This is a genomic window from Streptomyces sp. NPDC101776 (assembly GCF_044766845.1).
Classification (GTDB): domain Bacteria; phylum Actinomycetota; class Actinomycetes; order Streptomycetales; family Streptomycetaceae; genus Streptomyces.
Genome location: NZ_JBIWMV010000006.1, coordinates 226,155 through 281,140, shown reverse-complemented (window position 1 = coordinate 281,140; position 54,986 = coordinate 226,155). Strand labels below are relative to the sequence as shown.

The 54,986-nt window shown below is 70.0% G+C and carries 60 protein-coding genes and 1 riboswitch (2 of these 61 cut by a window edge); of the genes, 30 read left to right on the top strand and 30 right to left on the bottom strand.

The window, feature by feature from the left end; all coding sequences use genetic code 11:
* Positions 1–267, top strand: the final stretch of a protein-coding gene (locus ACIRRY_RS21925; RefSeq protein ID WP_403975180.1) for a carboxylesterase family protein. It extends 924 nt beyond the left edge of the window; the window shows 267 of its 1,191 coding nt (coding positions 925–1,191); its start codon lies beyond the left edge, outside the window; its stop codon occupies positions 265–267.
* Between the two features lie 56 nt (positions 268–323).
* Here ACIRRY_RS21925 and ACIRRY_RS21920 read toward each other — a convergent pair whose 3' ends face one another.
* From ACIRRY_RS21920 to ACIRRY_RS21910, 3 genes are all read right to left on the bottom strand, one after another.
* Positions 324–1,268, bottom strand: coding sequence for a DUF4037 domain-containing protein (locus ACIRRY_RS21920; RefSeq protein WP_403975178.1), 945 nt, complete (start codon positions 1,266–1,268; stop codon positions 324–326).
* 72 nt (positions 1,269–1,340) lie between these two features.
* Positions 1,341–1,817, bottom strand: a complete 477-nt coding sequence (locus ACIRRY_RS21915; RefSeq protein WP_403975176.1) for a GNAT family N-acetyltransferase — start codon at positions 1,815–1,817, stop codon at positions 1,341–1,343.
* Positions 1,814–3,064 carry an MFS transporter gene (locus ACIRRY_RS21910; protein WP_403975173.1) on the bottom strand — a complete coding sequence of 417 codons (1,251 nt, stop codon included), beginning with the start codon at positions 3,062–3,064 and terminating at the stop codon, positions 1,814–1,816. Before ACIRRY_RS21910 ends, ACIRRY_RS21915 begins: the two co-directional genes overlap by 4 nt.
* Positions 3,065–3,242: 178 nt before the next feature.
* Between ACIRRY_RS21910 and ACIRRY_RS21905 the strand changes: the two genes are divergently transcribed.
* The 4 genes from ACIRRY_RS21905 to ACIRRY_RS21890 all read left to right on the top strand — a co-directional run bounded on the left by ACIRRY_RS21905 (position 3,243) and on the right by ACIRRY_RS21890 (position 9,682).
* Entirely contained in the window at positions 3,243–4,169 is a 927-nt protein-coding gene (locus ACIRRY_RS21905; RefSeq protein WP_403975171.1) for a LysR family transcriptional regulator, read from the top strand.
* A 58-nt stretch (positions 4,170–4,227) separates the two neighbouring features.
* Positions 4,228–4,881: a rhomboid-like protein gene (locus tag ACIRRY_RS21900; RefSeq protein WP_403975168.1), complete on the top strand. Its 654-nt coding sequence runs from the start codon at positions 4,228–4,230 to the stop codon at positions 4,879–4,881.
* A 9-nt stretch (positions 4,882–4,890) separates the two neighbouring features.
* Positions 4,891–6,297: an NAD(P)/FAD-dependent oxidoreductase gene (locus ACIRRY_RS21895; RefSeq protein WP_403975165.1), complete on the top strand. Its 1,407-nt coding sequence runs from the start codon at positions 4,891–4,893 to the stop codon at positions 6,295–6,297.
* Between the two features lie 136 nt (positions 6,298–6,433).
* Entirely contained in the window at positions 6,434–9,682 is a 3,249-nt protein-coding gene (locus tag ACIRRY_RS21890; RefSeq protein ID WP_403975163.1) for a Tat pathway signal protein, read from the top strand.
* A 167-nt stretch (positions 9,683–9,849) separates the two neighbouring features.
* Here ACIRRY_RS21890 and ACIRRY_RS21885 read toward each other — a convergent pair whose 3' ends face one another.
* A complete protein-coding gene (locus tag ACIRRY_RS21885) occupies positions 9,850–11,376 on the bottom strand; it encodes an MFS transporter (protein ID WP_403975161.1) in 1,527 nt (508 codons plus the stop codon).
* Between the two features lie 56 nt (positions 11,377–11,432).
* Positions 11,433–12,398 carry a zinc-binding dehydrogenase gene (locus ACIRRY_RS21880; RefSeq protein WP_403975159.1) on the bottom strand — a complete coding sequence of 322 codons (966 nt, stop codon included), beginning with the start codon at positions 12,396–12,398 and terminating at the stop codon, positions 11,433–11,435.
* Between the two features lie 134 nt (positions 12,399–12,532).
* Here ACIRRY_RS21880 and ACIRRY_RS21875 point away from each other — a divergent pair, with 134 nt between their 5' ends.
* Positions 12,533–13,060, top strand: a complete 528-nt coding sequence (locus ACIRRY_RS21875; protein WP_403975157.1) for an RNA polymerase sigma factor — start codon at positions 12,533–12,535, stop codon at positions 13,058–13,060.
* A gap of 254 nt (positions 13,061–13,314) precedes the next feature.
* Positions 13,315–14,022: a pentapeptide repeat-containing protein gene (locus tag ACIRRY_RS21870; protein WP_403975154.1), complete on the top strand. Its 708-nt coding sequence runs from the start codon at positions 13,315–13,317 to the stop codon at positions 14,020–14,022.
* A gap of 99 nt (positions 14,023–14,121) precedes the next feature.
* Here the strand turns inward: ACIRRY_RS21870 and ACIRRY_RS21865 are convergent, their stop codons facing one another.
* Positions 14,122–14,622 (bottom strand): hypothetical protein, encoded by a 501-nt coding sequence (locus ACIRRY_RS21865; RefSeq protein ID WP_403975578.1) that lies wholly within the window; start codon positions 14,620–14,622, stop codon positions 14,122–14,124.
* A gap of 68 nt (positions 14,623–14,690) precedes the next feature.
* Positions 14,691–15,095 carry a hypothetical protein gene (locus ACIRRY_RS21860; RefSeq protein WP_403975152.1) on the bottom strand — a complete coding sequence of 135 codons (405 nt, stop codon included), beginning with the start codon at positions 15,093–15,095 and terminating at the stop codon, positions 14,691–14,693.
* Positions 15,096–15,235: 140 nt separating this feature from the next.
* Between ACIRRY_RS21860 and ACIRRY_RS21855 the strand changes: the two genes are divergently transcribed.
* Positions 15,236–16,645, top strand: coding sequence for a M1 family metallopeptidase (locus tag ACIRRY_RS21855; RefSeq protein ID WP_403975576.1), 1,410 nt, complete (start codon positions 15,236–15,238; stop codon positions 16,643–16,645).
* A 64-nt stretch (positions 16,646–16,709) separates the two neighbouring features.
* Here the strand turns inward: ACIRRY_RS21855 and ACIRRY_RS21850 are convergent, their stop codons facing one another.
* Positions 16,710–17,660, bottom strand: coding sequence for a GNAT family N-acetyltransferase (locus tag ACIRRY_RS21850; protein ID WP_403975150.1), 951 nt, complete (start codon positions 17,658–17,660; stop codon positions 16,710–16,712).
* Positions 17,661–17,750: 90 nt separating this feature from the next.
* Between ACIRRY_RS21850 and ACIRRY_RS21845 the strand changes: the two genes are divergently transcribed.
* The gene (locus tag ACIRRY_RS21845; RefSeq protein ID WP_403975149.1) at positions 17,751–18,113 is read left to right on the top strand and encodes a hypothetical protein; all 363 of its coding nucleotides are present in this window, start codon (positions 17,751–17,753) and stop codon (positions 18,111–18,113) included.
* 10 nt (positions 18,114–18,123) lie between these two features.
* Here the strand turns inward: ACIRRY_RS21845 and ACIRRY_RS21840 are convergent, their stop codons facing one another.
* Complete coding sequence (locus ACIRRY_RS21840) at positions 18,124–18,624, bottom strand: ATP-binding protein (RefSeq protein ID WP_403975148.1); 501 nt, start codon at positions 18,622–18,624, stop codon at positions 18,124–18,126.
* A gap of 162 nt (positions 18,625–18,786) precedes the next feature.
* On the opposite strand from ACIRRY_RS21840, the gene ACIRRY_RS21835 reads away from it, so the two are divergent.
* The 7 genes from ACIRRY_RS21835 to ACIRRY_RS21805 all read left to right on the top strand — a co-directional run bounded on the left by ACIRRY_RS21835 (position 18,787) and on the right by ACIRRY_RS21805 (position 22,582).
* A complete protein-coding gene (locus ACIRRY_RS21835; RefSeq protein WP_403975146.1) occupies positions 18,787–19,638 on the top strand; it encodes a helix-turn-helix domain-containing protein in 852 nt (283 codons plus the stop codon).
* A gap of 16 nt (positions 19,639–19,654) precedes the next feature.
* Positions 19,655–19,843: a DUF397 domain-containing protein gene (locus ACIRRY_RS21830; RefSeq protein ID WP_403975144.1), complete on the top strand. Its 189-nt coding sequence runs from the start codon at positions 19,655–19,657 to the stop codon at positions 19,841–19,843.
* 100 nt (positions 19,844–19,943) lie between these two features.
* Positions 19,944–20,135, top strand: coding sequence for a hypothetical protein (locus ACIRRY_RS21825; RefSeq protein WP_403975142.1), 192 nt, complete (start codon positions 19,944–19,946; stop codon positions 20,133–20,135).
* Positions 20,119–20,643: a DUF6879 family protein gene (locus tag ACIRRY_RS21820; RefSeq protein ID WP_403975140.1), complete on the top strand. Its 525-nt coding sequence runs from the start codon at positions 20,119–20,121 to the stop codon at positions 20,641–20,643. The genes ACIRRY_RS21825 and ACIRRY_RS21820 overlap by 17 nt, the downstream gene beginning before the upstream one ends.
* Positions 20,640–21,470, top strand: a complete 831-nt coding sequence (locus tag ACIRRY_RS21815) for a helix-turn-helix domain-containing protein (RefSeq protein WP_403975138.1) — start codon at positions 20,640–20,642, stop codon at positions 21,468–21,470. The genes ACIRRY_RS21820 and ACIRRY_RS21815 overlap by 4 nt, the downstream gene beginning before the upstream one ends.
* A 341-nt stretch (positions 21,471–21,811) precedes the next feature.
* Positions 21,812–22,036, top strand: a complete 225-nt coding sequence (locus ACIRRY_RS21810; RefSeq protein ID WP_403975136.1) for a DUF397 domain-containing protein — start codon at positions 21,812–21,814, stop codon at positions 22,034–22,036.
* Between the two features lie 75 nt (positions 22,037–22,111).
* On the top strand, positions 22,112–22,582 hold the full coding sequence (locus tag ACIRRY_RS21805) for a hypothetical protein (RefSeq protein WP_403975134.1): 471 nt from the start codon (positions 22,112–22,114) through the stop codon (positions 22,580–22,582).
* A gap of 23 nt (positions 22,583–22,605) precedes the next feature.
* Here ACIRRY_RS21805 and ACIRRY_RS21800 read toward each other — a convergent pair whose 3' ends face one another.
* From ACIRRY_RS21800 to ACIRRY_RS21780, 5 genes are all read right to left on the bottom strand, one after another.
* A complete protein-coding gene (locus ACIRRY_RS21800; protein ID WP_403975132.1) occupies positions 22,606–23,514 on the bottom strand; it encodes an NAD(P)-dependent oxidoreductase in 909 nt (302 codons plus the stop codon).
* 140 nt (positions 23,515–23,654) lie between these two features.
* Positions 23,655–24,332, bottom strand: coding sequence for a DUF4232 domain-containing protein (locus ACIRRY_RS21795; RefSeq protein ID WP_403975130.1), 678 nt, complete (start codon positions 24,330–24,332; stop codon positions 23,655–23,657).
* 149 nt (positions 24,333–24,481) lie between these two features.
* Positions 24,482–24,790, bottom strand: a complete 309-nt coding sequence (locus ACIRRY_RS21790; RefSeq protein WP_403975128.1) for a hypothetical protein — start codon at positions 24,788–24,790, stop codon at positions 24,482–24,484.
* Positions 24,791–24,838: 48 nt separating this feature from the next.
* Positions 24,839–26,095: a DUF1266 domain-containing protein gene (locus ACIRRY_RS21785; RefSeq protein WP_403975126.1), complete on the bottom strand. Its 1,257-nt coding sequence runs from the start codon at positions 26,093–26,095 to the stop codon at positions 24,839–24,841.
* 202 nt (positions 26,096–26,297) lie between these two features.
* Positions 26,298–26,873: a TerD family protein gene (locus ACIRRY_RS21780; RefSeq protein ID WP_403975124.1), complete on the bottom strand. Its 576-nt coding sequence runs from the start codon at positions 26,871–26,873 to the stop codon at positions 26,298–26,300.
* A gap of 175 nt (positions 26,874–27,048) precedes the next feature.
* Between ACIRRY_RS21780 and arfB the strand changes: the two genes are divergently transcribed.
* Entirely contained in the window at positions 27,049–27,477 is a 429-nt protein-coding gene (arfB, locus tag ACIRRY_RS21775; RefSeq protein ID WP_403975122.1) for an alternative ribosome rescue aminoacyl-tRNA hydrolase ArfB, read from the top strand.
* Between the two features lie 130 nt (positions 27,478–27,607).
* Here arfB and ACIRRY_RS21770 read toward each other — a convergent pair whose 3' ends face one another.
* Positions 27,608–28,102: a GNAT family N-acetyltransferase gene (locus tag ACIRRY_RS21770; RefSeq protein WP_403975120.1), complete on the bottom strand. Its 495-nt coding sequence runs from the start codon at positions 28,100–28,102 to the stop codon at positions 27,608–27,610.
* Between the two features lie 198 nt (positions 28,103–28,300).
* Positions 28,301–28,873, bottom strand: a complete 573-nt coding sequence (locus ACIRRY_RS21765; protein WP_403975118.1) for a flavin reductase family protein — start codon at positions 28,871–28,873, stop codon at positions 28,301–28,303.
* A gap of 305 nt (positions 28,874–29,178) precedes the next feature.
* On the opposite strand from ACIRRY_RS21765, the gene cdgB reads away from it, so the two are divergent.
* Together cdgB and ACIRRY_RS21755 are read left to right on the top strand one after the other, a co-directional pair.
* A complete protein-coding gene (gene cdgB / locus ACIRRY_RS21760; RefSeq protein WP_403975116.1) occupies positions 29,179–30,843 on the top strand; it encodes a diguanylate cyclase CdgB in 1,665 nt (554 codons plus the stop codon).
* A gap of 178 nt (positions 30,844–31,021) precedes the next feature.
* Positions 31,022–31,990 (top strand): carbohydrate-binding protein, encoded by a 969-nt coding sequence (locus ACIRRY_RS21755; RefSeq protein ID WP_403975114.1) that lies wholly within the window; start codon positions 31,022–31,024, stop codon positions 31,988–31,990.
* 34 nt (positions 31,991–32,024) lie between these two features.
* On the opposite strand, the gene ACIRRY_RS21750 is transcribed toward ACIRRY_RS21755, so the two are convergent.
* The 3 genes from ACIRRY_RS21750 to ACIRRY_RS21740 form a co-directional block, all read right to left on the bottom strand.
* Positions 32,025–32,954, bottom strand: coding sequence for a 1-phosphofructokinase family hexose kinase (locus ACIRRY_RS21750; protein ID WP_403975112.1), 930 nt, complete (start codon positions 32,952–32,954; stop codon positions 32,025–32,027).
* A 128-nt stretch (positions 32,955–33,082) separates the two neighbouring features.
* Positions 33,083–34,294, bottom strand: a complete 1,212-nt coding sequence (nagA, locus tag ACIRRY_RS21745) for an N-acetylglucosamine-6-phosphate deacetylase (protein WP_403975110.1) — start codon at positions 34,292–34,294, stop codon at positions 33,083–33,085.
* Positions 34,294–35,271: an ROK family protein gene (locus ACIRRY_RS21740; RefSeq protein ID WP_403975108.1), complete on the bottom strand. Its 978-nt coding sequence runs from the start codon at positions 35,269–35,271 to the stop codon at positions 34,294–34,296. Before ACIRRY_RS21740 ends, nagA begins: the two co-directional genes overlap by 1 nt.
* A gap of 131 nt (positions 35,272–35,402) precedes the next feature.
* Between ACIRRY_RS21740 and ACIRRY_RS21735 the strand changes: the two genes are divergently transcribed.
* The 3 genes from ACIRRY_RS21735 (at position 35,403) to otsB (ending at position 38,147) form a co-directional block, all read left to right on the top strand.
* Complete coding sequence (locus ACIRRY_RS21735; RefSeq protein WP_403975106.1) at positions 35,403–36,647, top strand: extracellular solute-binding protein; 1,245 nt, start codon at positions 35,403–35,405, stop codon at positions 36,645–36,647.
* A gap of 55 nt (positions 36,648–36,702) precedes the next feature.
* Complete coding sequence (locus tag ACIRRY_RS21730; RefSeq protein WP_403975103.1) at positions 36,703–36,975, top strand: DUF3263 domain-containing protein; 273 nt, start codon at positions 36,703–36,705, stop codon at positions 36,973–36,975.
* 383 nt (positions 36,976–37,358) lie between these two features.
* Positions 37,359–38,147 (top strand): trehalose-phosphatase, encoded by a 789-nt coding sequence (gene otsB / locus ACIRRY_RS21725; RefSeq protein ID WP_403975574.1) that lies wholly within the window; start codon positions 37,359–37,361, stop codon positions 38,145–38,147.
* Here the strand turns inward: otsB and ACIRRY_RS21720 are convergent.
* Both ACIRRY_RS21720 and ACIRRY_RS21715 read right to left on the bottom strand, forming a co-directional pair.
* Positions 38,135–39,634: a trehalose-6-phosphate synthase gene (locus tag ACIRRY_RS21720; protein WP_403975101.1), complete on the bottom strand. Its 1,500-nt coding sequence runs from the start codon at positions 39,632–39,634 to the stop codon at positions 38,135–38,137. The two genes, otsB and ACIRRY_RS21720, sit on opposite strands and share 13 nt — an antisense overlap.
* Before the next feature lie 171 nt (positions 39,635–39,805).
* Positions 39,806–40,750, bottom strand: a complete 945-nt coding sequence (locus tag ACIRRY_RS21715; RefSeq protein ID WP_043673456.1) for a glucosyl-3-phosphoglycerate synthase — start codon at positions 40,748–40,750, stop codon at positions 39,806–39,808.
* A gap of 182 nt (positions 40,751–40,932) precedes the next feature.
* A riboswitch (SAM riboswitch) is annotated at positions 40,933–41,094 on the top strand.
* A gap of 15 nt (positions 41,095–41,109) precedes the next feature.
* Here ACIRRY_RS21715 and thrC point away from each other — a divergent pair.
* From thrC to ACIRRY_RS21680, 7 genes are all read left to right on the top strand, one after another.
* Positions 41,110–42,441, top strand: a complete 1,332-nt coding sequence (gene thrC, locus ACIRRY_RS21710) for a threonine synthase (protein WP_403975098.1) — start codon at positions 41,110–41,112, stop codon at positions 42,439–42,441.
* Positions 42,442–42,558: 117 nt separating this feature from the next.
* Positions 42,559–42,834 (top strand): MoaD/ThiS family protein, encoded by a 276-nt coding sequence (locus ACIRRY_RS21705; RefSeq protein ID WP_403975096.1) that lies wholly within the window; start codon positions 42,559–42,561, stop codon positions 42,832–42,834.
* Between the two features lie 431 nt (positions 42,835–43,265).
* On the top strand, positions 43,266–43,472 hold the full coding sequence (locus ACIRRY_RS21700) for a cold-shock protein (protein ID WP_006382349.1): 207 nt from the start codon (positions 43,266–43,268) through the stop codon (positions 43,470–43,472).
* Between the two features lie 355 nt (positions 43,473–43,827).
* Positions 43,828–45,456, top strand: coding sequence for a chaperonin GroEL (gene groL, locus ACIRRY_RS21695; protein ID WP_200690012.1), 1,629 nt, complete (start codon positions 43,828–43,830; stop codon positions 45,454–45,456).
* 263 nt (positions 45,457–45,719) lie between these two features.
* Entirely contained in the window at positions 45,720–46,850 is a 1,131-nt protein-coding gene (locus ACIRRY_RS21690) for an NADH:flavin oxidoreductase (protein WP_403975093.1), read from the top strand.
* A 243-nt stretch (positions 46,851–47,093) separates the two neighbouring features.
* The gene (locus tag ACIRRY_RS21685) at positions 47,094–47,702 is read left to right on the top strand and encodes a GNAT family N-acetyltransferase (RefSeq protein WP_403975090.1); all 609 of its coding nucleotides are present in this window, start codon (positions 47,094–47,096) and stop codon (positions 47,700–47,702) included.
* Between the two features lie 47 nt (positions 47,703–47,749).
* Positions 47,750–48,655, top strand: a complete 906-nt coding sequence (locus ACIRRY_RS21680; protein WP_403975087.1) for a metallophosphoesterase — start codon at positions 47,750–47,752, stop codon at positions 48,653–48,655.
* On the opposite strand, the gene ACIRRY_RS21675 is transcribed toward ACIRRY_RS21680, so the two are convergent.
* The 5 genes from ACIRRY_RS21675 to ACIRRY_RS21655 all read right to left on the bottom strand — a co-directional run bounded on the left by ACIRRY_RS21675 (position 48,652) and on the right by ACIRRY_RS21655 (position 51,577).
* Positions 48,652–49,035 carry a hypothetical protein gene (locus tag ACIRRY_RS21675; protein ID WP_403975084.1) on the bottom strand — a complete coding sequence of 128 codons (384 nt, stop codon included), beginning with the start codon at positions 49,033–49,035 and terminating at the stop codon, positions 48,652–48,654. The genes ACIRRY_RS21680 and ACIRRY_RS21675 overlap by 4 nt on opposite strands.
* Before the next feature lie 31 nt (positions 49,036–49,066).
* Positions 49,067–49,633 (bottom strand): hypothetical protein, encoded by a 567-nt coding sequence (locus ACIRRY_RS21670; RefSeq protein ID WP_388101863.1) that lies wholly within the window; start codon positions 49,631–49,633, stop codon positions 49,067–49,069.
* A gap of 50 nt (positions 49,634–49,683) precedes the next feature.
* A complete protein-coding gene (locus tag ACIRRY_RS21665; protein WP_403975082.1) occupies positions 49,684–50,361 on the bottom strand; it encodes an SCO4225 family membrane protein in 678 nt (225 codons plus the stop codon).
* A 123-nt stretch (positions 50,362–50,484) separates the two neighbouring features.
* Positions 50,485–50,754, bottom strand: coding sequence for a DUF397 domain-containing protein (locus ACIRRY_RS21660; protein ID WP_403975080.1), 270 nt, complete (start codon positions 50,752–50,754; stop codon positions 50,485–50,487).
* Positions 50,738–51,577 (bottom strand): Scr1 family TA system antitoxin-like transcriptional regulator, encoded by an 840-nt coding sequence (locus ACIRRY_RS21655; RefSeq protein WP_403975078.1) that lies wholly within the window; start codon positions 51,575–51,577, stop codon positions 50,738–50,740. Before ACIRRY_RS21655 ends, ACIRRY_RS21660 begins: the two co-directional genes overlap by 17 nt.
* A gap of 113 nt (positions 51,578–51,690) precedes the next feature.
* On the opposite strand from ACIRRY_RS21655, the gene ACIRRY_RS21650 reads away from it, so the two are divergent.
* Positions 51,691–52,083 carry a hypothetical protein gene (locus tag ACIRRY_RS21650; protein WP_403975075.1) on the top strand — a complete coding sequence of 131 codons (393 nt, stop codon included), beginning with the start codon at positions 51,691–51,693 and terminating at the stop codon, positions 52,081–52,083.
* Positions 52,084–52,274: 191 nt separating this feature from the next.
* On the opposite strand, the gene ACIRRY_RS21645 is transcribed toward ACIRRY_RS21650, so the two are convergent.
* From ACIRRY_RS21645 to ACIRRY_RS21630, 4 genes are all read right to left on the bottom strand, one after another.
* Positions 52,275–52,514 carry a hypothetical protein gene (locus tag ACIRRY_RS21645; RefSeq protein WP_403975073.1) on the bottom strand — a complete coding sequence of 80 codons (240 nt, stop codon included), beginning with the start codon at positions 52,512–52,514 and terminating at the stop codon, positions 52,275–52,277.
* Positions 52,515–52,528: 14 nt separating this feature from the next.
* Positions 52,529–53,956: a PTS transporter subunit EIIC gene (locus tag ACIRRY_RS21640; protein ID WP_403975070.1), complete on the bottom strand. Its 1,428-nt coding sequence runs from the start codon at positions 53,954–53,956 to the stop codon at positions 52,529–52,531.
* Positions 53,957–53,972: 16 nt separating this feature from the next.
* Positions 53,973–54,908 (bottom strand): N-acetylmuramic acid 6-phosphate etherase, encoded by a 936-nt coding sequence (murQ, locus tag ACIRRY_RS21635; RefSeq protein ID WP_403975068.1) that lies wholly within the window; start codon positions 54,906–54,908, stop codon positions 53,973–53,975.
* Between the two features lie 72 nt (positions 54,909–54,980).
* Positions 54,981–54,986: the final stretch of a MurR/RpiR family transcriptional regulator gene (locus ACIRRY_RS21630; protein WP_403975065.1), read on the bottom strand. The gene runs 906 nt beyond the window's last position; the window shows 6 of its 912 coding nt (coding positions 907–912); its start codon lies off the right edge, out of view; its stop codon occupies positions 54,981–54,983.

Sequence of the window (54,986 nt, the reverse complement as noted above, 5' to 3'; positions counted from 1 at the left end):
GCCTACGAGTTCGCCTGGCGCTCACCCGCGTTCGGCGGCGCGCTCGGCGCCTGCCACTGCGTGGAACTGCCGTTCGTCTTCCACCGCACCGACCTGCCCGCCCTCTACGGCGACACAGCCCTGCTCGGCCCCTACCGGCCGCCGCCCGGCCTGGCGGACCGCACCCACGCGGCCTGGACCGCGTTCGTCCGCGACGGCGACCCGGGCTGCCCCCGTACGACCTCGCGACGCGCGCCACCGCCGTCATCGACGAGCGCTGGACCATGATCAGCGACGTCGATCGGAGGGACCGCGACGTGAACACGTGGTGAGAGAAGCCGAGTTCAGAAATCGTCGGGCAACTGTCTCAACGACGGGTCCGAGACGCGCGCGAGCAGGGCCCTCGTGAAGCGTTCGGCGTGCAGGACGCGGAACGGTCCGGAGCGGTACGGGCGGGTGGCCGGGTCGACGCGGTCGGTCAGGTTCAGTTGGTTGTGGATGCCCGCCACCGCTTCGTAGGCGTAGGACAGGTGCTTCTCGCGGGTGTGCCAGTCCGTGGCGGCGAGGGCGGCCGTGAGCACCGGGGTGAGGCGGTGACCGGCCGTCGTACGGGCGAAGGCGCTGCCGAGCCATTTGTCGTACGGCGGGTAGCGGCGGTCCATGAGGAGGCACAGGCGCATCAGACGGCGGGTCAGATGGGCCGCGATCATGGCGGAGCCCAGCTCGTCGCCGACCTCGCCGCAGCGGCCCACGAAGGCTTCCCGCTCGGCGACGCGCTGCCACTGGCGGGCCATGACGTGCAGCCAGACGTCGCGGGGATACCAGCGCAAGGTGTGGCGCAGCGGGCCGAGTTGGTGCAGGCCGTCGTGGAAGACGGCGCCCGCGGTGACTTCGGCGAGGAGCTGGGTGGGGGTGGTCAGCCAGTCCGCCGGGGTGATGCCCTGCGTCGGGTCGAAGCCGAGGGTCGCGGTGAACCAGGCCGTGGTGTGGGTGACTTCGACGCAGTGGTGGGTGGGGTGACCGTGGAAGGTTCTCGGGAGATGCTCGGCGAGGTGGTGTCTGATGCGGCCCGCGTGCCCGGGCAAGTCCCTTGCACGGAGGAAGAGTTGGAGACGCGGGCCCCATTCCGGGCCTCGCGAGCGGGGGGTGTCGTAGCCGAGGACCTCGGAGCCGCCGCCGATACGGGCGGCGGAGTGCGGGAGGCCGGGGGCGGCCTCTTCGAGGAGGGGGCGGACGGTTTCTGTGTAGAAGCGGCGGGAAAGTTCGAGGCCCGGTAAGAAAGTTGGCATATTCGTGAAGCTCATGCGGGGACCCTGCCCAGTCCGGGCATGATCGTGTGCGCGAGTTTGCGCCGTCGGAAATCAGCTCCGGGCTACCGCGTTCAGCGCCCCGTCCGTCAGCCGGTACACCGTCCACTCGTCCTGGGGCCGGGCGCCCAGCGACTCGTAGAAGTCGATCGAGGGGCGGTTCCAGTTGAGGACGGACCACTCCAGGCGCTCGTAGCCGCGTTCGACGCAGATGCGGGCCAGGGTGGTGAGGAGGGACTTCCCGTGGCCGGATCGGCGGGCGGTGGGGCGGACGTAGAGGTCCTCCAGGTAGATGCCGTGGACTCCGCGCCAGGTCGAGAAGTTGAGGAACCACAGGGCGAAGCCGACCGGTTCGCCGGTGGTGTCGTCGGTGGCGATGTGGGCGTAGGCGCCGGGGTGTTGGCCGAAGAGGGCCTCGTGGAGCTGTTCCGGGGTGGCCCTCGCTGCCTCGGGTTCCTTTTCGTAGGCGGCGAGTTCGCGGATCAGGGCGTGGATGACGGGGATGTCGGTGGGAGTCGCGGTGCGGATCATGCGGAGAGGGTAGAAGACGGGCTCGGGTCCATGTCGCGCTCGGGGGGCTCGCGGCGGGGGAGCAGGAGGGGGCTCGCCAGGAGCAGGACCCCCGCGAGCGCGATCGCCGTGCGGGGAGTCGTGGCCGCAGCCACCAGCCCCCACGCGGCCGTCAGCGCCGCGATCGCCGCGCTGGTGCTGACCGACCACGCGGTGAGGGTGCGGGCGATCCGGTCGGGGGCGGTGTCGGTGAGCCGGGCGGTGGCCAGCAGCGGGTTGAAGACGCCGATGCAGGTGACCATGCCCAGTTGGACGGCGGTGACGAGGAGCATCCCGGGGACTCCGGGGCGGACGAAGGCCAGGCCGATCGGCCAGCACGCGCGCAGCACCCCGGAAGTGAGCATCACCTTGCGCTGTCCGAACCGGGCCGCGAGCGGGCGCGCGAGGCGTGAGCCGACGAAGCCGCCGACGCCGGAGGAGGCCGCGAGCGCGAGGGCGTACTGCCAGGGCGCGAATCCGAGGCGACCCAGCAGGAGTACGGCGAGCAACGGCTCGGACGCCATGATCAGGCCGTTGACCATCATCGCGTTGAGGAGCAGCGGGCGCAGGGTGGGGTGGGCGAGGAGGTAGCGCCAGCCGTCGAGCAGATCGCCGGCTCGCAGTCGTGGCGCACCGGTTCGTTCGGGGTGCGGTTCCGTCCCGCCGATGGCGCGGATGCCGAGGGCCGAGAGCAGATAGCTCGTGGCATCGGCGATCACGGTCGTCACCGGGCCCAACAGTCCGATCGCGGCGCCGCCGAGCGGGGGTCCGAGCATGGTCGAGGTCCAGGTCGTGGACTCGAAGCGGGCATTCGCGACGAGCAGGTCCTCAGGCGGGAGGAGCGACTTCAGGAACGCCCCGCTCGCCGCGTTGAACGCGATGTTCGCGGCGGCGACCACGACGGAGACCACGAGGAGCTGGGCGAAGGTGAGCCCGCCGAGCGCGTACACGACGGGGATGCTCAACAGGGCCGCGAACCGGGTCAGGTCCATCGCGATCATCACCGGCCGCTTACGGCGGAACTCCACCCACGGGCCGAGCGGCACCGCGAGCAGCGAGCCCACCGCCCGCCCCGAGGCGGCCAGCACGGCCACCTGGGTCGGGCCGGAGTGCAGCACGAGGATCGCGAGCACGGAGAACGCGCCGAACCCGAGCCCGGTGCCGTACGAACTGACCGCGAACGCCGCCCACAACCACCCGAACCGGTGCCCCAGCGCCCGTCTGCCCACCCGCACTTCCGTTGCCCTCCGCTGCCGAACCACCCCGTGTTGACCCCGGGATCCAACCGAGCGGCACCCCCACCGGTCAAACAACCGACCCACCAGACAACCACAACTGGTGGTTGTATCGGCTGGTGAGATGGCCTTTATGCCGGCATTGTCAGTGGCCGCCAGTAGGGTCGGCGGCGTGGATCTCGACGCTGTGCGCACCTTCGTGGCCATCGTGGACGCGGGCCGCTTCCAGGATGCCGCCACGGAGTTGTCGATCACCCAGCAGGCCGTCTCCAAGCGGATCGCCGCGCTGGAGCGGGCAGTAGGAGTGCGGCTGTTCGTCCGCACCCCGCGCGGGGCGGAACCGACCGTCGACGGCCGGGCGTTCCTGCCGCACGCCCGCGAACTCCTGCGCGCCGAGGCACGGGCGTACGCCTCCGTCCGCCCCGGCCACCGCGCGTTGCGCGTCGACGTGATCGGCCGCGGCCTCGCCCCGGCCGCGCTGCTCCGCGACTTCCACCACGCCCACCCCGAGATCGAGCTGGACGTCGTGACCCTCTTCGACGCGGACGCGGCGATGGAGGCCATCCGCTCGGGCACGGTCGACGCGTCCTTCCGCGCCATCACCACAACCGATCGCCGTCTCCCCGCCGACATCGAGGTCACCCGAGCCTTCGACGAGCCGATCCAGCTCCTCACCGGCCCGGCCCACGCGCTCGCCGCCGCCCGCGCGCTCACCCCGGCCGATCTCGTCGGGCACCGGATCTGGATGCCCGGGCTTGTCGCCGGTACCGAGTGGGCCGCGTACTACGACGCGCTCGCCGCCGCGTTCGGGCTCGCCATCGAGTCCACCGGACCCGACTTCGGCGTGGAGCCGTTGCTGGACACCATCGCGGGGTCCCGTTCGCTGGCGACCTTCGTCGGGGAGCAGACCCGGCTGGTCTGGCCCGCCGGTCACGACCTGCGCCGCATCGACCTGTGCGATCCGACCCCGGTCTACCCGCACTCCCTGGTCCGTCACCGCGACAACCGCCATCCCGGGCTCGCGGCGCTCAGGAACCACCTCGACTCGATACGGCCCGAGCCCTCGGACGGGGGGACGTGGACACCGGCGTGGGCGTGAAGGGCGGCCCGGAATGTCGATCACGCCCCGGACCCCGCTCGCGTGCGTGAATCGGCTCATGCGAATCACCCGGGGCCTCCACAAGGTGTGGGCGTACGTCCGCTGCGCCCCCGGCACCTACGTCTGGCTGGGGATCCTCTTCGTCACCACGGTCGCCGTGCACCACATGTCGCCGGAGTTCGAGCAGGAGTTCCTGCGACAGCGGTCCACCAACATCCACGAGTTGTCGAACAACCCGGTCCGCGTGCTGTTCGCGAGCGCGATGTGGATGGACGGGGGCCGCTGGCTGCCGTACGTCGCGCTGTACACGGTGTTCCACGCGCAGGCGGAGCGGTGGCTCGGTACCGCGCGCTGGCTGCTGGTGTGCGTGGCCGCGCACGTGCTGGCGACGCTGATCAGCGAGGGCGCGCTGCTGTGGGCGATCAAGCGGGACATGGCACCCCAGTCGGCCGTCGACACCCTTGACATCGGGGTGAGTTACGCGCTGGCCGGGGTGGTCGGCGTGCTGGCGTACCGGATCGCGGCGCCGTGGCGGTACCCGTATCTGCTGATCGTCCTCGCGGTCTACGGGGTGCCGCTGGAGACCCACCGCACCTTCACCGATCTCGGACATTTCACCTCCGTCCTGATCGGCCTGGCGTGCTATCCGCTGGTCAGAGGCCGCGGAAAAGCATGGAATCCGAAGGAGACAGTGGCCGCCCTCAGGGGTTAGCGTCCCGGTATGAGCAGTTCGGCAAGCGGTGTCGTGAACGGTGGCGTCTCCTTCTGGTACGCGGACGACGGCCTCCCGGCGCGCCGCGAACCCCTCGCGGGAGACGCCACCGCCGACGTCGTGATCGTCGGCGGCGGCTACACGGGACTGTGGACCGCGTACTACCTGAAGAAGGCGGACCCCTCCCTCCAAGTCACCGTCCTGGAGCAGAAGTTCTGCGGCTACGGCGCCTCGGGCCGCAACGGCGGCTGGCTCTACAACGGCATCGCGGGCCGCGACCGGTACGCGAAGCTCCACGGCAGGGAAGCCGCCGTACGCCTCCAGCAGGCCATGAACGACACCGTCGCCGAGGTCGTCGAGGTCGCCGACGACGAGGGGATCGAGGCGGACATCCATCGCGGTGGCGTCCTCGAAGTCGCTTGCACCCCAGCCCAGTTGGCGCGGCTGAAGGCCTTCCACGAGCACGAGCTGTCGTACGGCGAGAGCGACCGCGAGCTGTACGGCGCGCGCGGGACCGCCGCGCGGATCCGGGTCGCGGACGCGGTCGGTTCGACGTGGACGCCGCACGGCGCGCGACTGCATCCGGTGAAGCTGGTGAAGGGACTCGCGGCCGCGGCGGAAGCCCTGGGGGTGGTCATCCACGAGTCGACACCCGTCACCGAGATCCGGCCCCGGCACGCCGTCACGCCGTACGGCACCGTCCGCGCGCCCTACGTCCTGCGCTGCACCGAGGGTTTCACCGCGAGCCTCAAGGGCCAGCGGCGGACCTGGCTGCCCATGAACTCCTCGATGATCGCGACCGAACCGCTCACCGACGAGCAGTGGGAGTCGGTCGGCTGGACCGGTCTGGAGACCCTCGGCGACATGGCGCACGCGTACATGTACGCGCAGCGCACCGCCGACGGCCGGATCGCGTTGGGCGGGCGCGGAGTGCCGTACCGCTTCGGGTCGAGGACCGACAACGACGGGCGCACGCAGCCGGCGACGGTCGAGGCGCTGCGCGAGATCCTCGTCCGCTTCTTCCCCTCGCTCGCCGGGCTGCGGATCGAGCACGCTTGGTCGGGAGTGCTCGGGGTGCCGCGCGACTGGTGCGCGACGGTGACCCTGGACCGCTCGACGGGGCTCGGATGGGCGGGCGGTTACGTCGGCTCGGGGGTCGCGACCACCAACCTCGCCGGGCGGACGCTGCGGGACCTGGTCCGGCTGGACTCCGGGCAGGCGGGCGCCACCGACCTCACCACCCTCCCCTGGGTCGACCACAAGGTGCGCAAGTGGGAGCCGGAGCCGTTCCGTTGGCTGGGCGTGCAGGGGATGTACGCGACCTACCGCGCGGCGGACCGGCGTGAACTCACCGCGCACAGTGCGGAGTCGTCGCGGCTGGCGCGGGTGGCGGACCGGGTCGCGGGACGGCACTGAGGAAGGCGCCAGTGGTTGTCCACAGGGGTGGGCACTGAGGCACCAGGAGTTGTCCACAGTCGCCCGAAACTCATGAGTGCCGTGTCAGACCTGTGTGCGAGCATTCCCTCAACGATCGCTGAATCCGGGGGAATTCATGACCGACGCCCACTCCTGTCCGAGAACCGCCCGCTCCTGTCCGAGAACAGGGCACAAGCGCCCGACCGCGCTCACCGTCCTCGTCGCCCTGCTCGCCGCACTGCTCTCACTGACCACGGCGGGCACCGCCCGGGCCGACGACCCCACCTGCGCGCCCCTCGCGCTCGCGCCCTTCGGCGACCCGGGGTCCGCCGTCGGCAGGGCGACCCTCGTGCCCGGCGCGAGCGTCTGCTACACCGTCACCGCCGACGCGGCGGGCCTGTACCTGCCCGCGCTGAGCGACAGCAACAACGCGGCGTACACCCAGCTGCTGGCCGAGGACGGCAGCCAGATCGACTGCCGGGGCGACGACGCCTACACGACCTACGGCATGTGCCCCCTGTCCGCCGGCGGCACCTACACCCTGAAGGTCGGCAACAACAACTCCACCGACACCGAAACGGCCGTCTCCCTCGTCCCGCTCGGCTCGACGGACGGCTGCGCGGACCCCGTCGGCACCGACTGGGACCAGCCGGACGCCGTCCGCACCTCCACGAGCCCGGTCGAGGTGTACTGCCAGCCGTTCACGGCCACCCCCGGCGACCGCATCCGCCTCACCTACGGCACGAAGGCCTACGGCACCTCGCTCGCCTGGATCACCGACGCGACCGGCGCCCGGATCTGCCCGCACTTCCCGGAGGACGGCGAGGAAAGCTGCGTCCTGCCCGCCGACGGCACGGGCCCCTACCGGGTGGTCTCCCGGGTGTCGTACGCCGAGAGCGGCTTCCCCGCCGACTACACGGTGAAGACCCGCCGGCTGAACGACCCCCAGGGCTGCACCACCGTGCCCGTCCGCTCCTACGGCCCCCTGGCCGGCCAGGACCTGACGACGAACCCCTGCTACACCTTCACGGTCGGCGCGGCGGGACCGTACACCGTCCACTACGTGAGCGAGACCGGCGAGAGCGGCCCCGCGCGCGTGCACGACGCCTCGGGCAAGACCGTGTGCCGGTCCTCCACCGACCCGTGCAAGGTGCCCGGCGCGGGCACGTACACCGCGGTCCTCGACGGTACGTACCCCTTCGACGACACCAAGGACGGCCTGATCGTCCTCGACCGCGCCTCCTCCGCCGGCTGTGTACCGGTCCAACTGGGCCTGTACAAGGGTGAGTTCAGCACGGTCGGGCAGTACGACTGCCTCACGCTGGACGCTCCGCGGGGCGCCTCGATCGCCGCGCTCACCCCGCTCGTCGCGCCCGGCGTCGACGCCGACGTCGAGGTCCTCGACCGCAACGGCACCGCGCAGTGCGACGCGTCCGCCCTGTCCGCGGGCACCTGCGCCCTGACCGGTACGGCGCCCTACCGCGCGCTGGTCCACGCCTCCGACGGCGAGACCGGCCCGTACGGGGTCGCCTTCTACCGCACGGACGCGGCGAACGACTGCCCGGTGCTGCCCGCCGGCAGCTTCTCCGCCGGCGGCGCGAAGGCCACGCTCACCACCGGCGACGGCGTCTTCGCGCAGTGCCTGGGCATCCCGGCGGACGCGCACACGAACGCCGAGGTCGTCCAACTGGTCGCCACCTCCGGCACGACCCCGGCGAAGTTCACGGTGCTGGACTCCACCGGCAAGCAGGTCTGCGACCACACCCCCACCACCAACGGCTGGACGGCCTGCTCCCTGACCCCCGGCAAGGCCCACACAGTCCTGTTCACCGGCCGCGACCTGACCGCCGGCTACACCCTGACCCGGCGCGACATCACCGCGACCGCCGCCTCGGCGGGCTGCACGCCGACACCGGCGCAGAAGGTCGGCGGCCCGTCCGTCAAGGGGTCCTACGACGCCCCCGGCACCCTGCGCTGCCACCAGATCACCACCGACGCGGCCACGGACGTCGTGCACGTGGACGTACGGGACGCGCTGGGCACCGCCAACATCGCCGTCGCGCGCGGTGACGGCACCATGGAGTGCTCCTTCCGCAACCGCTCCTGCGCGGTCACCGGGTCCACCACGCACCAGGTCCTCGTGCAGACCCCGGCCACCCTCCAGGCCGCGCCCGAGTACCACCTGGACGCCCTGCGCATCGCGACGGCGGCCGGTCCGGCGCCCGAGTGCACCAGGATCCCGTCGGTGGCCTACGGCTTCGGCCCGCTCACCGGCACGCTCGACGAGTCGCACAGCGCGGTGTGCGCGGTGCTGCCGACCGCCGGGCTCGACCGCTTCGACACGGCGATCACCGACACCGCGGGCGGTACGGGCACGGCGGTACCCGCCCTCTACAACAGCGCCTGGAACAACGGCTGTCTGCTGTACATCCCCAGCGGATACCAGTGCGCGGCGGGTGGTTCGTCCTCGGCGGCGAGCCCGAGCCTGCTCGTGCTCGGCCTGCCGGAGAAGACCTCCAACACCTCCTACAGCGCCAAGTTCACCTGCCGGTCCGTGTTGTGCGGCCCGGACAAGGTGAGTGTCACCGGCGTCAGCCCCACCAGCGGCGTCGCGGGCAGCAAGGTCCGGCTGACCGTCACCGGCACCGCGCTCGGCGCCGACGCCACGGTCCAACTGGCCATCCCCGGAGAGACGTTGACGGCCACGACGGACTCGGTCTCGGCGGACAACCGGACCCTGACGGCGACCGTCGACCTGACCGGCGCGGCCGTCGGCACCTGGACCGTGAGCGTGATCGAGCGCGCCCAGTACCAGTTCGGCATCTTCACCGTCACCCAGCCCACCCTGGTCAACACGACCGCCCCGAAGATCACCGGCACGGCCCAGGTCGGCGCCAAGGTCACGGCGGGGAACGGGAGTTGGTCGGCGGCCCCGTCCTCGTACACCTACCAGTGGAAGGCCGACGGCAAGGCGATCTCCGGGGCGACCGCCTCGACGTACACGATCGCGGCGGCCCAGCTCGGCAAGAAGCTCACCGTGACGGTCACCGCGGCCAAGAGCGGCTGGACGGGCGGGACGGGCACCTCACCGGCGGTCACGGTCGCCAAGGGCGTCGCGCCCAAGGCCTCCAAGTCCCCGGTGATCAGCGGGACTTCGAAGGTCGGCAAGACGCTGAAGACGTCCACCGGGACCTGGAGTCCGACGGCGACGTCGTACGGCTACCAGTGGTACGCCAACGGCAAGGTGATCAGCGGTGCGACCAAGTCCTCGCTGGTGCTGAAGTCGGCGCAGAAGGGCAAGAAGATCACCGTGAAGGTGATCGCGCACCGCACGGGGCACACGGACGGCTCGGCGCTGAGCAAGGCGACGAAGCCGGTGACGTGAAGTCGGTGACGTGATCGGGTAGTTGGCCTGACCGGGACCGTTGGCCTGACCGGGACCGGGACTGCTGGCGAGACCGTTGGCCTGGTCGGGCCAGTTGTCGTGGTCGGGCCCGTGTCTCTGTCGACTCGGTGAGTGACGCCCTGCGCCTCCAGGCTCCGGGGCGTCACTCATGTCGCGGACCTCGACTGCGCCGCCGCCCCCTCCGGCACCGGCGCCCCCGCACCGGCCCCGTGCTTGGGCGCCCGAGCCGTCACCATCAGCCCCGCGACCAGTCCCGCCAGCAGCATCACGGCGACGGCCCACCAGATGGCGACCGTGTAACCGTGCACGATGCCCTTGCTGGTGATCAGCGCCTTCTCGGCCGGGCTGTGCAGATGGGCGACGATATAGGCCGTACTGCTGGTGGTGGCGATCGTGTTGAGGAGCGCCGTACCGATCGAACCGCCCACCTGCTGGGCGGTGTTGACGGTCGCGGAGGTCACGCCCGAGTCGCGCGGGGCGACCCCGGCGGTGGCGGTGGCGAACACCGGCATGAAGATCAGGCCCATGCCGAGGCCCATCAGCAGCAGCCCCGGCAGGAGTTCGGTCGCGTACTCCGAGTTGACGGTCAGCCGGGTGAAGAAGGACATGCCGCCCGCCGCGAGGAGCGCGCCCGGCACCATCAGGGTGCGCGGCGGCACATGCTGCATCAGCCGGGCCGAGATCTGCGTCGAACCGATGATGATCGCGACCGTGAGCGGCAGGAAGGCCATGCCGGTCTTCACGGGCGAGTAGCCGAGGATGACCTGGAGGTAGTAGGTCAAGAACAGGAACATGCCGAACATGCCGATCACGGCGAGGCCCATGGTGAGGAAGCAGCCGGCCCGGTTGCGCTCCTTGACGATGTGCAGGGGGAGCAGCGGGCTGGGTGCCCGGTGCTGCCACCACACGAAGGACACGAGCAGCACGACACCTGCCGCGAACAGGCCGAGCACCAGCGGGTCCGTCCAGCCGCGCGGCTCCGCCTCGCTGAAGCCGTAGACGATCGCGACGAGCCCGCCGCAGCCCAGCAGCACACCCGGCACGTCGAGCCGGGCGCCGGTGTGGCCGGGCCGGTCGTGCAACAGGGCGAACGCGCCGAAGACGGCGACGACCGCGATGGGGATGTTGACGTACAGACACCAGCGCCAGTTCAGGTACTCGGTGAGCAGCCCGCCCGCGATGAAGCCGATCGCCGAACCGCTGCCCGCGAGCGCGCCGTAGATCCCGAAGGCCTTTCCGCGCTCCTTCGGGTCGGTGAACGTCGTCGTCAGCAGCGAGAGCGCGGACGGGGCGAGTACGGCGGCGAAGACGCCCTGGAGGGCGCGGGCGCCGAACAGCATTCCGGAGGTGGTGGCCGCGCCGCCGAGCGCGGACGCGCCCGCGAAGCCGATCAGCCCGATGACGAACGTCCGCTTGCGCCCCACCAGGTCGGCGATCCGCCCGCCGAGCAGCAGCAGCCCGCCGAAGGCGAGGGTGTACGCGGTGATGACCCACTGCCGGTTGCCGTCGGACATGCCCAGGTCGCGCTGTGCGGAGGGGAGCGCGATGTTCACGATCGTCGCGTCGAGGACGACCATCAATTGCGCGAGCGCGATGATCACCAGCCCCCACCAGCGGCGGGGATCGGCACCCTCGGCCGTCGTTCCGGCTTCACCTGTTCGGGTGACACTCATCTGGTCAGAAGACCATGAATCAGCATGAATCGCATCCCCGGCCCCGCCGCGCCCGCTCACGGCTCCAGCACTACCTTCCCGGTCGTCCCGCGCGTCTCCAGTGCCCGGTGCGCGTCCGCCGCCCCGGCCAGCGGAAACCGCCGTACGGCAGGCACGAGCCGCCCCGCCGCGGCCTCGGCGAGCGCGCGCAACTCCAGCGTCCGGACCGGACTGGGCCCGCCGGCCTTCCGCATCATCACGGGCCCGAGCACCTGCTCGGACACCCCTTCGAGGGCATACGGCTCCCCGCTCGACCACCCGAAGACGACATGCCGCCCACCGTCCCCGAGCAGCCCGACCGCCTCCCGCGCCACATCGCCGCCCACCCCGTCGAACACGAGGGTCGCGTGCCGCCCGCCCAGCCGGGCCCGGACCTTCCCCGGCCACTCCGGGTCCGTGTAGTCGACGGCGAGATCGGCGCCGTTCGCCCGCACGAGGGCGACCTTCTCCGCCCCGCCCGCGAGCCCGATCACGGTGGCACCGGCATGCCGGGCGTGCTGCACGAGCAGCGTCCCGAGCCCACCGGCGGCGGCCGGGACGACGACCACGGAGTCCGCGCCCAGCTCGCCGAACTGCACGATCCCCATCGCCGTACGCCCCGTCCCGATCATCGCGACGGCCTGCGCGAAGTCGAGGTTCGCCGGGATCTCGTGCACCCGGTCGACATCGACCACGGCCAACTCGGCGTATCCGCCCGGCGCGAACCCGAGATGCGCGACCACCCGCTTCCCGAGCCACAGCCCGGCGACCCCGTCCCCGAGCGACTCGACGACACCGGCGACCTCGCGGCCCGGGACGGTGGGCAGCGCGGGCAGTTCGGGCAACGGGCCCCGCTCGCCCGCCCGCAGCACGGTGTCCAGGAGATGGACCCCGGCCGCGGCGACGGCGATCCGGACCTGACCGGGGCCGGGGGAGGGGTCGTCGACGGATTCGTGGATGAGGTTCTCGGCCGGACCGAAGGTGTGCAGGCGTATGGCGCGCATGGGTCCCACCCTTCAACCTCAAGCCTGCTTGAGGTCAAGTGCCCCTCCTTTCCCGCCTGATCCAGGTCTCAAAGAAGCGGTGCAGCAGAAAGGGACCCTTCGCGGCCATAGGGGGACGGGAAAGGAGGGGCGGCGTGGCTCTGGCAGCGAAATGGAACGCACTGCTCTCCGAGGCGGGCCGAACCGGCCGAACCGGCCGAACCGGCTGGCCTCCGGGGGAGGATTTCCAGTCCTTCGTCACGACCCGCTCGGGGGCGTTGTTCCGCGGGGCCCTGGTCCTGACCGGCAGCCGCGAGGCCGCCGAGGACCTGGTCCAGGAAACCCTGGAACGCGCCTGCCGCCGTTGGCACACGATCGCCGGCATCCAACTCGCTTTCTTCGAACAGGAACTGGTGACCGCCATGAACGACTTCGCCCACACCTCGCCCGCGCCGCACTTCGACGCCGTCGGCATCAAGAGCCGTACCCGCCGCCGGCGCGCCGGTCTCATCGCCACGTTCTCCGCGGTCATCGTCGTGGCCACGGTCGGCACCGCCCTGGCCACCGGCGGTACCGGCTCGCACTCCGTGCCCGCCGCCCGGACCACCACGACCAAGGCCACGGAGAAGGGGAACGTCACCACCGTCCCCTACGTCAAGCCGTTCGACCTGAAGGGCTTTTGACCTGGCGTCGGCCAAGGAGGCACTGGCGCGGGGCGGCCTCAAGGTCGGCAAGGTCACCCACGGAGTGGTCGACAACTGCAGGCCGGGCTCGGTCATCGAGGTCTCCCCGCTCGCCCCCACGGTCCTCCACGGCGGCGAGTCGGTCGACCTGCCCCTCTGCGGCTGACCCTCCCGCCCGCCCCGGTGGCCCCCGCGACCGCCGGGGCACCGGCCGGCACCCCGGAATGTCAGTGGCGGGGTGCAGGATGGAGGGCATGGCGAGGAGAGCGACGGGCGACACGGGTAGGACGCGCGGGACGCGCGGGACGGGTGGGGTCAAGGGGGCACGGCGGCCGGAGGTGCGGCTGCCGACTCTGGAGGCGTACGGCGGCGGGGAGTTGGAGCCGGACGGGGACTACGACGGGGTGCAGTTCCGGGACGAGGACTTCGTCGGGCAGGACGGCGGGGGCGCCCGCTTCATGGACTGCGCCCTGACGGACTGCGCGCTGGACGAGACGCGACTGCATCACGCCCGCGTCCTCGACTCGGTCCTCACCGGCCTACGGGGTGTCGGCACCGACCTCGCGGAGTCGACCCTCCGCGACGTCGAGGTGATCGACCCCAGGATGGGCGGTGTCCAACTCCACGGCGCGGTTCTGGAACGGGTGGTGATCCGCGGCGGCAAGATCGACTACCTGAACCTCCGCAAGGCGAGACTCCGCGACGTCGTCTTCGAGAGCTGCGTCCTTGTCGAACCGGACTTCCTGGACGCCCACCTGGAGCGCGTCGAGTTCGTGGACTGCGCGCTGAAGGGGGTGGACTTCACGGGGGTGACGTTCAAGGACGTGGATCTGCGCGGGGTGGCGGAGCTGGAGATCGCGCGGGGGGTGGAGCGGTTGTCCGGGGCGGTGATCAGCATGGGGCAACTGCTGGATCTGGCGCCGGTGTTGGCTGTGCAGATGGGGATTCGGGTGGAGGGGTGACGGGACTTTTCAGCGCAGGGTGTGGATCCAGCCCGTCCGGCGTTCGAGGACGAGGCCGTTCAGGCCGAAGGGGGGTCTGGGGGCGCAGCCCCCAGACGCTCACTGAACCCGGGGAAACCTCGCCTGCAACGTCCAGATCGCCGGGTTCTCACCCAACTCCTCGTGCAGATCGACGAGGTCGGCGATCAGATCGTGCAGGAAATCCCGCCCCTCACGGCGAAGTTCGGCGTGCGAGAAGGTCAACGCCTCCTCATCCTGCCGCATCCAGTCCGCCTCGACGTCGACCCACCCGAACCGGCGCTCGAACAGCATCCGGTCGGTCGACTCCGTGAAGTCCAGTTCCGCCCGCTGCGGCCGGGACGCCCGCGACCCCGCCGGGTCCTGGTCGATCCGCTCCACGATGTCGCACAAGGCCCACGCGAAGTCGAGCACCGGCACCCATCCCCAGGCCGTGGACACCTCCCGGTCCGCCTTGGTGTCGGCGAGATACACGTCACCGCAGAACAGGTCGTGCCGCAGCGCGTGGACGTCCGCACGCCGGTAGTCGGTCTGCGGGGGGTCGGGGAAGCGGTTGGAGAGGGCGTAGCCGATGTCGAGCACGTAGGAGATGGTGTCACGGCCGGTGAGGGTGACCGTGACGGCGAGAACGATCGGGGTGGGGCCGGGGTTCACGCCTTGTCGTGGTGGGTGAGCCGGCCGTCGGCGAGCCGCCAGTAGTGCTGGTGAGGAGTCAGCCGCCAGGTCTCGTCGGCGGAGATCGCCCGCGTGATCCAGTCATGGAGTTGAGGGAGGGCGCGCGCACGGAGGACAGCGCGGGTGGCGGCACGCTCAGGGGCGTCGACCGGGTGGACGTCCATCCGGAAGCCGACCGAGTCCGGGTGGATGCCGCGGCCGTAGGCGCGGGGTCCGGGAGCGACCCAGGCCGCTCCCAGGACGATGCTCCCGCAGTCCTGCCCGGTGAGAAACCGCAGGTCCGTGACACGGGTCAGTAACGGGCCCAGGCACTCGGCGATGTCGGTGGTGGTCAGTGGCCAGGCACGGTGCCTGGGCAGTCTTCGATTCCGTGCGGACATGGCAAGCACAATGGCAGGGGACGACCTCCGACTCCCACGGGTTTTCCGTGCGGAACCCGCGCAGCGCGTCCCGTACGTCATGGAGCCGAGCCGGGGCGGCGACATGGGGAACTCATAGGATCGCGCACGTGCCCCGACACGTGCCCCGACCCTCGCCCCGCGTCCCCACGGCCACCGCCTGCGCACTGACGGCCCTCCTCCTGACGGCGTGCAGCGGGACGGCAGGCGTACAGGGCACCGCCAGCAGCGCGGGCGTACACGACCCGTACTTCCCGAAGGCGGGTAACGGCGGCTACGACGTGACCCACTACGACCTGACCCTCGCCTACACCCCTACCACCCACCACCTCACCGCCACGACGACGATCACGGCCCGGGCCACCGCCGCCCTCTCCGCCTTCGACCTGGACCTCAAGGGCATGAAGGTCGACTCGCTGACGGTGGAGGGCAAGAAGGCCTCCTGGACCCGCACCGGCCAGGAACTGAAGGTCCGCCCACCCACCACCCTCCCCAAGGGCGAGACATTCAGGACGACGGTCCGCTACTCCGGCACCCCCGAGACGCTCACCGATCCCGACGGCTCGGAGGAGGGCTGGCTGCGTACGGCGGACGGCGCGCTGGCACTCGGCGAACCGACCGGCGCGATGGCATGGTTCCCGAGCGACAACCACCCCTCCGACAAGGCGACGTACGCCATCACGATCACCGTCCCGAAGGGCCTACAGGCGGTCTCCAACGGCGAGTTGAGCTCGGAGACGACGACGGGAGACGGCCGTACGACGACCACCTGGCGCACCGCACACCCCATGGCGACGTACCTGGCCACGGTCGTGATCGGCCACTACGACATCACCCGCACCACCACCGGCAACGGCCTCCCCGTGTACACGGCGGTGGACCCGCACGAGGCGGCGGCGAGCCGCAAGGTACTGGCACAGCTCCCGGAGATCATGGAGTGGGAGGAGTACAACTTCGGCCCGTACCCCTTCGCCTCCACCGGCGCGATCGTCGACCGCCGGGGCGACGCGGGCTACGCCCTGGAGACCCAGAACCGCCCGTTCTTCCCCGGCGCCCCCGACACCGCCACCCTCGTCCACGAACTCGCCCACCAGTGGTACGGCGACTCCGTCACCCCGAAGACCTGGCGCGACATGTGGCTCAACGAGGGCTTCGCGACCTACGCGGAGTGGCTCTGGTCCGAGGACCACGACGGCGACACCGCCCAGCAGACCTTCGACGCGCTCTACAAGGGCGACAAGGGCGACAGCGACGACATCTGGGCCTTCCCCCCGGCCCGCCCCACCTCCGCCGCCCACATCTCCGACAGCCCCGTCTACGAACGCGGCGCGATGGTCCTCCACAAGATCCGCCGCACGGTCGGCGACGCGCGCTTCTACGACATCGTCCAGGGCTGGGCGGCGGCGCACCGCTACGGCAACGCGAACACGGCGGACTTCACGGCGTACGTGGAACGGATGGCGCCGGGACGGGACTTCAGCGGAATCTGGAAGACCTGGCTGTACGGAAATGGAAAGCCGCCCCGCCCCTGATAGATCCGCCGTTCCCGATCTCCTGTTCCCGTCCTCCTGTTCCCGTCCTCCCGCTCCCGATCCGTCAGCCCTGCTGCTCCAACTCGTCCAGCAGCCGGGCGAGTTCGGCCGGCCACACGGTCTCCGTCGCCCCGCGCAGCTCCTCCCGTGTCCACCACCGCCAGCCGAGAATGCCCTCCTCGGTGTGGGCGGCGGCGAGGTGGGGGCCGGTGGGTTCGCGGTGTGGGCCGTGGGTGACGTAGACGCGTTCGTGTTGATGCACCGGTGTGCCGGAGACGGCGAAGTCGACCTCCCTGGTGGACAGCAGAGGTCCGGGCTCCAGGTCGGTCCAGCCGGTCTCCTCGCGCAACTCCCGCAGGGCGCCCTCGCGCGGGGTCTCGTCCCCTTCGAGGCCGCCGCCGGGCAGGGCCCAGAAGGCGCCGGTCGCGGCATCGTCGTAGCGGAAGAGGAAGACGGAGCCGTCGGGGTCGAGTACGGCGACGCGGGCGGAGTGGCGGATCGTGCGGAGCTCCTTGCGCAACACGGCGCAGGGACGGCCGAGTTGGCGGTCGGGGCGGTGGTCGATGACGTCGTAGCCGAGGGTGTTCCAGAAGGCGAGGGCGCCGGGATTGTTGTCAAGGACGGCCAGACGTACGGCGGTTCGGCCGGCCGCGCGGAAACGCTCCTCGACGAGGGACGCCAACTGCCGCCCCTGCCCGCGCTGTTGCTGCGCGGCGTCGATCATCAGCAGCCCGATCCAGGGGTCGTCGTCCTCCGGGTCGGGATGCGCCCCGAGGGTGATCGCGATCCCGACGAGCCGCCCGGCACTGCGCGCGAGCAGCACCTCCACGTCCGGGTCGGCCAACTCGTCGGCCAGCGCGGTCGCCACCTGCTCGGGCCGGATGTCCTCCGGGTCCGGGAAGTCGCCGCTGAGCGCGTGGAACGCGTGGTTGGAGGCGTAGAGGGCGGTCAGCTCGGTGAGCAGCTCACCGGGGAGCGCGCCGGCCTCGGTGGGCGTGAGCGGTTCGAGGAACATGGGGGGCACGCTAGTGCTGCGCGGATCCGGCGCGAGGCGACACCTGCGTGATCCATACTCTGTGTCGGCGTCTTCGGGGAGGGCATGTCCATGCGGCACAGGTATGGGGTGGGCGCGGTCTTACAGGCGGCGGCCGTTGTCGTCGCGGCGGTCCTGATGAGCGGCTGTTCGTCGGGCGATTCGGCGCAGGACAAGGCGTGGCAGGAGGAGTACTGCGCCAAGCTGGGGGCCTGGCAGCACGAGGTGCGCGCGAGGACGGCCAACGTCGAATCGGCGGGGAACGCGGTCCTCTACGCCGCGAAGAAGCTGGACAAGGCGGGCCTGGAACACGGCGGCACCCGCATCCTCGACGACACGGTCAACGCGATCGGCGGCGACACCGGGGCCGAGGGGCGGGCGGTGGCATATTGCGACAGCGCGGGCTTCGAGGGCCCGGTGGACTCGGTCGGCTGACGCCGCGGGCTCATAGACCGACCGCCCCGCCGAGTTCGAACCAGATCCGTTTGCCGGGGATGCCGTGCGTGGTGACGCCGCGCTGCACACCCCAGTCCTGGGCGAGCCCGGTGAGCAGCCTCAGCCCTCGACCGTTCTCGTCGTACGCGTCGCCCGGTTTCTGGTGAGGGTCGGCGTCGAGGGCGTCGTCATGGACCGAGACGCGTAACCGGTCGTGGCGCAGATCGACTTCGAGGCGTACGGACAGGGAGTCGGTGTGCAGATTGACGTTCGTGACGATCTCGGAGACCAGGAGTCTGGCGGTGTCGACGTGGTGGGGGTGGCCGGTGACCTGGAGGAGGAGGGCGACGAGGTCTCGGCAGATCTTGGGGCTGGTGGGGGAGTTGGGGGTGCGGAGGCGGTAGATCTGTGGGGGTGTGGGGCGGGGTTGGGGTCCATGGGGGCTCCTTCTTGTTCGCTCGTGCCGGTACGGGGCGTTCGCGGCGACACCTCCATGGCTCGGCCGGGCCAACTGGCATGGCTGCACTGTGGGTTCACTGGTGTGTGTTGCCGAGAACGACAGTAGGGCACATCTATGTACCGTCGCATTCATGTGACGGAATTGCCACTCGTCCGAGTGGACCCGTCGCCTGCCTGCCCGGCAGACTTGGACCGCTCGACCAGGAGGAAAGTGATGCCACCCAGGAGTAGCCCGACGGTTCGTCAGGCCCGGCTCGGCGCGGAGTTGCGCAAGCTTCGCGAGGCGGCGGGGATGGCGGCCCGTGAGGCGGGGGCGTTCCTCGGCGGCAACCAGGCTCAGATCAGCCATATCGAGGCCGGGCGTTGGGGCGTGAGCGCGGAGCGCGTGCGGCGGCTGGCCACGCTCTACTCCGCGTCCGACGGGAAGCTCGTCGAGACGCTGTGCGCGATGGCCGAGGAGCGGGGGAAGGGGTGGTGGGAGGACTACCGCGGAATGCTTGCCCCCGGCTTTCTCGACCTCGCCGAACTGGAGCACCACGCAACGTACTTGCGCTGCGTCAACGTGATCAATGTGCCGGGCATCTTGCAGACCGAGGAGTACATCCGGGCGATCCATCACAGCTACAGGCATGTACTGCCCGCCGAGAACATCGAGGCGCGGGTCGATTTCCGCCTGCGGCGACAGAGCGTCCTGAAGCGGGACGTGCCGCTCCCACTCGAGGTCATCGTTCATGAGGCGGCGCTGCGTATGCGCTTCGGAGGCCGCAAAGTTACCCGGGGGCAGTTGGAGTACCTGCTCGAAGCGTCGGAGCAGCCGTCCGTCACACTGCGCGTACTCCCCTTCACCTGCGAGGAGTTCATCGAGGCGACGGACGCCCCTACGTATGCCGGGGGAGTCGTACCACAGCTCGACACGGTCCAGTTGGACAGCCCTATGGGGATTTCCTACCTGGGGGCCGAGGCACAGCTGAACAGGTACCGGATGCTGCTCGACTTCGCTGAGCGTTTGTCGCTGAGCGAAGTGAAGTCCCGGCAACTCATCAATCACATCGCCCGAGAACTCTGAGAGGCCCCCGTTGTCCGTGCAGTGGCAGAAGTCGTCCTTCTCCGGCATCGAGGGCGGCAACTGCCTCGAACTCGCTCACCACGAGGGCCGAATACTCCTCCGCGAGAGCGACACCCCAAACATGGTCGTGACTGCCGCGCCCGCCCGCCTCCACGCCCTGCTCCTCACGATCAAGACCGGTCAAGACCCAAGGCGTACCCCATAGTCACGCGATTTCCCGTTCCGTCAATCGTGATCGCTTGACCTGTCTGCCCCGCCCTCGGGAGCATCAACTCAGACGCCATGGCAGAGGGGGAACCCGGAGCATGAAGGTCACCAAGCTGGTCAGCACGTGTGACATCAAGGACTGCCCGACGATCTACGCAACGGATCGAGGCACTTTTCTGGTGCAGGGTGAGACACCAACCGATCACGGGCTGAGCATTCCCGCCCACGAGACCCTCGTCGAGATTCCGATGGAACTGATCCAGAAGGCCATCCGTGACAACCTCATCTAGGACCCTCGGGGAACTTTTCGACACCTTCGAGCGCGAGGCCTTTCGTCTCGAAACCCTGGACGACTACAGCAAGTCCGGGAACGTCGACGCCTATCACGCCTTTCTGGCGGGGGAGCCACAGCCGGACGACTACAACTCGGGCTGGATCGAAGAGCTCCGATCACACACCGGTAGGGGGAAGAGGGTCTACCGGGTTCACATGGTGTCGCGCCCGCTCTCGGACTATCTCAGGTTCGAACTCGGGTGGGGGTACCAGAAGAACATGTCGGGAGGCGAGGAGTTCTTCATCCTCGACATCACTGAGAGGGCCAACCCCCTGGAGGGCGTGCCGGACTTCTGGTTCTTCGACTCCGAGTCCGTGGCCGCGATGGACTACGACGGAACCGGAAAGTTCCTGGGCGTGGAGGTCGTGCCACCAGAGCGCGCGGCAGAATTCACGCGGTTCCGGGACATGGCCCTTGCCCAGGCGGAGCCGTTCACCGAATGGTGGGCCAAGTACGGGGAGTGAACAGAGCACAGCTGGGAGCCGCGCTGCGGGCGCTGCGAGTGGCATCCGGAAAGGAAGCCAAGGCAGTTGCCCGCAGTGCCCTCATGTCTCCGTCCAAGCTGTCCAAGATCGAGAATGCGAAACTCGCGGTCGGTGCGACCGACGTGGAGCGCATCCTGACCGCCATAGGCGTATCCGATGAGGTCAAGGCGGAGTACACCGAGGCAGCGAGGGCGTCCGCCACGGAGGCGACGGCATGGCGTCTCCTCAAGCGGATCGGAGTTCACAAGGGCCAGCAGGACGTCAAGGCCCTGGCAGCGCAGATGTCGACACTGCGGCTTTTCCAACCGGCCCTGGTTCCTGGCCTGCTCCAGACACCGGAGTACATCTGGTCCATTCTGCAACGCCACAATCTCAGTGAGGACGCGCTCACCAGGACGATCGCCGGACGACTTGAACGCCAATCGGTCCTTTACGAAAACACGAAGTCACTGCGATTCATCATCACGGAACCCGTCCTGCGGTGGCGAATTGTCCGACCCCAGATGATGGCCGCGCAGATCGACCGCATTGCTTCCATTTCGCGGCTCTCTCATGTGGACATCCGCGTGGTCCCCCTACGGTCTCAGCAGCAAGACATCGCGGATCATGCCTTCGTCATCCGCGACGACCGCATGGTCACCATAGAAACGGTCCACGCTGAGGTGATCGTCACGGACCCCAGAGATATTGGCCTCTACATCGAGAAGTTCGAGGGATTCGCGCGCGTTGCGTTGTCCGGTGACGACATGCGAAGCCTGATCGAGGGCATCCGTGACGACTTCTTGCGGGAACAGGAAACAGGCTAGAGGCGTATCCGTGGCCCGCCGAAGATGAAGGCATGGAGAGCAAAGAGCCTTCGCCGGTGCCTGGTTGTTCCGCCTGCCTGTCCTTGTCAGTGACCCGCGAGAACGCCCGGTCCGCAGGCGACCACGGCGCTGTGGCCGACGCGAATGTCAGGATGCGCCGGCACCAGACAGAAGCGCACGCGTCGTGAGCGGGAGATCGTGCCAGTGCCCGTGTTGCGCCGGGCGCGGTAAGCGCTCCGATCTCTGAGGCTGTTGTCTCCCGCCCCCCCCAAGAACTCCCGCCCAATACGGGCGGCGGCGGTCAGCCACGGCCGCGATCAGCCGAACAGGAAGGTGCAGCGATGCAGAACGGAACTGACCTGTACGCACTCGACCTCAGCGGAGCCTCATTCGTGAAGGCCTGCGGCGGCCCCTGCACCGAAGGGTGCGTGACCCTGGCCCGGATCGCCGAGGGCATCTGGGCGTTGGGCGACAGCAAGCGTCCGGGTGTGCAGCCGTTGCGGTTCACCACGGAGGAGTTGGACGCGGCCGGGATCGATCCGGCGCGGTTCGGACTGGAGGTCTGATCCTCCGGCTCTCCGACCGGTCCCGGCCCGCCTTTCCACAGGGCCGGGACCGTCCACACCGAAGAGGAACGACACGTGCACCACCACGCCTATCTGTGGACCGGCCCCAAACAACGCTTCGATCAAGAAGCCCTACGTCGGCCCCCGCACCCGGAGCCCCCGCCCGCCGGAAGCAGACCCGAGCTGATCCAGCGCTACCGCGAGGTGGCCGCAGAGTTCCCCACGTCCGATCTGCCACCCCTGGAAACGGCGTACTGGCTCATCAAGCCCCGTCCCCTCGTGCGAGGCACATGGGGTGAGGCGAAAGAGGCGGCGACCTGGCTCGGCGAGCAACTCGCCCAGCACGGACCGCGGTTCGCCTCCCACGCGGAGCGGGACATCGCCCGCCTCGCCCGGCTCGTCGACTCCGCGGTGGAGCACCTGGCGGCGGGGGTCGATGTGTCGTACGGCTTCTACCTCGAACGGCCCTCGTACCTGTCCATCGCCCTCGTCACCTGTTCCCCGAACGCTGCGGCACCCCAACTGCCTTGCCCTGTGGGGGAGTAGCCTCGCTGCCCTGCCCTGCCCGGTCAAGGACGCAGCAGCGTACCGGCGGCCTCCTCCAGGAGGGCTACGGCAAGGAGTTCGCCGTCCACAGGGCCGAAGCGCTCCAGGGCCAGCCGGTGGATGCGCAACACCGTGTCGGCCAACTCGTGCGGGGTGCCGAGGGCTTGGGCCTCGTCGGTGATGACCTGGAGCTGGTCGTGGATGCGGTCGAGGCCGTAGGAGCGGAGGTAGTCCCCGGCGAACAGCGCCGACAGGTCCCGGCGGATGAAGTCGCTGCCCGCAGCGCTGTCGGCCAGCGTGTCCCGCAGGGCCGCGAGGTCGATGCCGGACCGGCGTCCGAGCAGCAGGGCCTCGGCGGTTGCCGTGGCCTGCCCGAACCAGAGGAGGTTGATGAGGAGTTTCGTCGTGTAGCCGGTTCCGGGGCCGCCCATGTGGCGGATCCGGTCCGATGTCGTCACGGCCTCCAGCAGCGGCCCGCACCGGTCGAGAACTTCAGCGGAACCGCCCACGAACAGCCGCACGCGCCCGTGTTCGGCGTCCTCGGGGCTGCCGCCCATCGGCGCTTCTAGGACATCGACGCCGTGGGCACCGGCGCGTTCGCGCAACTCCCGCGCGACTGAAGGGGAGTTGCTCGTCATGTCGATCCACACCGCCCCAGGGGCCAGGGCGGCGAACACGGCATCCGGAAGAGCCGCCGCCGCCTCGTCGGGGCCGGGAACCACGGTGACCAGGACGTCCGCCCCGGCCGCGGCCGTCGTGACGGACGGCGCCCAGTCCGCGCCCAACGAGCGCACCGCTTCTTCCCGTTCGGGACGCAGATCGGCGACGGTCACCGTGTGGCCCGCCGAAACGAAGCGTCCGCACAGAGGTGTCCCCATTCGGCCGGCACCGACGAGGGTTACGCGCAAGGGCGAGGGCAAGAGCAAGGGCACAGAATCACCGCCGTGGCAGGTAGTCGTGTCTGTCGTCTCCCTCCGGCGCTTGCGAACGACCGCCGCCGTCGGGTCACTTGGAGACACTATGGATCACCCGGGAGACGAAGACGTCGTGGGTGATCAGCCCAGTCCGGCCGTCAGTCGCCGACCGGGCCGGTGTAGGTGCCGGGGTGCGTGGCGCCGTCCTGGAGCAGGACGCTGCCGCCCGGCCAGGTCAGGGTGGCCGAGGTGGTCTCGTTCGGCGGCGTGACGACGACGGACGTGGCCTTGAACTCGGTGCCGCTGCCCTCGTTCCACGGCAGGAAGCTGATGGTGAACGTCGCGCTGCTGCCGGCGGCCAGGGTGACCTTCTTGGGCGTCGCACCGCTGCGGGTCAGTGACCAGCTTCCCCCGGAGGACTTCAGGTCGACCCCGGGGAAGCCCTGGACGGTACACGCGGCGGACGTCTTGTTCTTCAGTACGACGGCCAGGTGCTGCTGGTCGTCCGAGCTGCTGACCGTGCCGTCGCCGGAGCCGAACGAGAAGCCCAGCCCGGCGGTGTGACAGCGGCTCGCGCCGGTGCCGGTGCCCGTACCGCCGCCGGTGCTGCCGCCCGTGGCACTGCTGCCGCCTCCACCGGTGCTGCTGCCCGTGTCCTTGGTGTCACCCGCGTTCTCGGCCGAGGCGCCGCCGGTCGCGGTGGCCGAGGACGAGGAGGTCGGTGCGGACGACTGGTCGCTCGCGGTGTCGTTGCCACTGCCGTTGCCGCAGGCGGTGAGCGCCAGGGCGAGCGCGGACGTGGCGGCGAGTGCGGTGGCGGCGTGGAGCAGACGCATCGTGGTGCTTCTCCGTTGGATAAGAGGCGCCGACGAGCGCCGTGTTGATCACCACAGTAGAAGCCGGTTCTCAACAGACCTGTAACCGAGGTGTTCTGACGTCGCATCAGCATTCGAGCCACGGGCCCTCGTTCGGAAGGACGCCGCGCTCAGTGCGCGTGCACCGACCTCCAGCCGAAGTTCTGCCCGAACCCCGTGCCCGAACCCCCCATGTCCACCTGGTCCGTGGTGCTCCAGATCACCCACGGGCTGCGGGTCAGCGCGTTCGAACCCGCCGCCGTGCCCCGTAACTCGCGTTGTACAACTCCCGCTGGGTCTCGACGTGTTGACCGATGATCGTCATCGGGTGCGCCCGTCAGTGTCGGGGCTATGAGCGGGGTGGCGGCCCGCGCCACTCCCGGTACGGCGGACGCGGCGACGGTGGCGCCGAGGGCGGTGACGAACGTACGTCTTCGCAAGACTCAACCTCCAAGACAGAAGCGGATCTTGGCCAGGTTGGGGCGCTTCTACCGAAAGGGGATGTTGAGCCAGGGGCTCCCGGGGTCGGACATCAGGATCCGGTGCGCGGAGACCATGTCCTGGTACCAGTCGCCGAACTCCTCCTCGTCGAAGTGGAGGCAGCGGCCGAGGATGTAGCCGGTGGAGAAGTCGGCCCAGGAGCGGTACGCGAGGGCGGCGGAGCGGCCCGCCCGGACGACGGCGGACTCCGTCTCCGGGAGGGTGGCGAAGCGGGCGCCCAGGCCCCAGCGGGCCATCTTCGAGGCCCGGCCCAGGTCCCAGGCCTCGACGGAGGTGACATAGCGGTTCTCGGCGAGGATGCCGTCGGCCCGCATCCGGGCCTCGTAGCGGGTGATACGGCCGATCAGGCGCTGTACGCCCTCGACGCGTGCCTCCGTCTCCGACGCGGGGCGCGGGTCGGTCTTCGTGACGCCGTCCTCCGTGATCACCGTGGAGCCCTCGGAGTTGGCGCGGATGACGGTGGCCACCGCCTGCCGCCAGTACCCGGTGTCGACGTGCCCGCCGAAGTCGCGGGAGATCGTACGGCGCAGGCTCAGCGCGAACTCCCATACGGAGCTGGAGGCTTCGCAGGCGAGCAGGTTGTTCTGATGGTGCTGCCACTCGGCGCGGGTGGTGATGCCCCACCACTCGCGCAGCCGCCGGCGCTCACCGTCGTAGCCGTGCCCGTGCCAGGCCAGCGCGTTCCACAGGGAGCCGTTGCTGACGCAGAGGAGGGCTCCGCAGGCCAGGCCGTGGGCGACGGGACCGTGCAGCGGGCCGCCGACGTGGAGGGCGCGCAGCCGCATGGCGGTGGCGGGGGCGCCCCCGAGGCGCTCCGCCGCGCGGGACCAGTCCGTCGTGCCCGGTGGGCCGTAGGGGAGGGGCAGTTCGCAGGGGGTGCCGGGGTTGATGACGAGGGCGGGCGGGCAGCGCGGGTTCCAGGCGTCGGCTATCCAGCGCAGGGTGGCGCGCGAGTACACCAGGTCGGGGCGGGGCGCGGGCAGCATGCCGTCCGTGAAGAGTTCCCAGCGCTCGGCGCCGGTGCGGGGGTCGCGGGTGAACGTGCGGTGGACGCGGTCGGGTTGGGCGTCGTAGGCGTCGCGCGACATCACGTAGTAGAGGCGGACCCGGGCCAGTACGTCGTAGTACGCGGTCCAGTCGCCGCGTGCTCTGGCCTCGGCCAGGGCGCGCTCCGTGTCCGTCGGCGGGGTCCAGACGGGCGGTGAGGGAGGCCCGAAACCGGCGGGGGACGGTCCGAACGACATAGGGCTCGCTGTCCTTCCAGGTGCCACAACCGCTGTTGATCCCGGCACAGTGCCATACGGGGCTGAGACACCCCTGTGCGGCCCCGTGCCGTGTTTCCTCAACTCCCGGCCCACCGCCCAGGGTTCCCGCACATGCCGAAGCCCCCGGCCACAATCGCGGCCAGGGGCCTCACACACGGCACTACGACAAACGAGGCGAACCTCAGACGTTGACGCCGAAGTCCTGCGCGATGCCGACCAGGCCCGAGGCGTAACCCTGGCCCACCGCGCGGAACTTCCACTCCGCGCCGTTGCGGTACAGCTCGCCGAAGACCATCGCCGTCTCCGTCGCCGCGTCCTCGGAGAGGTCGTAGCGGGCGATCTCGGCGCCGCCGGCCTGGTTCACGATGCGGATGTACGCGTTGCGGACCTGGCCGAAGTTCTGCGAGCGGTTCTCGGCGTCGTAGATCGAGACCGGGAAGACGATCTTCTCGACGTCCGCCGGGAGGCCGGCCAGGTTGACGTTGATCGCCTCGTCGTCGCCCGCGCCCTCGCCCGTGCGGTTGTCGCCGGTGTGGACGATCGTCTGGTCCGGGGTCGACTTGTTGTTGAAGAAGATGAAGTGTCCGTCCGAGTAGACCTTGCCCTCGGGGTTGACCGCGATCGCCGAGGCGTCGAGGTCGAAGTCCGTGCCGGTGGTGGTGCGGACGTCCCAGCCGAGGCCTACGGTGACGGCGGTCAGGCCCGGGGCCTCCTTGGTGAGCGAGACGTTGCCACCCTTGGACAGGCTTACAGCCATTGTTGGGAGTCCTTCCCTCGTTGCGGTGCGGGCTTCGTGCTGAGGACGAAGCTACCGGTACCTGTATGAACGCCAAGAGGGGTACCGAAGGTTCCAGGCGACTTTACTTTCTTTACCTGGACCGTCCGAGGTAATTGGCGTGACGTGGACCGGACAGACACGCGACCATGGGGACATGTCCGGTCCCTATCTCATCCGCGGCTCCGTCTCCCTGCCCGAGGCCGAGCTCATGTGGCGTTTCTCGCGGTCGTCAGGGCCGGGCGGGCAGCACGTCAACACCAGCGACTCCCAGGTGGAGCTCCGGTTCGACCTGGCCAAGACCGAGGCGCTGCCCGAGGTCTGGAAGGCGCGCGCCCTGGAACGGCTCGCCTCCCGGCTCGTCGACGGCGTCGTCACCGTACGGTCCTCCGAGCACCGCTCCCAGTGGCGCAACCGCGAGACCGCGGCGGTACGCCTCGCGGCGCTGCTCGCCGAGGCCACGGCACCGCCACCGAAGCCGCGCCGGGCCACGCGTATTCCGCGCGGTATCAATGAACGCCGGTTGCGGGAGAAGAAGCAGCGGTCCGACACGAAGCGGGGGCGGAACGGGCGGGACTGGGGATAGTTCCCCGACGTCGGGTGCTTGTTGTCACATGGGTGGCCGCGCTGAATTCCTTGAGAACGGCCCCGGTGAATGCAACGGCACGCAAAACGCCGGTGAATTCCCCGCCGCCCGCCCCGAACACACCCCACCCCTATGCCAGTTCCAGCACCCCCACCGTCTCGCCCCCGCTCAGCTCCCCGTTGGGCCGGAACCCCAGCCCCGCGTAGAACCCGGCCGGCCCGGACGCGCCCTCGTGCCACGTGACGTACAGCTCCTTGCCGCCCCGGCGGCGGATCTCCGCGGCGACCGACTCCACCGCGAACCGGCCGTAGCCCCGGCCCTGTTGGTCCGCCGCGATGTTCAGGCGCCAGAGGCCGGAGCGGATGACGGAGGCATCCAGGTTCCAGTCGATGTCGAAGAAGGCCATGACGAAGCCGACGGGACGGTCCGCGTCGATGATCAGGCGGGGCCAGGCGGTGCCGGGGTGGACGTAGGCCTCGGCGAGGGACTTCATGACGGGGGAGACCGCGAACTCCTGGTCGGGGCGGACCCGAATGCCCACCGCGGCCTCGAAGTTGCCCGGGGTGATCTCTTCGAGGCGGGGGCCGGAACCGGAACGCGAACCGGCGGCGGTGATCGTCGTCATGCGTGCACGGTAGGCGGTCGGATCAGCGGGGGGCGAGAGAATTAGCCGCCGCCGCCGCCACCGCCGCCACCGTCACGCCAACCACCGCCGCCGTCAGGCCACCTGCCGCAGTCATCCCGTCAACCACCGCCGCCGTCAGGCCAACTGCCGCAGCCATCCCGCCAACCATGGCCGCCGTCACACCAGTTGCCACCGCCCTCACCCCAACTGCCGGTACCTGCCCCGGAAGTACGACAACGGACCCCCCTCCGCACTCCCCACCTCCGCCGTCAGCACCCGTCCGATCACCAGCGTGTGGTCCCCGGCCGGAATCCGCTGTTCCGTGCGGCACTCCAGGGTGGCGAGGGCGCCGCGGACCAAGGGGGCGCCGGACGCCGCACCGTGGACGTACGGAATGTCGTCGAAGAGCAGCCGGTCGCTGATGCGGCCCTTCATCGCGAAGCGGCCCGCGATGTGGCGCTGGCTCTCGGAGAGGACGGAGACGGCCCACAGGGGCTGTTCGTCGAGGAGGTCGTCCATGCGGGAGCCGTTGCGGAGGCTGACCAGGACCAGGGGCGGGTCCAGGGAGACCGACATGAAGGCGGTCGCGGTCATGCCGACGTCCTCGCCGACCGGGGCATGCGGGTCGTCCGGGTCGTACGGCTCCTCGTGCGCGGTCACCAGGACCACGCCCGCGGCCAGCCGTGAGAGGGCGGCGCGGAACTCGTCGTTGCTCACCCCCACAGCATGCCCGGAGGGATCGACCTTGGTTGGTGACACGGTGTTCAGCACGCCCGAAACGCTAGTCGCCGACACCGGTCCACCGCATCGGACCTGCGGCCCAGTCGGGTCCTAGGACCAACGGCCCACGCGACGGAACATCGTCGTGCATCATGTCCACACACCCACAAAGTTTGCGTTCAGTAAACGCACAGGGAAAATGCAGAAACTCCACTCAATTGTTCATCTTCTGCTGTGACTTGAGTCACAAGGGGTAGTAATTGTTGACCCTGTGTACCGAGTGGGCAGCGCGCTGTGATTCAGTGGCGGGGAAGATGACCCTTGATTCACTGCGAGGTCTCGGGGGGAGGGCGAGTATGGAGACCGAGTCGGAACCCTACGTCCGTCTTGCGACCCTGCGACAACTGCACACGGTCATGGCGGACATGAACACCGCCCGCAGTCTGGCGGACACTCTGCAGACCGTCGCCGACGGCGTGGTCAACGGGCTCGGATACGAGCTGGCATGCGTCAACCTCGTCCGCCCCGACGGCGACCTCGTGGTCGCCGCCTTCGCGGGCAACTCCGCCGCCGAGGCACTCATCACCGGCCGTGTCGGCTCGCGCACCTCCTGGGAGCGCCGTCTCGGCATGGGCGAGTCCTGGGGCGACCTGCGGTTCATCCCGCACACCGAGGGCTGGGTCCTCGACGAGGACGACGTACCGCAGTGGTACACCGACGGCCCCGCACCCCGCTTCGAGGACGAGTGGCACCCGTCCGACCGGCTCTTCGCGCCGATGTACACGCCGGGTGTCTCCGGCGGTTCCTGCGGCGAGCTGATCGGCGTCCTGTCCGTGGACCGCCCGCGCAACGGCCGGCGACCGGGCGCGTGGGGCAAGGAAGCGCTCCAGATGTACGCGTTCCAGGCCGCCATAGCGATCAGCAACGCGCGTCTACGTGCGAATATGCAGCGCGCACTTGTCAGGCTCGAGCGCGAGCAACAGGCCCTGCGCGCAAGCGAGGAGAGCTTCCGGCAGGCCTTCGAGTACGCCCCCTCCGGCATGGCGATAGCCGAGATGGGCGGCGACCAGCACGGCCGAATACTGCGGAGCAACGACGCCCTGTGCCGCCTGCTCGGCCGCCCCGCGTCCGCGATGCGCCGCTACTCCTTCTCGGACCTCGTCCACCCCGAGGACATAGGCACTCTGCTGAGAACCTCGGCGGAGGGCGGACGCGCGGAGCTCCGTCTGGGCCGCCGGGACGGCACGTACGTCTGGGTCTCGCTCCGCAACTCCGTCGTCGCGGACGCCGCCGACGGGCCGCGCTTCCTCCTCTCCCACGTCGAGGACATAGAGGACCGCAAGCGCCGCGAGCTCCAGCTCGCCCACCGCGCCGCGCACGACGCGCTGACCGGCCTGCCGAACTCGGCGGAGCTGCGCACCCGCCTCTCCGCCCGCCTCTGCCAGCGCCCGCAGTCCACGTTCCCCGGCGAGATCGAGTCCATCGACGCCGCGTACGGACATCCGACCCCGGCCTACGACGCGAACGGCCACGGCTTCGACTTCCGCCCCGGCGCCGACCTCCTCGACGCCTACGACCACCACGTCCACACCATCGCCCCCGAGGGCGAGCGGGACGACGGCACCAAGGGGCTCGCGGTCCTCTTCTGCGACCTCGACGGCTTCAAGTCGATCAACGACCGGTTCGGGCACAACGCGGGTGACGCGGTTCTCATCGAGGTCGCCCGGCGGCTCGGCCGGGCCGTGCGCGACGGCGACACGGTGGCCCGGCTCGGCGGCGACGAGTTCGTCGTCCTGGCCGACGGACTCGGCAAGGCCGACGCCGCCGACCTCGCCGTACGCCTGCGGAACGAGATCATCCAGCCCATCCGGGTGGACGGCCGGGCCGTGCGGGTCGGGGCCAGTTTCGGTATCGGCTGGGCCCACTGCGGCATGACGGCGGACGAGGTCCTGAAGTCCGCTGACGAACGGATGTACATCGAGAAACGATCTCGTCCCAAACAGCACAGACGCGCGGGATGATCTCCAGGTCAGTGGGCTGATGCGGCCGGAGTCACCCGTTTGGACGACGCGGAGCGGGTAGGCTCGCAGTTCTCCAGATGTATCGAAGACATGTCTGAAGACGCATCTGAAGACGTATGAAGAAGACGTTTCCGAAGCTGACGTATCTGCACCCGCACCTGTTGAGGAGTACCTAGGGATGACGCCCGGCAACAACGGCGCGAGCACGCCCGAGGACGACGACCCGTTCGGCTACCTGTACGAGGACGGCCAGGCCGCCGGCGCCCAGCCGCCGTCCGGCGGTGGCTACGGCTACCCGGGTTCGGTCAACCGAGTGCGCCCGGTCGGCGAGCGCCAGTACGGCGCCCAGCAGCAGGCCGCGGCCACGGCGCAGTACCAGCAGCAGTACGGCCAGACCGTCCCGCAGCAGCAGTCCTACGGCGCCCAGCCGAACACGCACTACCAGGCCCCGGAGACCTTCCCCGGCGGCCCGCCCGCAGGCCAGCAGCCCCCGTCGTACAACAACGGCGGTGGCGGCCGGGGCCGCGGCCCCAACACCAAGGGCCTGCTGATCGGCGCGATCGCGGTCGTTGCCGCGGTGGTCATCGGCATCAGCGTCGCGATGATGAACGGCAACGGCGACGACAAGACCGACGACCAGGCGGGGTCGACCCCGTCGACGTCGCAGAGCGCCTCGTCGAGCCCGTCGCCGAGCACCAGCGCGTCCAGCGGCCTGGAGACCCAGACCATCGACGCCAAGGCGCTGAAGCTGGACGGCGGCGCCGCCCTGGCGTCCGACGTCAAGGGCGCGGACGCCGACGGCGGCGTCTATGTGACGGGGCTGAACGCGGCCGGAGCCTCGGTCACCTGGACGGTGAACGGCATCCCCTCGGACGGCACTTACACGGTCTTCGCGCACTACAGCTCCACCAGCGACGACCAGCAGATGACGCTCAGCGTCAACGGCAAGAAGTTCGGCAGCCCGTTCAACCTGAAGAACTACGCGGGGGCCCCGGACGGCAACTTCGAGAAGGGCTGGACGACGAGTTTCGCCTGGCCCACCCTCACCAAGGGCACCAACTCGATAAGCCTGTCCTGCGAGGACGCCGCCAAGTGCAATGTCCTGCTGGACCAGTTGTGGGTGAAGCAGGGCCAGGTCAAGAAGTAGGTGGGGCGACAGCCCGGGAAGTGACCGGCTCGCGTCAGGCCGCGGAGGCGTCTCCTGTCACCGCGACCCGCCCCAGCAGTTCCTCGTAGGCCGCCCGGTCGAACTCGCCCGCCACCGGCGCCAGTACGGTCGCCGCCGACAGGGCCACGGCACGGGCCAGGCGGTCCGGCCACGGCAGTCGCTCCACCAGACCCGACAGCAGGCCCGCGACCGCCGAGTCGCCGGCGCCGGTCGGATTGCCGTGGACGCGGGCCGGAGGCGTCGCGTGCCACTCGCCCTCCGGGGTCGCCGCCAGCAGGCCCTGTGCGCCGAGGGAGGCCACCACCGCGTGGGCACCCCGTCGCCGCGCGTCCCGCGCCCCGCCCAACGGCTCGTGGGAGCCGGTGAGTTCGGCCAGTTCCTCGGCGTTGGGCTTGACCAGGTCGGGGCGGGCGGCGACGCCCCGGCGCAGCGGTTCGCCGCTGGTGTCGAGGAGCACCGGGACACCGGCCGCCCGTGCCGTCCGGACCAGCCCCGCGTACGCGCCCACCGGCACCCCCGGCGGCAGACTCCCGCACAGGGCCACCGCCGACGCCCCGCCCAGCAACCCCTCGTACGCCTCCTGGAACGCGGACCACTCCGCCGAAGTGACCGTCGGGCCGGGCTCGTTGAGTTGAGTCGTGTCACCGGTCAGCTCGTCCACCACGGCGATCGTGCGCCGGGTCGGTCCGGCGACCGGGACGAGCGCGTCCAGCACACCCGGCGTACCCGCGAGTCGATCCCGTACGACCCGTCCGGTGGCGCCGCCCGTGAAGCCGGTGACCGTCACCTCGTGGCCGAGGGCGGCCAGTACGCGGGCCACGTTCAGGCCCTTGCCGCCGGGCCGTTCGGTCACCTCGGACACACGGTGCGAACCGTGCGGTCGCAACTCCCGTACCCGATAGGTGATGTCGAGAGCGGTGTTCAGCGTCACCGTGAGGATCACCGGGCCGGCCTCCCCCGAAGTATGTGTATCTGGCGTCCAGTTCGGGCCCGATCATGCCAAAGAGACGGCGGTCGGCCCAGACCCGGACCGATCGCCGTCTCCTGTGAATCCACGCGATGCGCTGTGCGTCACTCCAGTTGGGGTTCGACCACCCAAGTGCCGCGCCGCATCACGCCCTTGAGGTCGAACGCGGAGTCCAGCAGTACGAGGTCCGCGTACTTGCCCGGCTCCAGCGAGCCGATCTCGTCGTAACTGCCCAGCAGCCGGGCCGGGTTGGCCGAGATCGCGGTGACCACGTCCTCGACCGGCAGCCGGTCGACCGTCACCGCGCGCTTGAAGGCCCGGTCCAGGGTCAGCGTCGACCCCGCGATCGACCCGCCCTCCACCAGCCGCGCCACGCCCTCGCTGACCTCGACCTCCAACGGGCCGAGCATGTACCGGCCGTCACCGAAGCCCGCCGCGTCCATCGCGTCCGTGATGAACGCGACCCGCTCCGCACCGGCATGGTGGAACGCCAACTCCAGCGCCGCCGGGTGCAGATGCGTACCGTCGTTGATCAACTCGACCGTGATGCGCCCGTCTTCGAGCAGCGCCGCGATCGGACCGGGCTCGCGGTGCCCGAGCGGCGGCATCGCGTTGAACAGGTGCGTGGCGACCGTCGCGCCCGCGTCGATCGCCTCCACCGTCTGCTCGTACGACGCGTCGGTGTGCCCGATCGCCGCGATGACGCCGTGTTCGGCGAGGAGGCGTACCGAGTCGAGCCCGCCCGGGAGTTCGGTCGCGAGGGTGACCATCCTGGCCGTGCCGCGGGCCGCGTCGACCAGCTTGCGGACGTCCGCGGGGTCGGGGTCGCGGAGCAGGGCCTCGGAGTGGGCGCCCTTGCGGCACGGGGAGATGAACGGGCCCTCGAAGTGGATGCCGGCGAGGTCGCCCTGTTCGGCCAGTTCGGAGAGGAGGCCGGCGCGGTGGGCGAGGAAGTCCATGTCGCCGGTGACCGTCGAGGCGACCAGGGTGGTGGTGCCGTGCCGGCGGTGGGTGTGGATGCCCTTGAGGACGTCCTCGATGGTGCCGGAGGTGAAGGAGGCGCCGCCGCCGCCGTGGTTGTGGATGTCCACGAATCCCGGTACCAGCCAGTGGCCGGTGACGTCGATGACCTGGGCGTTCTCGGGGGCTGCGCCGGTGATGCGGGTGCCGTCGATGATTACTCGGCCGTCTTTGACCGTTCCGGTGGGTAGGACCACTGTGGCGCCGGACAGGATGAGGGGCCTTGTGCCGGTCGCGGGCTGCGGGTGCGTCGTAGCTTGTCGCGCAGTTCCCCGCGCCCCTGGGTCGGCTGCCATCAGGCGGTTACCTCCGTACGGTCGGTGTGGTTGAGGAGATCCCAGGCCAGTAGGCCTGCACCTAGACATCCGGCGGTGTCTCCGAGGGCCGCAGGGACCACCGACGGCAGCTTCTGGAAGGTGACCCGGGCCCGGACCGCCTCCCGTAGCGGTGTGAACAACGTTTCCCCCGCCTCCGCCAGGCCGCCACCGATGATGATCGTTCGGGGGTCCAGGAGGGTGAGAGCGGTGACCAGGCCGTCGGCGAGGGCGTCGACGGCTTCCTGCCAGACCTTTTCCGCGCGCGGGTCCCCGGCGGCGACCGCCTTCGCGCAGTCCGCCGCGTCCGCCCCGGGGTCGCCGGAGACGGCCGCCCACGCCTCGGTCACCGCCGCCGCGGACGCGTACCGCTCCAGACAGCCGACCTGGCCGCAGGGGCAGGGCGTGCCGCCCGGTCGTACGACGATGTGGCCGATCTCGCCCGCGAAGCCGTGCGCGCCCGCCTCCACCCGGCCGTCGATGCCGATCGCGCCCGCTATGCCGGTGCCCAGCGGTACGAACAGGAAGCGGTCGGCGCCCTTGCCCGCGCCGATGCGGCCCTCGGCGAGGCCGCCGGTGCGCACGTCGTGGCCGAGGGCGACCGGGACACCGCCGAGCCTCGCGGCGAGCAGATCGCGCAGCGGTACGTCCCGCCAGCCGAGGTTGGCCGAGTAGGCGGCGATGCCCCGCTCGGCGTCGACGATGCCGGGGACGGCGACACCGGCCGCGGCCGCGGGCTCGCCGTAGTGCTCCTCGCCGTACGCGCGCAGCTCGGCGGCGAAGCCGAGGATGTGCTCGACGACCGCGTCAGGACCGCGCTCTCGGCCGGTCGCCCGGCGGGCGCGGTGGAGCAGTACGGGGGGTCTGGGGGGTGTCCCCCCAGAAGGAGGTGTGTCCGCCCCAACGAGGGCGGCCTTCATCCCGGTGCCGCCCACGTCGAGGGCGATGACATGTCTCACGGGGGACAGTGTGGCCCGTCTACCCGCGAGAGGTCTAGTCCACTTACGTGGTGTAGACCTTATGGGTTCGCAGAGCGAACGTCACGACAGCAAAGGTTGGGGATTCGGCAGTGCAGCGGCGCAGGACAGGAATGATCGCGGTGACCTCCGCACTGGGTATGACGGCGGTCCTCGGGGGCTGTGGCCTCGGCGGGGACTCCGGTGAGGTCACGCTGCGGCTCGTCGCCGCGGACTACGGCGACTCCGCGTCCAACAGTTCGCGGAAATACTGGGACGGACTCGTCAAGGAGTACGAGGCGAAGCACGCGGACGTCAAGGTCGAGGTCAGCGTCTACTCCTGGAACGACGTCGACCGCAAGGTCAAGGAGATGGTCGCCGCAGGCAAGGCGCCCGACATGGCGCAGATCGGCGCGTACGCGGACTACGCCGACGCGGGCAGGCTGTACTCCACCGCCGACCTGCTCTCCATCCCCGTGGAGGCGGACTTCCTGGAGCCGCTCATGGACGCGGGGCAGGTGAACCACCTGCAGTACGGCATACCGTTCGCCGCGTCTACGCGCGTCCTCTTCTACAACAAGACGCTCTTCCGCGAGGCCGGGCTGACCCCGCCGAAGGACTGGAGCGAGCTGGCGGCCGACGCGGAGGCGCTGAAGGAGCGGGGCGTGAAGTATCCGTTCGCGCTGCCGCTCGGCTCGGAGGAGGCGCAGGCCGAGACCATGCAGTGGCTGCTCGGTGGGGGCGGTGGCTACACCGACGACATCGGCACCTACACCATCGACTCCACGGAGAACGTCTCCACCTTCACCTGGCTCCGCGACAACCTTGTCGACAAGGGGCTGACCGGGCCCGTGGCACCGGCCGAGCTGAACCGCGCGGACGCGTTCACCGCCTTCGCCGACGGTGACGTCGGCATGCTCAACGGGCATCCGACCCTGATGCAGCAGGCCGCCAAGAAGGGCGTGAAGTTCGGCACGGTCGCGATGCCGGGGCGTACCGGCAAGGCCAAGACCACGATGGGCGTCGCCGACTGGATGACCGCCTTCAAGCAGAACGGCCACCGCGAGCAGATCGGCGACTTCCTCGACTTCGTCTACAGCGAGAAGAACGTCCTCTCCTTCTCCCGAGAGTACGACCTGCTGCCCGTGACCAACTCCGCGTCCGAGGCGATGGAGGAGTCGACGCGGGACAAGGCGCTACGGCCCTTCCTGGAGGAACTCCCGCTGTCCACGCTCTACCCGGTCGGCAACACCTCCTGGGCCACGGTCAGCGCCGACATCAAGAAGCGGATAGGGCAGGCGGTGGCCGCGAACGGCAACCCGGGGGCGCTGCTGGGGCAGTTGCAGGCGGCGGCGACGCTGGCGGAGAGCGGGAAGTAGGCGTACGTGGCAGTGAGCGGGGGCGTTGTCAGTGGCGGGAGCTACGGTGCAAGGCATGGACACGGACCCGCCGCCCCCACCACCCCCACCACCCCCGCGGGTTCCCTCGCTGAACCGGAGGGAACAGGACATCCTCGCGCTGGAGCGCCGCGGCTTCCCCGGCCCCGGCGTGAAGGAGCGCGCGATACGCGAGGAACTGGGCCTGGCCCCCGTGCGCTACTACCAACTGCTCAACGCCCTGCTGGACGACGAGCGGGCACTGGCCCACGACCCGGTGACGGTGAACAGGCTGAGACGGGTCCGCGAGACGCGGCGCGCGGAGCGGTGAGGAGCGGCCGGGACAGGCCGGGAGTGGCCGGGAGTGGCCGGGCGGTGTGCGGGTCCCGGCCGTGCGCCGGTGAGCGAGGGGTGAGCGGGGGCCCGCCCGGATAGGGTCGATGTATGGGCAGCCCTCAGGACTCCACCGATCCCGACCCCGATCGCCAGGTCTCCAGCGGTCCCGATTCCCAGGTTCGCCACGATTCCCGGAACTCCAACGGCTCCGATCCCCAGGCTCTGAGCGATCCCCAGGTCTCCGGCGACCCCGATCCCCGGGCTCCACGCGATCCCCGGAACTCCACTGGCCCGGCCCCCCGGGTCTCCGCCGATCCCGTCGCCGCTCCCACGTCCCTCGTCCTACCGACCCCCGTCACCCGTGCCGGGCGCGAAGGTCTGGAGGCGATCCTCGCCAAGCCGGCCGCCGCGGTGATCGGGCTCGACTTCGACGGCACGCTCGCGCCGATCGTCGCGGACCCCGAGCAGGCCCGCGCGCACCCGGGCGCGGTACCGGCGCTGGCCGCGCTCGCCCCGAAGGTGGCGTCCGTGGCCGTGATCACCGGCCGCCCGGCAGGCGTGGCGGTCCGCAACGGCGGCTTCGCGGGCGTACGCGGCCTGGAACACCTGGTCGTGCTGGGCCACTACGGCACGGAACGCTGGGACGCGGTGACCAGTACCGTCAGCGCTCCCGCCCCGCACCCCGGGGTGGCAGCCGTCCGCGCCGAACTCCCCGGCTTCCTCGACCGGATCGGAGCCTGGCGGGGCACCTGGATCGAGGAGAAGGGCCGCGCCCTCGCCGTCCACACCCGCCGCGCCGACGACCCCGAGGCCGCGTACGAGGCCCTGCGCGCCCCCCTCACCGACCTCGCCGCCCGCCACGGCCTGATCGTCGAACCCGGCCGCATGGTCCTGGAGCTGCGACCGCCCGGCATGGACAAGGGCGTAGCGCTCATCGAGTACCTCCGCGAGACCGGCGCCGAGTCCGTCCTCTACGCCGGCGACGACCTCGGCGACCTCCCCGCCTTCGCCGCAGTCGAGAAACTCCGCTCGGACGGCGTCCCCGGCCTGCTCGTATGCAGCGGCAACGACGAGGTCACGGAACTGAGGGAGCGGGCGGACCTGGTGGTGGACGGCGCGGCGGGGGTCGTGGGCCTGTTGTCCGCGCTCGCGGCTCAACTCCCCTGATCCCGCAGCGCGTTCAGCTGCTCCAGGAACCACTGGGCCGGCGGCAGAGCCGTAGCCGCCGCCGCGAGGCGCTTGGTCCGTTCGGCGCGTTCCTCGGTCGGCATGGTCAGGGCCTCGTGGAGTGCGGTGGCCGTGGCGATGACGTCGTACGGGTTGACGGCGATCGCGTCCTTGCCCAGTTCCTGGAACGCCCCCGCCTCCCGGGAGAGGACCAGCGCGCACCCCTCGTCGGAGACGACGGGCACCTCCTTGGCGACGAGGTTCATGCCGTCCCGGATCGGGTTGACGAGCGCCACGTCGGCGAGCCGGTACGCGGCCAGCGAGCGCGCGAAGTCGTCCTTGACGTGGAGCACCACCGGGGTCCAACCAGGCGTCCCGTACCGCGAGTTGATCTCGTCCGCGAGGCGCTGCACCTCGGCGGTGTAGTCCCGGTACACGGCGAGGTCCTGCCGGGACGGGTAGGCGAAGGCGACGTGCACGACCCGCTCCCGCCACTCGGGGTGGTCGTCGAGCAACTGCCGATACGCGAGCAGCCCGCGCACGATGTTCTTCGACAACTCGGTCCGGTCCACCCGGACGATGGTCCTGCGGCCTTCGCCGATCTCCTCGCGCAGCGCGGCCATGCGCTCCTCGACGTCCGCCTCGTGGGAGCGGGCGTGCAGGAACTCGGCGTCGGCACCGAGGCTGTGGACACCGATGAACGTCTTCCGGGTGATCCGCTCGCGCCGGGTGTCGGGATCGCGCCGCACGTGCTCGATGGCCCGCGGGGCGCCCGACGGCCAGGTCGAGAGCCAGCGGTAGGTGTCGACCCCGCCCGCGCAGTTCTGGAACGCCGTCGCCCAGCGCCAGGTCAGGAACCCCACCCGGTCCGCCCCGAGCAGGCCCTCCATCAGCCGTACCTGAATGTCGTCCGGCAGCATCCCGAAGTACTCCACCGGCGCCCATGGCGTGTGCGAGAAGTGCCCGATCCGCAGGTCGGGGCGGAGTTCGCGGAGCATCCCGGGGACCAGGCACAGGTGGTAGTCCTGCACCAGCACCGCCGCGCCCTCGGCCGCCTCCTGGGCCAGCGCCTCCGCGAACGCCCGGTTGTACAGCTCGTAGGACGCCCACTGGCGCCGGAACTCCGCGTCGAAGACCGGCTCCAGCGGGGTCTGGTACAGCATGTGGTGGACGAACCACAGCACGGAGTTGGCGATGCCGTTGTACGCGTCGGCGTGCACGTCGGCCGGGATGGCGAGCATGCGCACACCGTCCTCGCCGACCCCCCGCCGTACCGCCTCCCGGTCACCCTCCGACAGCGCCGAGCACACCCACAGCGCCCCCGCGTCCGGCCCGATCGCCGACAGCCCGGACACCAGCCCGCCGCCACCCCGCCGGGCACGCAGCGAACCGTCGTCGCCCACCTCGTACGAGACCGGGCCACGATTGGACGCGACGAGCACCTGAGCGGCACCGGACGGGGACGAGGGGGACGACGTAGAAGCCATACGGCACAACCTAGCCCGGCCCGGAAACGCTCAAACGTACGGACGGGTCACAACGGACCGGATGGATCCGTATACGGCCAGGCCGCGACCGGACCGCGACCGGGGCGCGGCCTGGGCATGGCCTGGGCATGGCCGGCCCACGGCCCGACCGGGGCCTGACCGGCCGTGCTGCTACGCCACCTTGCGGGACTGGTACTCGGTGATGTCCGCCATCGGCGGCCTCTCCTCCGTGTCCACGGAGTACGTGCGCGGCTCGAAACCGTCCGGACCCCGTTCGAACTGGGTCAGGGAGGGCCGGATCAGATGCCCGCGGGCCAGCCTCAGCTGAGCCGTGCGGTAGATCTGCGCGGCCATCCGCCCCAGCGCCTGCCCGTCCTGGTGCCGGTGCTTGCGCACCCCGACGTCCACCTGGGCGAGCGCGTCCAGACCCACCAGGTGCAGCGCGTCGACGAGCATGCCCAGCTCGACGCCGTACCCGACGGGGAAGGGGAGTTGCTCAAGGAGAGAGCGGCGGGCCGCGTACTCACCGCCCAACGGCTGCACGAATCCGGCCAGTTGAGGCCAGTGCATGTTCAGCAGCGGGCGGGCCATCAGCTCGGTGACGCGTCCGCCCTGGCCGGCCGCGCCGCCGAGCGGGCGGTCGTACATCGCCTTGACGAGGTCGACGCCGGGGTCGGTGAGCAGCGGGCCTACGATCCCGGTGACGAAGTCCGAGGAGAACTCCTTCAGGTCCGCGTCGATGAAGCAGACGATGTCGCCGCTCGTCACCAGCAGCGAGCGCCACAGCACCTCGCCCTTGCCGGGCACGGCGGGGATGCGGGGCAGGATGTCGTCCCGGTGCACGACCCGGGCGCCCGCCGCGGCGGCCACCTCGGAGGTGCGGTCGGTGGACCCGGAGTCGACGACGACGATCTCGTCGACGAGCGGGACCTGCTGCATGAGGTCATGACGGATGATCGCGACGATGTCGCCGACCGTCGCTTCCTCGTTGAGCGCGGGCAGCACGACACTGACCGACTGGCCCGTGCGGTGCTTGGCGGCAAGAATCTTGTGGAGCGGCCGATCGGTCATGGACCAGGAGCGGGTGCTCAGCCAGTGCTCGACTTCCTTCAGCACGTTGCGCGGCTCCTCTGCGTTCTCTCGGCGAGGGCTGGTCACAGACAGTGAGTGTCTGGTCCATCTCGCGGTTCGGACGGCTCACTCAACTGTCCTGGCCTTCGGTTACAGTCTTGAACAACGCTGATGACCATCGCATGTCGGGGGCCGTCGGCGAGACAATCGCGTACACAACTGAACACCGCTCATCCAGAGGGGCAGAGGGATACGGCCCGTTGAAGCCCCGGCAACCCTCCAGCCGGTCTTGTCGCATGTGGTGAAAGAACCGCCATGCGCCGAGGCTCCCGGCTCGGGAAGGTGCCAAATCCGTCTCATGGCGAAATGCGTCGTGAGGAAGATGAGGAAAGGGCCTCGCCTCCATGGCTGCGCAGACTGTTGCAAGCACCACGAACCCCGCGAAGACGGACACGACCGCCGCGGACCCCACCCCCACGAACACCGTCGACCTCGGCCCCGCCACCGCGCTCTCCTGCCGCGAGTGCGGCCACCGCGTCCCGCTCGGCCCGGTCTTCGCCTGCGAGGAGTGTTTCGGCCCGCTGGAGATCGCCTACGACTTCTCGGCCTACGACACCGAAGAGCTCCGCAAGCGGATCGAGGCGGGCCCCGCGAACATCTGGCGTTACGCGCCCCTGCTGCCCGTCCCCGCCGACGTGGCGACCAAGCCGAACATCAACCCCGGCTGGACCAAGCTCGTCCAGGCCGACAACCTCGCCCGCGAACTCGGCGTCGACGCCGGCAAGCTGTTCGTGAAGGACGACTCCGGCAACCCGACGCACTCCTTCAAGGACCGCGTCGTGGCGCAGGCCATCGAAGCGGCGCGCGCCTTCGACTTCACCACCCTCTCCTGCTCCTCCACCGGCAACCTCGCCGGCGCCGTCGGCGCCGCCGCCGCCCGGGCGGGCTTCCGCTCCTGCGTGTTCATCCCGCACGACCTGGAGCAGGGCAAGGTCGTCATGGCCGCGATCTACGGCGGCGAGCTCGTCGGCATCGAGGGCAACTACGACGACGTGAACCGCTTCTGCTCCGAGCTGATCGGCGACCCGGCCGGCGAGGGCTGGGGCTTCGTCAACGTCAACCTGCGGCCGTACTACGCAGAGGGCTCCAAGACCCTGGCGTACGAGATCTGCGAGCAGCTCGGCTGGCGGCTCCCGGACCAGCTGGTCGTGCCGATCGCCTCCGGCTCGCAACTCACGAAGATCGACAAGGGGCTCCAGGAGCTGATCAAGCTCGGGCTCGTCGAGGACAAGCCGTACAAGATCTTCGGTGCGCAGGCGGAAGGATGCTCGCCGGTGTCCGTCGCGTACAAGGCGGGGCATGACGTCGTACGGCCGCAGAAGCCGAACACGATCGCGAAGTCGCTGGCGATCGGGAACCCCGCGGACGGTCCCTATGTGCTGGATATCGCCCGGCGCACCGGTGGGGCTGTCGAGGACGTCACCGATGAGCAGTGTGTGGACGCGATCAAGCTGCTGGCGCGGACGGAGGGCATCTTCGCGGAGACCGCCGGTGGGGTGACCGTCGGTGTGGCGAAGAAGCTGATCGAGAGCGGGTTGCTGGATCCGACGTTGACCACGGTTGTGCTGAACACCGGCGACGGTCTCAAGACCCTGGACGCGGTCGCCGGTACTGGGCTCACCGCGACGATTCGGCCCAGCCTCGAGTCGTTCAGGGAAGCTGGGCTCGCGTCCTAGTCGTTCTTCGTCTGCGGGCCGGTGGGGGCTGGTCGCGCCCACGCGCCGGTAGCCGCAAATCGATACAGCCCCGCGCCCCTGAAAGACAAAAGCCGTACCTGACCGGAGGTCTTGAGCATGAGCGTTTCCGTCCGTATCCCCACCATCCTGCGCACCTACACCGGCGGCAAGGCCGAGGTCTCCGCCGAAGGCGCCACCCTCGCCGAGGTCATCAGCGACCTGGAGAAGAACCACAGCGGTATCTCCGCCCGCGTCCTCGACGACCAGGGCAAGCTGCGCCGGTTCGTCAACGTCTACGTCAACGATGACGATGTGCGGTTCGAGCAGGGGCTGGAGACGGCCACTCCGGACGGGGCCGGCGTCTCGATCATTCCGGCCGTCGCGGGCGGCTGATAATTACCCTTGGTAACGCCGGTTACCGAGAGTTCATCGAATTGCCCCCTCCGTGAGAGAAACGGAGGGGGCAATTCTGTATGGTTGAGCGCGGTAGAGTTGGGGAACGCGCACCACTCCGCATGCCGGACGCATATGAGTACCGGCTCCGCGTGCGATGAGAAGTAGCCAAAGTGTGTAGGCATTTTGCGCGTTATGTGCCCTTTATCGGGCCCGACTTGCCCTGAAGTCGGACGAATTCTCCGTAAATTCCCGACCGATCCTGCCCGGAATTCTCGTCGGATTGACCTGTTGCAGACGGCAGTTGGACGGATACATTCGGCCGCGGTCGACGCGTTCCGGCGCACGCCCCCAATCCTGTGGGGGGTGAGGTCTGACCCGGATCCGCGAAGTGTGGGTCCGTGCAAGGGCCAGTAATAGGGGAGTTAGGCATGGCTCAGGGCACCGTCAAATGGTTCAACGCGGAGAAGGGGTACGGCTTCATCGCGGTCGACGGTGGTGCGGATGTTTTCGTCCACTACAGCGCGATTCAGATGGACGGCTACCGCACCCTGGAAGAGGGTCAGCGGGTCGATTTCGAGATCTCGCAGGGTCAGAAGGGGCCGCAGGCGGACATGGTCCGGCTCGCGACCACCTGAAGCACGCGCCGACGAACAGCAGCGACGTTCTTCGTTCCTCATCGAAGGGCTCGTACTCCTGGGGGGTCACCTCCTGGGGTACGGGCCCTTCGGCATGCCCGGAGCCGGGGGTCGGACTCGGGGGCCGCAGCAGGGGCCGGAGTGGGTGCCAGAACGTGGGAGCCGCTTGCACTCGACCATGCCGAGTGCTAATCATTGGCGTTAGCACTCTGAAGGTGAGAGTGATAACGAAGGACCGGGTCGGTGAGGCCCGCAGGCCAGGTGGTGCAAGGAACCATCGGGGCAGGCAGGCCGTCCGTCGCGGGCGCCAGCGCGGTCCGGAGCAATCCACCCCAGTCCGGGAGGACCACTTCACATGGCCAAGATCATCGCGTTCGACGAGGAGGCACGGCGCGGTCTCGAGCGCGGGATGAACCAGCTCGCCGACGCCGTCAAGGTCACCCTTGGCCCCAAGGGCCGCAACGTCGTCCTCGAGAAGAAGTGGGGCGCCCCCACGATCACCAACGATGGTGTTTCCATCGCCAAGGAGATCGAGCTCGAGGACCCGTACGAGAAGATCGGCGCAGAGCTGGTCAAGGAAGTCGCCAAGAAGACGGACGACGTCGCCGGTGACGGTACGACCACCGCGACCGTCCTCGCCCAGGCCCTCGTCAAGGAGGGTCTGCGCAACGTAGCCGCGGGCGCCAACCCGATGGCCCTCAAGCGCGGTATCGAGAAGGCCGTCGAGGCCGTCTCCGGTGCCCTGCTGGAGCAGGCCAAGGACGTGGAGACCAAGGAGCAGATCGCTTCTACGGCCTCCATCTCCGCCGCCGACACCCAGATCGGCGAGCTCATCGCCGAGGCGATGGACAAGGTCGGCAAGGAAGGCGTCATCACCGTCGAGGAGTCGCAGACCTTCGGTCTCGAGCTCGAGCTCACCGAGGGCATGCGCTTCGACAAGGGCTACATCTCGGCGTACTTCGCCACCGACATGGAGCGTATGGAGGCCGTCCTCGACGACCCGTACATCCTGATCGCCAACTCGAAGATCGCCAACGTCAAGGACCTGCTCCCGCTCCTGGAGAAGGTCATGCAGTCGGGCAAGCCGCTGCTGATCATCGCCGAGGACGTCGAGGGCGAGGCCCTGTCCACGCTGGTCGTCAACAAGATCCGCGGCACCTTCAAGTCCGTCGCCGTCAAGGCTCCGGGCTTCGGTGACCGTCGCAAGGCCATGCTCGGCGACATCGCCATCCTCACGGGCGGCGAGGTCATCTCCGAGGAGGTCGGTCTCAAGCTGGAGAACGCGACCGTGGACCTGCTGGGTCGCGCTCGCAAGGTCGTCATCACCAAGGACGAGACGACGATCGTCGACGGCTCGGGCTCGGCGGACCAGGTTGCCGGTCGCGTCAACCAGATCCGCGCCGAGATCGAGAACAGCGACTCGGACTACGACCGCGAGAAGCTCCAGGAGCGCCTCGCCAAGCTCGCCGGTGGCGTCGCCGTCATCAAGGCGGGCGCGGCCACCGAGGTCGAGCTCAAGGAGCGCAAGCACCGCATCGAGGACGCCGTTCGCAACGCGAAGGCGGCCGTCGAGGAGGGCATCGTCGCCGGTGGCGGCGTCGCGCTCATCCAGGCGGGTCACGTCTTCGAGAAGCTCGAGCTCGAAGGTGACGAGGCCACCGGTGCCGCGATCGTCAAGCTCGCGCTCGAGGCCCCGCTGAAGCAGATCGCCGTCAACGGTGGTCTCGAAGGCGGAGTCGTCGTCGAGAAGGTCCGCAACCTGCCCATCGGTCACGGCCTCAACGCCGCCACCGGTGAGTACGTGGACATGATCGCCGAGGGCATCATCGACCCGGCGAAGGTCACGCGCTCTGCCCTGCAGAACGCCGCGTCCATCGCCGCGCTCTTCCTCACCACCGAGGCCGTCATCGCCGACAAGCCCGAGAAGGCCGGTGCCGGCGCGGGTGCCGGCGGCGGCATGCCGGGCGGTGACATGGACTTCTGATCGACCCCTCCGGGTTGGTCAACGGTCTTGCCGAGGGCGGTACTTCCTGTTCCGACAGGGGGTACCGCCCTCGGGCGTTTCCGGTTTCATGTCCAGGATCATGTTCGGGATCGTGTCCGGTATCACAGGGCGCGGCGCCGACCGGTCGGAATGCGGGGCTTGGCCGGACGGTTGTCGTTGACGCATGATCAATGCATACGCACATACCAACTGGTACCTGATATTCGATGTCTGGTGCCTGGTGTCCCGAGGAGCCCCCACACGTGTCTACGACCGCCCCCGCCTCCCGAGCGGCCGAAGTTCTCGCCCGTCCGATCACCCTCAACGGCCTGACCGTCCCGAACCGGATCGTGATGGCGCCGATGACCCGGCAGTTCTCGCCGGGCGGGGTGCCCGGTGAGGACGTGGTCGGCTACTACTCCCGGCGGGCCGCCGCGGGCGTGGGCCTGATCGTCACCGAGGGGACCTACGTCGGTCACGACTCGGCCGGGCAGAGCGACCGCGTCCCGCGCTTCCACGGCGAGGAGCAGCTCGCGGGCTGGGCGAAGGTCGCCGAGGGCGTGCACGCGGCGGGCGGCACGATCGTTCCCCAGCTCTGGCACATCGGCATGGTCCGCGAGCAGGGCCAGCCGCCGTACGCGGACGCCCCCGCCGTCGGCCCCTCCGGGCTGCGCATCGGCAGCGACGAGGTCACCGGTACGGCCATGACCCAGCGGGACCTGGACGACGTCATCGGCGCCTTCGCCGAGGCCGCGGCGGCGGCGGAGCGGATCGGCTTCGACGGCGTCGAACTCCACGGCGCGCACGGCTATCTCCTCGACCAGTTCCTGTACGCGGGCACCAACCGCCGTACGGACGCCTACGGCGGTGACGCGGTCGCCCGCACCAAGTTCGCGGCGGAGATCGTGGCGGCGGTCCGCGAGACGGTCTCTTCGGAGTTCCCGATCATCTTCCGTTACTCGCAGTGGAAGCAGGATGTCTACGGTGCCCGTCTCGCCGAGACCCCGGAGGAGCTGGAGGCGATCCTGACCCCGCTCGCGGCGGCCGGCGTCGATGTGTTCCACGCCTCCACCCGCCGTTACTGGCTCCCCGAGTTCGAGGAGACCGGCTCCGATCTCAACCTCGCGGGCTGGACCAAGAAGCTCACCGGCAAGCAGACCATCACCGTCGGCTCGGTTGGCCTCGACGGGGACTTCCTCAAGGGCTTCCGCGGCGAGGGCGCCCCCGTCAAGGGCATCGACGACCTCCTCGACAGCCTGGAGCGCGACGAGTTCGACATGGTCGCGGTCGGCCGTGCGCTGCTCCAGGATCCGGAGTGGGCCGTGAAGGTGCTCGCGGGGCGGGTGGAGGAGCTGGCGCCGTACGACGCGGTGGCGCTGCGCTCGCTGAGCTGAGCTGAGCCGGGCTGAGCTTGGCTTTTGTTGTGCGGCCGGTGGGAGCGCGCCATCCCTGGGGGCTGCGCCCCCAGACCCCCATCGGCCCTGAAGGGGCCTCGTCCTCAAACGCCGGACGGGCTGGATAGTGGCGGCCTGTGGCGGAAGGCACCGGACGGGCTGGGTGGTGTGGCTCGGGCTGGGGGGCGCGGTCGGAGTGGGTGGTGCCGGTCAGGGTGGGGAGTGATGCGTACCGTGAGTCGCATGACCTCTGCCTCTCGGGTGGCGACCGTCGCCGATCTGGACGCCATCGTCGCGACCTTCACCAGCGCCTTTCTCCATGACCCGATCTGGGGGCCCGCGTTTCCGGACGAGCGGCGGCGGGCTGTGCAGGCGGCCGTGATGTGGCACGTCTACGCCGGTTCCGCGCTGCGTTATCCCTGGACGCTGGTGACGCCGGAGACGGAGGCCGCGGCGGTCTTCATTCCGCCGGGCGGGGTCGAGTTGACCGAGGAGGAGGCCGCCGGGCTGGAGGGGCGGCTGGCCGGGGTCACGGATGCGGGGACCGCCCGCGCGATCACGGTGCTGGGGGAGCAGTTCGAGGCGGCGCACCCCGCCGAGCCGTACTTCTACCTCACGATCCTCGGCACGCACGCCGACCATCGGGGCAAGGGGCTGGGCATGGGGCTGCTGGCCGACGGGCTCGCCCGGATCGATGCGCTCGGTCCGCTCGGCGCTCCCGTGTACCTGGAGTCGACCAACCCGGCCAACAACAAGCGGTACGAGAGCGTCGGCTTCGTGGCGCGCGACGAGATCGTCACCGCCGGCGGTCAGGTGGTCACGACGATGTGGCGGGCGGCGGCCACGCGTTGAGCCGTGGCTCTTGGTAGGGGTCCCAACTCGGGCTAGCGTGCCGGAACATGAGAATTCTCCACCTGTCCGACACCCACCTGGAACGCACCGACGCCCCCAACCGCAACGGCGTCAACGCGACCGACTCCCTGCGGCTGATGCTGGCCGAACTGCGGCACCAGCGCGAAGTGGACGCCATCGTCGTCACCGGGGACCTCGCCAACGACGGGGCGGTGGAGGCGTATACGGCCGTGCGGGAGCTGGTCGGGGGCTTCGCGCAGCGGATGGGCGGGGTGCCGGTCTTCTACACGACCGGGAACCATGACGAACGCGAGGTGTTCGGGAAGGTGTTGGGGAGCGGACACCTGGCCGCCGACGGCACGGATCGGGTCGTGTCCGCCGTGTTTCCGGTCGAGTTCGCGTGCGCGGCCGTGAGCGACGTGGGCGGCTATCGGTTCATCACGCTCGACTCACTGGTGCCGGGAAAGGTGTACGGGCGGCTGAGCGGGGCCCAACTGGACTGGCTGAAAGAGGAGTTGAGCACGCCGTTCGGGAACGGGACCGTCCTCGCCTTCCATCACCCGCCCATCGCCCTCGACGTACCGTCCCAGCGGGCCTTCGGGCTGCTGAACCCGGGGGAGTTGGCGGACGCGATCCGGGGGAGCGACGTACGGGTGGTCCTCACCGGGCACTTCCACCTCCAGCTCTTCGGCTTCCTGGAGGCGACGCCGGTGTGGGTCACGCCGGGGGTCGTCAACCGGATCGACCTGACGACGGCGTACGGCACGGAGCGGGCGGTGCGCGGCGCCTCGGCCTCGCGGGTCGAACTGGGCGGTGGGACCGGGCCGATGTTCCACACGCTCCACGCACGGGACCCACGGGCACACGAGACGGTGTACCAACTGGACGAGGAACGGACCCGGTTGGTCATCGAACGGGAACGGGAACGGGAACGGGAACAGCAGGGCGGCTAGCGGGACTTGAACCAGGCGACCGAGACGACCAGGGCCGCGCCGATCGCGGCGCCGACGACCTGGTAGGCCGCGTTGAAGGCCAGTTTGGAGCGGTCGGTCAGGGCCCAGTCGCGGCCGGCGAAGAGCCGTATGCCCGTCACCTGTTCCTCGTCGTACTCGAAGGACAACCCGTCTATCTTCCCGTGCCCTTGCTGTCCGCCGGGCAGGCCCCAGGTGCCCTTGCACAGGTCGTTCCCGTCGCAGTGGACGTAGCCTTCCGTGCTCGTCCACTCACCGTCGACGAACCGGTGGACGTTCTTCGCGGCGAACCACAACGGCAGCGCGAGCGCGCACAGGCACGCGACCAGCACCAGCCGCTGCCACCACTTGAGCCCGCTCACCACATCCGTACTCCACGACAACGGGCCCATGTCAGAGATTCCCCAGGGGCTCGATGTCCACGTGCACGGGCGTGCCCCACACGCGCAGCACCTCGTAGTCGGTGAACTCGTGCACGAGGCGGTACGCCATGGCCGGGCGGGAGCCGCGCCGCTGGGCGGCGAGATACAGCTCGGCCTCGTGCCGGTCGCGGCGCGGGGTGCCGCAGAGCTGCCAGGCCTGGCCGTTCCACAGCTCGGGGAGCCAGCGCTGCTGGGCCTGCGGGCGGTCCTCGCGGACGCCGTAGCGGGAGGGTGTGGTGTCGGTGGGCCGGGGTGCGCCGGGGCCGTTGATCTCGGAACGGCGGGCCGCGCGGCGGCGGGTCTCGCAGAGCAGACAGAGGTCCGGGGCGTCCGCGTCGACCGGGCCGTTCGGATGCTCCGGGCAGCGGGTGGTCGGCGCGCCGCCGCTGACGGTGTCGTCCAGCAGGTCCAGGGCGCGCCTGAGATCCGCCTTGACCTCGTGCAGCCGGGCGTCGGGGGTGTCGGAGGTGAGCGCCTCACCGTGCTCGCCGAGGAGACGGAGGGCGCGGCCTAGGGCGGTCTGCTGGGCGTGGTTCATGGTTCGCTCGACGATAGTCGGGTTTGGCGGGGCGTGCGGTTCCCTCCCCGTCAGGTGGCCGGGTGCAGGTCCCGCGTCTGGAGCCGGTGGGCGAGCCGGCCGAGCAGTACGGCGTTGCCCAGCCCGCACAGGGCCGTGGCGGCGGTGAAGAGCAGCGGGTTCAGCCAGGCGAGAGAGGTGAACTCCGCCGGGATCGACACGAAGAAGGCGAGCATGCCGAGGGGTGCCGTCGCCATGACCGGCCAGATGGCGGCGAAACCCGGGTCCGGCGACACGTACGCGGCGTACAGGAAGAACGTCAACGCCGCGGCGACCAGGGCGAGATACCCACGCGCGAGCCAGTTGTCCACGGCGGGTGCGAGCAGGGCGCGAGCGCGGGCGGGAGACGCCTGGGCCGCTTTCCTCGGCGCGGTGCTCGTCGCGGATCTCTCCACCAGGGCGCCGACCACGGCCGCGTTCACGAGGGCGCACAGCAGGAGCCAGACGGCCCAGAAGCCGACCGCCAGCGCCTGGGTCGGCCCCTCGGTGCCCGGGCCGAAGGGGAGGACCACGCCCAGGAACGAGAGGGGCGCGGTGAGGATCAACGGGCTTGCGGCGACCGGGCTTTCCGGGACGACGAACATCGCCACGACCGAGAGACCCACGACGGCCAGGTAGGCCCGGGCCGGCCGGTTGTCCGTGGCGAGTACGAGGAGGCGGCGCGGGCGGGAGAGCGAGGGCTGCGGCATCGAGGCGTCGTCCTTCGGTTCGGTCCGGTGTGGTGTGTGGTGTCACAACGGTGGACCGAAGGGGGCGGCCGGGCATGAGTACCGGTACTCAGCGGGAGGGGCTGAAGGGCCTAACTCGGCTTGCTAGCTGGGGTGCTTGAGGTCTTCGACGAACGTGGACCATGTGGTGGCCCGGAAGATGAGTTTGGGGCCGTGGGGGTTCTTGGAGTCGCGGACGGGGACGAGGGCGGGGTGGCCGTCGGCGACTTCGAGGCAGTCGCCGCCGTCGCCTCCGCTGTACGTTGACTTACGCCAGCGGGCGACCTCCAAGCAGTCGCCGCCGCTGCCTCCGCTGTAGCTGGACTTGTGCCAAGTGACCGCCGCGTCCAGGTCATACTCAGGGTTGCTCCGCATGGGCGTAATCCTGCGCCATCTCCTCGATCAAGACCAGGGACTTCTCGGGGGAGAGCGCACAAGCCGCGAGGAGTTCGTATGTGAGGCGGTGGTGCCGGACGGTGCTCGGGTCGTCCTCCAGGCGTCCGGTGCCGACTCCCTCGAAGTAGACCAGCGGCGGGGCGTCCTTGAAGTCCATGAGCTTGATGGAGCCCTGCATGGCTGGGTGTGCCCCTGCTTCGAACGGCAGCACCTGCACGATGACCCGGTTCCGGCGCATCAGGCCGGTGATGCGGTGCAGGGCCGCTGCCATGACCGCAGGGCCGCCCGCCACCCGGCGCAACGCGGCCTCGTCGACAATCGCCCACAACAGCGGTGCTGTTGGGTCGTCGAGGAGCTGAGTCCGCTCGATGCGGGCCGTCACGAGTTCCTCGATCACGTCATCCGTTGCCGTGGGCTGGTAGGCGCGGCATACGGCCCGTGCGTACTCGGGCGTCTGGAGCAACCCGGGGATGAGCATCGTCGAGTATTGGCGGATCTCCGTAGCCGACGCTTCCGCCTCCGCCGCCTCCGCGAAGTGCTCGGGATACTTCGACTTCGCCGCCGCCCCGCAGTTCCGGGTGAAGAAGTCCCCCGTCCCCAACTCCACATCCAGCATCCGCGCGTACTCCGGCAACATCCGCCGCGTCCCCGACTCCAACTGCCCGATGAACGACCCGCTCACGAACAGCCGCTGCCCCAACTCCTCCTGGCTGAGCCCCGCCTTCTCACGGGCGTGACGGAGTTCGGCGCCCAGGAGCGCACGCGGTGACGACGACGGGTCGAGGTCCTTCTGTCCTGCCACAGCAACTCCCTGTCCTAACACCCGAGTTTGTTGGGACTCCCCGTATGGCCAGGTTAGACACGTTGCCGCCACGCTGTGTTGCGAACAGTAAACTCTGTGTGGAGGTGTAAGGAATGCTGCGATCGACGGAAGAGGTCGTCACCTCGCTCCGGGACGCGCTCACCGGCGTCGGTGTGGCCCTGCCGTCCCTGTGCGTGGACCCGGTGACCGGCGCGAGCGACGAGAAGTTCGCGCTCGTCGCGCTGGGGCGGTGCAACGTCCGTACCGCCGAGAAACTCGCGTCCGTACTGCGCGGGGAACGGCCCCCGATCGGCGCGCACGTCGTGGACGTACGGGACGGGCGGGTCGGCGAAGTGATGGGACACGTGGGCGGGAACGTCCAGTTGCGGCCGGTCGCCGGGGGCCGGGAGTGGGACTGCCCGCCGGAGTCGACGGGCCCCGCGGGGCAGGAGGAGGTGCTGCGGGCACGGGTACGGGAGTTGAACCGCGAGGGCCGCCTGCCCTGAGCCGGCCGCCGTTTCGACTGACCCCATTGCCCCCCCGCGCCCGGTACGCAGACCCCGTCGACCACCTCCTCGGCCCGGCCTCCGTCCCCCTGACCCCGCCAGAACCTCCCACCCCAAGTAGCGCAACGGCGCCGGGAGTTCCCGTGGGGGGAGCTTCCGGCGCCGGTGTGGGTGTGGGGCGGGTCAGGACATCAGCGTCCGGAATGGTCGATGACGTTGCCGTTGGAGCAGTTGTTGGCGTGGTCGCCGACCCAGTCGCCGAGGACGGGGACCACGGCCACCTCCTGGAGACATACAGCCGCGGCGGTGAAGTTCCAGTTGTTCGCCGCGTTCAGCGCCGAGCCGAAGTTGGAGTCGTTGTCCGCGTGCGCGGGCGTGGCCAGGGCGAGAGCGGCGGCGGCGCAGGCCACGGCCATCAGGGTCTTCTTCATGACCGGGGAAACGATCACACCCGGGAAGCGTCACCCGGCCTACTCCGTACATCGCCAGGCTTACTACGTACGTCACCAGGCATTACGCCGCTCAGCCCCACCGCGTACGTCGCCACGAACCCCACCGCGTAGCCCGTCAGCAGCCCGCCCCCATAGATCGCCACCGTCGTCCCCAGCCCCCGGTTCCCCGCCAGCAACGGGAACAGGGCCCACCCCGACGGCCCGATCGCCGTCGCCCCCACCTTGTCGCCCAGCATCCCGAAGAAGCCAATGAACGCCCCGCCCGCCGCCCCGCCCGCACAGGCGGTCAGGAACGGTCGGCCCAGCGGCAGCGAGACGCCGTAGATGAGGGGTTCGCCGATGCCCAACAGCCCTGCGGGGAGCGCCGACTTGATGGTCGTGCGGAGCGAAGTGTCGTGGCGCAGGCGGAAGTAGACCGCCACGGCCGCACCCACCTGGCCCGCGCCCGCCATCGCGAGGAGGGGCAACAGGACGGTGTAGCCCTGCTGTTCGATGAGGGTGGTGTGGATGGGGATGAGGGCCTGGTGCAGGCCGAGCATCACCAGGGGGAGGAAGAGGCCGCCCAGGATCAGACCCGCGAAGGGACCGGTCGTGGAGAGGAGCCAGTTCGCCGCCGTGCCGATCGCCGTGGAGATCTCGCCGGCCGCGTACATGAGGCCGTAGAGCGTCGCGAGGCCCGCGGTCAGGACCGTCAGGGTGGGGGTGACGAGGACGTCGAGGGTCGCGGGGACCCAGGTGCGGCACCACTTCTCGACGTACGTGCCGAGCAGCGCGGCGGCCAGTGCGCCCAGTACCCCGCCCTGGCCGGGGGAGAGGGCGACCCCGAACGCGGTCACCTTCGCGACCCCGGGATACACCACGACCGCCGCCACCGCACCGCCCAGCACAGGTGTCCCGCCGAACTCCTTCGCCGTGTTGTAGCCGACGAAGACCGCGATGAGGGCGAGGAACGCGGAGGCGATGGCGGAGAGAGAGGGGGTCAGGCCCGGCAGCCAACCCAGGTTGAGGAGAAGGCCGTTGAGGCCTGCCAGTACTCCGCAGCCGATCAGGGCGGGGATCAGCGGGACGAAGATGTTGGCGACCCGGCGCAGGAGCAGCTTCCCGGGGGTCGCGTTGCGAGCCCGCTGCTCCTCCTTCAACTCGGCACCCCGGGCGGCCAGTTCACCGGCCGCCCCCACCAACTTCTCGAACTCCGGGGTCACTCGGGCCACCACCCCCGGCCCCAGCACGATCTGGTACGTGTCGTCGTCCACCACCCCGAGCACGCCGGGCAGCGCCCGCAGCGCCTCCTCGTCCACCAGCGAACGGTCGGCCAGGCCGAGCCGTAGGCGGGTCATGCAGTGGGCCACGGAGGTGACGTTCGCGGGGCCGCCGACCAGGGGGAGGAGGGCGGCGGCGGTGGTGGCGGGAGAGGTGTTCACCCCCTGAGCGTGCTGGTCAGCCGGCCGCCGCGGTCAGCGCCGCGCGCAGCCGGCCCCCGGACTCCTCCAGAAGGCGGGCGGCCGTCGGGCCGTCGACCCCGGCCAGGACCACCAGGATCGCGTTCTTCACCTCGCCGTCGGTGGCCGCGAGGGCCCGTTCGATCTCCGTGTCCTCCGCGCCGGTGGCGAGCGCGACGATCCGCCGGGAGCGGGCGCGCAGCTTCTCGTTCGACGCGCGTACGTCGACCATGAGGTTCCCGTAGGTCTTGCCCAGCCGGATCATCGTGATCGTGGACAGCATGTTCAGCACGAGCTTCTGGGCCGTGCCCGCCTTCAACCTCGTTGATCCGGTGAGGAGTTCGGGGCCCACGACGACCTCGATGCCGTGCTCGGCGGCCGCGGCGAGCGCGCTGTGCTCGTTGCAGGACAGGCCGATCGTCAACGCGCCGAGTCCGCGCGCGTGCTCCACCGCGGCGATCGCGTACGGCGTCCGTCCGGACGCGGAGATGCCGACCACCGTGTCGTCGGCGGTGAGCGCGAGGGCGTCGAGGTCGGCCTCGGCCAGGTCGCGGGAGTCCTCGGCGCCCTCGATGGACGTGACCAGGGCGTCCGGGCCGCCGGCGATCAGGCCGACGACCTCGGAGGGGTCCGTGTTGAAGGTCGGGGGGCACTCGGACGCGTCCAGCACGCCCAGCCTGCCGGCGGTACCGGCGCCCATGTAGATCAGGCGGCCTCCTCTTTCCATGCGGTGCGCCACGGCGTCGATCGCGGCGGAGATCTCGGGGAGGCGGTGGGCGACTGCGGTGGCGACGGTGGCGTCCTCGGTGTTCATGAGGTGGGCGATGTCGAGGGTGGGGAGTTGGTCGATGCCGGCGAGTTCGGGGCGGAAGGCCTCGGTGGTGAGTGACTCCAACTCGGTGCGGAGGTCACGGGGGTTGGACGTTGAGGTCATGGATCAGCGGTTCTTTCTGTCGTTCTTTGTCCGGGGACCAGCCACGACGCACCCGCAGACGGCCACGAACCGTCAGCG

Coding starts and splice junctions, on each gene's coding strand:
- ACIRRY_RS21920 (WP_403975178.1), bottom strand. CDS start 1,268: ATGCCAACTTTCTTACCGGGCCTCGAACTTTCCCGCCGCTTCTACACA.
- ACIRRY_RS21915 (WP_403975176.1), bottom strand. CDS start 1,817: ATGATCCGCACCGCGACTCCCACCGACATCCCCGTCATCCACGCCCTG.
- ACIRRY_RS21900 (WP_403975168.1), top strand. CDS start 4,228: ATGCGAATCACCCGGGGCCTCCACAAGGTGTGGGCGTACGTCCGCTGC.
- ACIRRY_RS21895 (WP_403975165.1), top strand. CDS start 4,891: ATGAGCAGTTCGGCAAGCGGTGTCGTGAACGGTGGCGTCTCCTTCTGG.
- ACIRRY_RS21890 (WP_403975163.1), top strand. CDS start 6,434: ATGACCGACGCCCACTCCTGTCCGAGAACCGCCCGCTCCTGTCCGAGA.
- ACIRRY_RS21885 (WP_403975161.1), bottom strand. CDS start 11,376: ATGAGTGTCACCCGAACAGGTGAAGCCGGAACGACGGCCGAGGGTGCC.
- ACIRRY_RS21880 (WP_403975159.1), bottom strand. CDS start 12,398: ATGCGCGCCATACGCCTGCACACCTTCGGTCCGGCCGAGAACCTCATC.
- ACIRRY_RS21870 (WP_403975154.1), top strand. CDS start 13,315: ATGGCGAGGAGAGCGACGGGCGACACGGGTAGGACGCGCGGGACGCGC.
- ACIRRY_RS21860 (WP_403975152.1), bottom strand. CDS start 15,095: ATGTCCGCACGGAATCGAAGACTGCCCAGGCACCGTGCCTGGCCACTG.
- ACIRRY_RS21850 (WP_403975150.1), bottom strand. CDS start 17,660: ATGTTCCTCGAACCGCTCACGCCCACCGAGGCCGGCGCGCTCCCCGGT.
- ACIRRY_RS21845 (WP_403975149.1), top strand. CDS start 17,751: ATGCGGCACAGGTATGGGGTGGGCGCGGTCTTACAGGCGGCGGCCGTT.
- ACIRRY_RS21835 (WP_403975146.1), top strand. CDS start 18,787: ATGCCACCCAGGAGTAGCCCGACGGTTCGTCAGGCCCGGCTCGGCGCG.
- ACIRRY_RS21825 (WP_403975142.1), top strand. CDS start 19,944: ATGAAGGTCACCAAGCTGGTCAGCACGTGTGACATCAAGGACTGCCCG.
- ACIRRY_RS21810 (WP_403975136.1), top strand. CDS start 21,812: ATGCAGAACGGAACTGACCTGTACGCACTCGACCTCAGCGGAGCCTCA.
- ACIRRY_RS21795 (WP_403975130.1), bottom strand. CDS start 24,332: ATGCGTCTGCTCCACGCCGCCACCGCACTCGCCGCCACGTCCGCGCTC.
- ACIRRY_RS21785 (WP_403975126.1), bottom strand. CDS start 26,095: ATGTCGTTCGGACCGTCCCCCGCCGGTTTCGGGCCTCCCTCACCGCCC.
- ACIRRY_RS21780 (WP_403975124.1), bottom strand. CDS start 26,873: ATGGCTGTAAGCCTGTCCAAGGGTGGCAACGTCTCGCTCACCAAGGAG.
- arfB (WP_403975122.1), top strand. CDS start 27,049: ATGTCCGGTCCCTATCTCATCCGCGGCTCCGTCTCCCTGCCCGAGGCC.
- ACIRRY_RS21770 (WP_403975120.1), bottom strand. CDS start 28,102: ATGACGACGATCACCGCCGCCGGTTCGCGTTCCGGTTCCGGCCCCCGC.
- cdgB (WP_403975116.1), top strand. CDS start 29,179: ATGGAGACCGAGTCGGAACCCTACGTCCGTCTTGCGACCCTGCGACAA.
- ACIRRY_RS21755 (WP_403975114.1), top strand. CDS start 31,022: ATGACGCCCGGCAACAACGGCGCGAGCACGCCCGAGGACGACGACCCG.
- nagA (WP_403975110.1), bottom strand. CDS start 34,294: ATGGCAGCCGACCCAGGGGCGCGGGGAACTGCGCGACAAGCTACGACG.
- ACIRRY_RS21735 (WP_403975106.1), top strand. CDS start 35,403: ATGATCGCGGTGACCTCCGCACTGGGTATGACGGCGGTCCTCGGGGGC.
- ACIRRY_RS21730 (WP_403975103.1), top strand. CDS start 36,703: ATGGACACGGACCCGCCGCCCCCACCACCCCCACCACCCCCGCGGGTT.
- ACIRRY_RS21720 (WP_403975101.1), bottom strand. CDS start 39,634: ATGGCTTCTACGTCGTCCCCCTCGTCCCCGTCCGGTGCCGCTCAGGTG.
- thrC (WP_403975098.1), top strand. CDS start 41,110: ATGGCTGCGCAGACTGTTGCAAGCACCACGAACCCCGCGAAGACGGAC.
- ACIRRY_RS21705 (WP_403975096.1), top strand. CDS start 42,559: ATGAGCGTTTCCGTCCGTATCCCCACCATCCTGCGCACCTACACCGGC.
- ACIRRY_RS21700 (WP_006382349.1), top strand. CDS start 43,266: ATGGCTCAGGGCACCGTCAAATGGTTCAACGCGGAGAAGGGGTACGGC.
- groL (WP_200690012.1), top strand. CDS start 43,828: ATGGCCAAGATCATCGCGTTCGACGAGGAGGCACGGCGCGGTCTCGAG.
- ACIRRY_RS21685 (WP_403975090.1), top strand. CDS start 47,094: ATGACCTCTGCCTCTCGGGTGGCGACCGTCGCCGATCTGGACGCCATC.
- ACIRRY_RS21680 (WP_403975087.1), top strand. CDS start 47,750: ATGAGAATTCTCCACCTGTCCGACACCCACCTGGAACGCACCGACGCC.
- ACIRRY_RS21670 (WP_388101863.1), bottom strand. CDS start 49,633: ATGAACCACGCCCAGCAGACCGCCCTAGGCCGCGCCCTCCGTCTCCTC.
- ACIRRY_RS21665 (WP_403975082.1), bottom strand. CDS start 50,361: ATGCCGCAGCCCTCGCTCTCCCGCCCGCGCCGCCTCCTCGTACTCGCC.
- ACIRRY_RS21660 (WP_403975080.1), bottom strand. CDS start 50,754: ATGCGGAGCAACCCTGAGTATGACCTGGACGCGGCGGTCACTTGGCAC.
- ACIRRY_RS21650 (WP_403975075.1), top strand. CDS start 51,691: ATGCTGCGATCGACGGAAGAGGTCGTCACCTCGCTCCGGGACGCGCTC.
- ACIRRY_RS21645 (WP_403975073.1), bottom strand. CDS start 52,514: ATGAAGAAGACCCTGATGGCCGTGGCCTGCGCCGCCGCCGCTCTCGCC.
- murQ (WP_403975068.1), bottom strand. CDS start 54,908: ATGACCTCAACGTCCAACCCCCGTGACCTCCGCACCGAGTTGGAGTCA.